Annotated in this window: 52 protein-coding genes and 5 tRNA genes (1 of these 57 cut by a window edge); 26 read left to right on the top strand and 31 right to left on the bottom strand. The window is 64.7% G+C overall.

Annotated features, from left to right (window positions below):
- The 3 genes in view from ACK4TE_RS07865 to ACK4TE_RS07855 are tightly spaced (each overlapping or abutting the next) and all read right to left on the bottom strand, a layout consistent with a single transcriptional unit that may run on beyond the window.
- Window positions 1-254, bottom strand: the 5' end (the start) of a protein-coding gene (locus ACK4TE_RS07865) for an ABC transporter ATP-binding protein (RefSeq protein WP_409910944.1). It extends 751 nt beyond the left edge of the window; 254 of the gene's 1,005 nt are visible here — the first part of the coding sequence; it begins with the start codon at window positions 252-254; its stop codon lies off the left edge, out of view.
- Window positions 251-1,876, bottom strand: a complete 1,626-nt coding sequence (locus tag ACK4TE_RS07860; protein ID WP_409910943.1) for an ABC transporter permease — start codon at window positions 1,874-1,876, stop codon at window positions 251-253. The genes ACK4TE_RS07865 and ACK4TE_RS07860 overlap by 4 nt, the downstream gene beginning before the upstream one ends.
- On the bottom strand, window positions 1,867-2,928 hold the full coding sequence (locus tag ACK4TE_RS07855) for an extracellular solute-binding protein (RefSeq protein WP_409910942.1): 1,062 nt from the start codon (window positions 2,926-2,928) through the stop codon (window positions 1,867-1,869). Before ACK4TE_RS07855 ends, ACK4TE_RS07860 begins: the two co-directional genes overlap by 10 nt.
- A 243-nt stretch (window positions 2,929-3,171) precedes the next feature.
- Between ACK4TE_RS07855 and ACK4TE_RS07850 the strand changes: the two genes are divergently transcribed.
- From ACK4TE_RS07850 to ACK4TE_RS07840, 3 genes are read left to right on the top strand one after another with little or no spacing between them, the layout of a single operon-like run.
- Complete coding sequence (locus ACK4TE_RS07850; protein ID WP_409910941.1) at window positions 3,172-3,417, top strand: hypothetical protein; 246 nt, start codon at window positions 3,172-3,174, stop codon at window positions 3,415-3,417.
- A gap of 58 nt (window positions 3,418-3,475) precedes the next feature.
- Window positions 3,476-4,639, top strand: a complete 1,164-nt coding sequence (locus ACK4TE_RS07845; RefSeq protein ID WP_409910940.1) for an NAD(P)/FAD-dependent oxidoreductase — start codon at window positions 3,476-3,478, stop codon at window positions 4,637-4,639.
- A 55-nt stretch (window positions 4,640-4,694) separates the two neighbouring features.
- Window positions 4,695-5,867 carry an acyl-CoA dehydrogenase family protein gene (locus tag ACK4TE_RS07840; protein ID WP_409910939.1) on the top strand — a complete coding sequence of 391 codons (1,173 nt, stop codon included), beginning with the start codon at window positions 4,695-4,697 and terminating at the stop codon, window positions 5,865-5,867.
- Window positions 5,868-5,879: 12 nt separating this feature from the next.
- Here ACK4TE_RS07840 and ACK4TE_RS07835 read toward each other — a convergent pair whose 3' ends face one another.
- The 3 genes from ACK4TE_RS07835 to ACK4TE_RS07825 form a co-directional block, all read right to left on the bottom strand.
- Window positions 5,880-6,506: a sulfotransferase family protein gene (locus tag ACK4TE_RS07835; RefSeq protein ID WP_409910938.1), complete on the bottom strand. Its 627-nt coding sequence runs from the start codon at window positions 6,504-6,506 to the stop codon at window positions 5,880-5,882.
- Window positions 6,507-6,598: 92 nt separating this feature from the next.
- Window positions 6,599-7,528, bottom strand: a complete 930-nt coding sequence (locus ACK4TE_RS07830) for a hypothetical protein (protein ID WP_409910937.1) — start codon at window positions 7,526-7,528, stop codon at window positions 6,599-6,601.
- A 39-nt stretch (window positions 7,529-7,567) separates the two neighbouring features.
- On the bottom strand, window positions 7,568-8,383 hold the full coding sequence (locus ACK4TE_RS07825) for a TrmH family RNA methyltransferase (RefSeq protein WP_409910936.1): 816 nt from the start codon (window positions 8,381-8,383) through the stop codon (window positions 7,568-7,570).
- Between the two features lie 103 nt (window positions 8,384-8,486).
- Here ACK4TE_RS07825 and ACK4TE_RS07820 point away from each other — a divergent pair.
- From ACK4TE_RS07820 to ACK4TE_RS07785, 8 genes are all read left to right on the top strand, one after another.
- A tRNA-Tyr gene (locus ACK4TE_RS07820) sits at window positions 8,487-8,571 on the top strand.
- A 38-nt stretch (window positions 8,572-8,609) separates the two neighbouring features.
- Window positions 8,610-8,683, top strand: a tRNA-Gly gene (locus tag ACK4TE_RS07815).
- A 126-nt stretch (window positions 8,684-8,809) separates the two neighbouring features.
- The gene (locus ACK4TE_RS07810) at window positions 8,810-10,636 is read left to right on the top strand and encodes an SLC13 family permease (RefSeq protein ID WP_409910935.1); all 1,827 of its coding nucleotides are present in this window, start codon (window positions 8,810-8,812) and stop codon (window positions 10,634-10,636) included.
- Window positions 10,637-10,760: 124 nt separating this feature from the next.
- Window positions 10,761-12,188, top strand: coding sequence for a circularly permuted type 2 ATP-grasp protein (locus tag ACK4TE_RS07805; protein ID WP_409910934.1), 1,428 nt, complete (start codon window positions 10,761-10,763; stop codon window positions 12,186-12,188).
- Window positions 12,189-12,193: 5 nt separating this feature from the next.
- Window positions 12,194-13,135 (top strand): alpha-E domain-containing protein, encoded by a 942-nt coding sequence (locus tag ACK4TE_RS07800; protein ID WP_409910933.1) that lies wholly within the window; start codon window positions 12,194-12,196, stop codon window positions 13,133-13,135.
- Between the two features lie 10 nt (window positions 13,136-13,145).
- The gene (locus ACK4TE_RS07795) at window positions 13,146-13,949 is read left to right on the top strand and encodes a transglutaminase domain-containing protein (protein ID WP_409910932.1); all 804 of its coding nucleotides are present in this window, start codon (window positions 13,146-13,148) and stop codon (window positions 13,947-13,949) included.
- A gap of 25 nt (window positions 13,950-13,974) precedes the next feature.
- Window positions 13,975-14,706: a peptidase gene (locus ACK4TE_RS07790; RefSeq protein WP_409910931.1), complete on the top strand. Its 732-nt coding sequence runs from the start codon at window positions 13,975-13,977 to the stop codon at window positions 14,704-14,706.
- Between the two features lie 52 nt (window positions 14,707-14,758).
- Window positions 14,759-15,502 carry a YdiY family protein gene (locus tag ACK4TE_RS07785; RefSeq protein WP_409910930.1) on the top strand — a complete coding sequence of 248 codons (744 nt, stop codon included), beginning with the start codon at window positions 14,759-14,761 and terminating at the stop codon, window positions 15,500-15,502.
- A 7-nt stretch (window positions 15,503-15,509) separates the two neighbouring features.
- Here the strand turns inward: ACK4TE_RS07785 and ACK4TE_RS07780 are convergent, their stop codons facing one another.
- From ACK4TE_RS07780 to ACK4TE_RS07770, 3 genes are all read right to left on the bottom strand, one after another.
- Entirely contained in the window at window positions 15,510-16,190 is a 681-nt protein-coding gene (locus tag ACK4TE_RS07780; RefSeq protein ID WP_409910929.1) for a hypothetical protein, read from the bottom strand.
- A 20-nt stretch (window positions 16,191-16,210) separates the two neighbouring features.
- A complete protein-coding gene (locus ACK4TE_RS07775; protein WP_409910928.1) occupies window positions 16,211-16,528 on the bottom strand; it encodes a hypothetical protein in 318 nt (105 codons plus the stop codon).
- A gap of 145 nt (window positions 16,529-16,673) precedes the next feature.
- A complete protein-coding gene (locus ACK4TE_RS07770) occupies window positions 16,674-17,687 on the bottom strand; it encodes a 2'-deoxycytidine 5'-triphosphate deaminase (RefSeq protein WP_409910927.1) in 1,014 nt (337 codons plus the stop codon).
- Window positions 17,688-17,751: 64 nt separating this feature from the next.
- On the opposite strand from ACK4TE_RS07770, the gene metZ reads away from it, so the two are divergent.
- Together metZ and apaG are read left to right on the top strand one after the other, a co-directional pair.
- Window positions 17,752-18,954 (top strand): O-succinylhomoserine sulfhydrylase, encoded by a 1,203-nt coding sequence (gene metZ / locus ACK4TE_RS07765; RefSeq protein WP_409910926.1) that lies wholly within the window; start codon window positions 17,752-17,754, stop codon window positions 18,952-18,954.
- Window positions 18,955-18,977: 23 nt separating this feature from the next.
- On the top strand, window positions 18,978-19,394 hold the full coding sequence (gene apaG, locus ACK4TE_RS07760; RefSeq protein WP_409910925.1) for a Co2+/Mg2+ efflux protein ApaG: 417 nt from the start codon (window positions 18,978-18,980) through the stop codon (window positions 19,392-19,394).
- 3 nt (window positions 19,395-19,397) lie between these two features.
- Here the strand turns inward: apaG and ACK4TE_RS07755 are convergent, their stop codons facing one another.
- The 3 genes from ACK4TE_RS07755 to ACK4TE_RS07745 all read right to left on the bottom strand — a co-directional run bounded on the left by ACK4TE_RS07755 (window position 19,398) and on the right by ACK4TE_RS07745 (window position 24,435).
- Window positions 19,398-20,444, bottom strand: coding sequence for a hypothetical protein (locus ACK4TE_RS07755; protein ID WP_409910924.1), 1,047 nt, complete (start codon window positions 20,442-20,444; stop codon window positions 19,398-19,400).
- 135 nt (window positions 20,445-20,579) lie between these two features.
- Window positions 20,580-23,156 (bottom strand): TonB-dependent receptor, encoded by a 2,577-nt coding sequence (locus tag ACK4TE_RS07750; RefSeq protein ID WP_409910923.1) that lies wholly within the window; start codon window positions 23,154-23,156, stop codon window positions 20,580-20,582.
- Window positions 23,157-23,256: 100 nt separating this feature from the next.
- The gene (locus ACK4TE_RS07745) at window positions 23,257-24,435 is read right to left on the bottom strand and encodes an acyl-CoA dehydrogenase family protein (protein ID WP_409910922.1); all 1,179 of its coding nucleotides are present in this window, start codon (window positions 24,433-24,435) and stop codon (window positions 23,257-23,259) included.
- A 102-nt stretch (window positions 24,436-24,537) separates the two neighbouring features.
- Here ACK4TE_RS07745 and ACK4TE_RS07740 point away from each other — a divergent pair, with 102 nt between their 5' ends.
- Together ACK4TE_RS07740 and ACK4TE_RS07735 are read left to right on the top strand one after the other, a co-directional pair.
- Window positions 24,538-25,293, top strand: a complete 756-nt coding sequence (locus tag ACK4TE_RS07740; protein WP_409910921.1) for a helix-turn-helix transcriptional regulator — start codon at window positions 24,538-24,540, stop codon at window positions 25,291-25,293.
- Window positions 25,294-25,410: 117 nt separating this feature from the next.
- Window positions 25,411-26,331 carry an ROK family protein gene (locus tag ACK4TE_RS07735; protein WP_409910920.1) on the top strand — a complete coding sequence of 307 codons (921 nt, stop codon included), beginning with the start codon at window positions 25,411-25,413 and terminating at the stop codon, window positions 26,329-26,331.
- Between the two features lie 83 nt (window positions 26,332-26,414).
- On the opposite strand, the gene ACK4TE_RS07730 is transcribed toward ACK4TE_RS07735, so the two are convergent.
- Together ACK4TE_RS07730 and ACK4TE_RS07725 are read right to left on the bottom strand one after the other, a co-directional pair.
- Window positions 26,415-26,810, bottom strand: a complete 396-nt coding sequence (locus ACK4TE_RS07730; RefSeq protein ID WP_409910919.1) for an HU family DNA-binding protein — start codon at window positions 26,808-26,810, stop codon at window positions 26,415-26,417.
- Window positions 26,811-26,952: 142 nt separating this feature from the next.
- Window positions 26,953-27,026, bottom strand: a tRNA-Gly gene (locus ACK4TE_RS07725).
- A 93-nt stretch (window positions 27,027-27,119) separates the two neighbouring features.
- Here ACK4TE_RS07725 and crcB point away from each other — a divergent pair.
- The 3 genes from crcB to ACK4TE_RS07710 are packed head-to-tail and all read left to right on the top strand — an operon-like array spanning window position 27,120 to window position 29,235.
- Window positions 27,120-27,503: a fluoride efflux transporter CrcB gene (crcB, locus tag ACK4TE_RS07720; protein WP_409910918.1), complete on the top strand. Its 384-nt coding sequence runs from the start codon at window positions 27,120-27,122 to the stop codon at window positions 27,501-27,503.
- On the top strand, window positions 27,500-28,549 hold the full coding sequence (locus ACK4TE_RS07715) for an RluA family pseudouridine synthase (protein ID WP_409910917.1): 1,050 nt from the start codon (window positions 27,500-27,502) through the stop codon (window positions 28,547-28,549). The genes crcB and ACK4TE_RS07715 overlap by 4 nt, the downstream gene beginning before the upstream one ends.
- Window positions 28,549-29,235: an HAD-IA family hydrolase gene (locus tag ACK4TE_RS07710; RefSeq protein ID WP_409910916.1), complete on the top strand. Its 687-nt coding sequence runs from the start codon at window positions 28,549-28,551 to the stop codon at window positions 29,233-29,235. Before ACK4TE_RS07715 ends, ACK4TE_RS07710 begins: the two co-directional genes overlap by 1 nt.
- A 3-nt stretch (window positions 29,236-29,238) precedes the next feature.
- Here ACK4TE_RS07710 and ACK4TE_RS07705 read toward each other — a convergent pair whose 3' ends face one another.
- The 5 genes from ACK4TE_RS07705 to ACK4TE_RS07685 form a co-directional block, all read right to left on the bottom strand.
- Window positions 29,239-30,012, bottom strand: coding sequence for a hypothetical protein (locus ACK4TE_RS07705; RefSeq protein ID WP_409910915.1), 774 nt, complete (start codon window positions 30,010-30,012; stop codon window positions 29,239-29,241).
- A gap of 2 nt (window positions 30,013-30,014) precedes the next feature.
- Window positions 30,015-31,589 carry a hypothetical protein gene (locus tag ACK4TE_RS07700; RefSeq protein ID WP_409910914.1) on the bottom strand — a complete coding sequence of 525 codons (1,575 nt, stop codon included), beginning with the start codon at window positions 31,587-31,589 and terminating at the stop codon, window positions 30,015-30,017.
- A 260-nt stretch (window positions 31,590-31,849) separates the two neighbouring features.
- Window positions 31,850-32,794: an alpha/beta fold hydrolase gene (locus ACK4TE_RS07695; protein WP_409910913.1), complete on the bottom strand. Its 945-nt coding sequence runs from the start codon at window positions 32,792-32,794 to the stop codon at window positions 31,850-31,852.
- Between the two features lie 90 nt (window positions 32,795-32,884).
- Window positions 32,885-33,832 (bottom strand): alpha/beta fold hydrolase, encoded by a 948-nt coding sequence (locus ACK4TE_RS07690; RefSeq protein WP_409910912.1) that lies wholly within the window; start codon window positions 33,830-33,832, stop codon window positions 32,885-32,887.
- Between the two features lie 302 nt (window positions 33,833-34,134).
- Window positions 34,135-35,667 (bottom strand): acyl-CoA carboxylase subunit beta, encoded by a 1,533-nt coding sequence (locus tag ACK4TE_RS07685; RefSeq protein WP_409910911.1) that lies wholly within the window; start codon window positions 35,665-35,667, stop codon window positions 34,135-34,137.
- A gap of 230 nt (window positions 35,668-35,897) precedes the next feature.
- Between ACK4TE_RS07685 and ACK4TE_RS07680 the strand changes: the two genes are divergently transcribed.
- On the top strand, window positions 35,898-36,338 hold the full coding sequence (locus ACK4TE_RS07680; RefSeq protein ID WP_409910910.1) for a DUF3617 domain-containing protein: 441 nt from the start codon (window positions 35,898-35,900) through the stop codon (window positions 36,336-36,338).
- Window positions 36,339-36,401: 63 nt separating this feature from the next.
- Here the strand turns inward: ACK4TE_RS07680 and ACK4TE_RS07675 are convergent, their stop codons facing one another.
- On the bottom strand, window positions 36,402-36,911 hold the full coding sequence (locus ACK4TE_RS07675; protein ID WP_409910909.1) for a hypothetical protein: 510 nt from the start codon (window positions 36,909-36,911) through the stop codon (window positions 36,402-36,404).
- A gap of 375 nt (window positions 36,912-37,286) precedes the next feature.
- On the opposite strand from ACK4TE_RS07675, the gene ACK4TE_RS07670 reads away from it, so the two are divergent.
- The 3 genes from ACK4TE_RS07670 to ACK4TE_RS07660 all read left to right on the top strand — a co-directional run bounded on the left by ACK4TE_RS07670 (window position 37,287) and on the right by ACK4TE_RS07660 (window position 38,901).
- A complete protein-coding gene (locus ACK4TE_RS07670) occupies window positions 37,287-37,499 on the top strand; it encodes a hypothetical protein (RefSeq protein ID WP_409910908.1) in 213 nt (70 codons plus the stop codon).
- A gap of 197 nt (window positions 37,500-37,696) precedes the next feature.
- The gene (locus ACK4TE_RS07665) at window positions 37,697-38,161 is read left to right on the top strand and encodes a hypothetical protein (protein WP_409910907.1); all 465 of its coding nucleotides are present in this window, start codon (window positions 37,697-37,699) and stop codon (window positions 38,159-38,161) included.
- A 23-nt stretch (window positions 38,162-38,184) separates the two neighbouring features.
- Window positions 38,185-38,901, top strand: coding sequence for an ATP12 family chaperone protein (locus tag ACK4TE_RS07660; protein WP_409910906.1), 717 nt, complete (start codon window positions 38,185-38,187; stop codon window positions 38,899-38,901).
- A gap of 3 nt (window positions 38,902-38,904) precedes the next feature.
- Here the strand turns inward: ACK4TE_RS07660 and ACK4TE_RS07655 are convergent.
- The 3 genes from ACK4TE_RS07655 to ACK4TE_RS07645 all read right to left on the bottom strand — a co-directional run bounded on the left by ACK4TE_RS07655 (window position 38,905) and on the right by ACK4TE_RS07645 (window position 39,422).
- Window positions 38,905-38,981, bottom strand: a tRNA-Arg gene (locus ACK4TE_RS07655).
- 26 nt (window positions 38,982-39,007) lie between these two features.
- Entirely contained in the window at window positions 39,008-39,316 is a 309-nt protein-coding gene (locus ACK4TE_RS07650; protein ID WP_409910905.1) for an ETC complex I subunit, read from the bottom strand.
- Window positions 39,317-39,345: 29 nt separating this feature from the next.
- Window positions 39,346-39,422: transfer RNA gene (locus tag ACK4TE_RS07645), tRNA-Pro, on the bottom strand.
- 390 nt (window positions 39,423-39,812) lie between these two features.
- Between ACK4TE_RS07645 and ACK4TE_RS07640 the strand changes: the two genes are divergently transcribed.
- A complete protein-coding gene (locus tag ACK4TE_RS07640; RefSeq protein ID WP_409910904.1) occupies window positions 39,813-40,790 on the top strand; it encodes an AraC family transcriptional regulator ligand-binding domain-containing protein in 978 nt (325 codons plus the stop codon).
- On the opposite strand, the gene ACK4TE_RS07635 is transcribed toward ACK4TE_RS07640, so the two are convergent.
- Complete coding sequence (locus ACK4TE_RS07635) at window positions 40,787-41,668, bottom strand: acyl-CoA thioesterase (RefSeq protein WP_409910903.1); 882 nt, start codon at window positions 41,666-41,668, stop codon at window positions 40,787-40,789. The genes ACK4TE_RS07640 and ACK4TE_RS07635 overlap by 4 nt on opposite strands.
- A 174-nt stretch (window positions 41,669-41,842) precedes the next feature.
- Between ACK4TE_RS07635 and ACK4TE_RS07630 the strand changes: the two genes are divergently transcribed.
- The gene (locus ACK4TE_RS07630; protein ID WP_409910902.1) at window positions 41,843-43,630 is read left to right on the top strand and encodes a long-chain-acyl-CoA synthetase; all 1,788 of its coding nucleotides are present in this window, start codon (window positions 41,843-41,845) and stop codon (window positions 43,628-43,630) included.
- Window positions 43,631-43,773: 143 nt separating this feature from the next.
- Here ACK4TE_RS07630 and ACK4TE_RS07625 read toward each other — a convergent pair whose 3' ends face one another.
- Genes ACK4TE_RS07625 through ACK4TE_RS07610 form a run of 4 tightly spaced genes read right to left on the bottom strand, consistent with a single transcriptional unit; the run spans window position 43,774 to window position 47,001 of the window.
- Complete coding sequence (locus ACK4TE_RS07625) at window positions 43,774-45,243, bottom strand: RimK family protein (protein WP_409910901.1); 1,470 nt, start codon at window positions 45,241-45,243, stop codon at window positions 43,774-43,776.
- Window positions 45,240-45,698, bottom strand: a complete 459-nt coding sequence (locus ACK4TE_RS07620; RefSeq protein ID WP_409910900.1) for a GNAT family N-acetyltransferase — start codon at window positions 45,696-45,698, stop codon at window positions 45,240-45,242. The genes ACK4TE_RS07625 and ACK4TE_RS07620 overlap by 4 nt, the downstream gene beginning before the upstream one ends.
- Window positions 45,695-46,810, bottom strand: a complete 1,116-nt coding sequence (gene proB, locus ACK4TE_RS07615) for a glutamate 5-kinase (protein WP_409910899.1) — start codon at window positions 46,808-46,810, stop codon at window positions 45,695-45,697. The genes ACK4TE_RS07620 and proB overlap by 4 nt, the downstream gene beginning before the upstream one ends.
- Before the next feature lie 47 nt (window positions 46,811-46,857).
- Window positions 46,858-47,001, bottom strand: a complete 144-nt coding sequence (locus tag ACK4TE_RS07610; protein ID WP_409910898.1) for a hypothetical protein — start codon at window positions 46,999-47,001, stop codon at window positions 46,858-46,860.
- A gap of 97 nt (window positions 47,002-47,098) precedes the next feature.
- On the opposite strand from ACK4TE_RS07610, the gene ACK4TE_RS07605 reads away from it, so the two are divergent.
- Window positions 47,099-47,713 carry a glutathione S-transferase family protein gene (locus ACK4TE_RS07605; RefSeq protein WP_409910897.1) on the top strand — a complete coding sequence of 205 codons (615 nt, stop codon included), beginning with the start codon at window positions 47,099-47,101 and terminating at the stop codon, window positions 47,711-47,713.
- Window positions 47,714-47,845: 132 nt separating this feature from the next.
- Here ACK4TE_RS07605 and ACK4TE_RS07600 read toward each other — a convergent pair whose 3' ends face one another.
- Entirely contained in the window at window positions 47,846-48,544 is a 699-nt protein-coding gene (locus tag ACK4TE_RS07600) for a hypothetical protein (RefSeq protein WP_409910896.1), read from the bottom strand.
- 238 nt (window positions 48,545-48,782) lie between these two features.
- The gene (parE, locus tag ACK4TE_RS07595) at window positions 48,783-50,777 is read right to left on the bottom strand and encodes a DNA topoisomerase IV subunit B (protein WP_409910895.1); all 1,995 of its coding nucleotides are present in this window, start codon (window positions 50,775-50,777) and stop codon (window positions 48,783-48,785) included.
- Between the two features lie 369 nt (window positions 50,778-51,146).
- On the opposite strand from parE, the gene lon reads away from it, so the two are divergent.
- Window positions 51,147-53,567 carry an endopeptidase La gene (lon, locus tag ACK4TE_RS07590; protein WP_409910894.1) on the top strand — a complete coding sequence of 807 codons (2,421 nt, stop codon included), beginning with the start codon at window positions 51,147-51,149 and terminating at the stop codon, window positions 53,565-53,567.
- 132 nt (window positions 53,568-53,699) lie between these two features.
- Here lon and ACK4TE_RS07585 read toward each other — a convergent pair whose 3' ends face one another.
- The gene (locus ACK4TE_RS07585) at window positions 53,700-53,912 is read right to left on the bottom strand and encodes a KTSC domain-containing protein (protein ID WP_409910893.1); all 213 of its coding nucleotides are present in this window, start codon (window positions 53,910-53,912) and stop codon (window positions 53,700-53,702) included.
- Window positions 53,913-54,073 lie beyond the last annotated feature (161 nt).

The raw sequence follows: 54,073 nt of genomic DNA, 5'->3' as shown, positions 1-54,073 counted from the left end.
ATGAGGCCGATGCGGCGCTGTTCCGGCGGGACGGTTTGTCCGGGTGCGGACAATACCCGGTCACCAAGACGGATCTCGCCGGTCTCGACAGGCTCAAGGCCGGCGAGCAGGCGCAGGAGCGTGGACTTGCCCGCGCCGGAGCCGCCGAGCAGGGCGGTGATCTTACCGGGCTCCAGTGACAGGCTGACATTCTCGACCACGGCGCGCGGGCCATAGCGGCGGGTGACGTTCAGCGCCTCGAGACGGTGGCTCATGCCGCGCTCCCCGGACGGGCGCGCGACATCTGGCGCGAGAGCAGGATGACCGGCAGGAGGCCGGCGAGGGTGATCAGCAGGGCGGGAAGGGCCGCCGAGGCGAGGCGCTCGTCGCTGGCATAGGCATGGGTGCGCACGGCAAGGGTGTCCCAGTTGAAGGGGCGGAGCATCAGCGTTGCGGGCAGTTCTTTCAGCGCTTCGACAAACAGCACAAGGGCCGCTGCGGCGGCGCCCGACATCGCGATGGGCAAGTCAACGGAGAGGATGCGGCGCATCGGCGTGGCGCCGAGGCTTTCGGCGGCCTGTCCGATGGAGGCGGGTGCGCGGGCGAGGGCGGCGGCCATCGGCTCGGTGCCCGCGGCGGTGAAGCGCACAGCATAGACCCAGGCGAGGGCCGCGAGGGCGAGGACGCCGGAGAGGGTCACGGGCAGGGCGGCAATCACCGCGAGCGCGCCGAGGGCGAGCACCGCACCGGGGATGGCATAGCCGGAGGAGGCGGCGATGCGGGCGACGGTGGCGATGGGGCCGCGCGCGCGGATAGACAGGGCGATGATCAGGGCAAGGACGAACGCAAAGGCGGCGCCGGCGCTGGCGAGGAGGAGGGAGTTGAGGAGCGCGTCGCCGATGGGCGCTGCGCGCGTGCCGGTCTCTATGCTGCGCCAGATGAGGCGGCCAACCGGAAGGATGAACGCGAAAGTGAATATGGCGGTGCACAGGGCGCTGGCGCCGATGGCGGCGGGGCCGCGCAGGGTGACACGCGGGATTTCTCGCCAGCGGGTGGAGCTTTGCTGGATGCCGGCGCGCCCGCGCGAGCGGCGCTCGATGATCACGAGCGTGAGCACGAGCAGCAGGAGGACGAGCGCGATGCGCGCGGCGGCGGCAGGCTCGCCGAAACTCTTCCAGGCGCGCACGATGCCGTAGGTGAGGGTGGGCACGCCGAGGAATTCGGCGGCGCCGTAATCGGCGGCAGCCTCCATAAGCGCGAGGGCCAGGCCGGCGGCGATGGCCGGGCGGGCGGCGGGCAGCGCGACGGACCAGAAGGTGCGCACGGGGCTGGCGCCGAGGCTGCGGGCGGCTTCCATGGTGCATACGGACTGCGAGAGGAAGGCCGCGCGGGCGGTGAGATAGACATACGGGTAGAGCGCGCAGGCGAGCACGAAGGAGAGGCCGGGCGCGGAGCTGAGGACCGGGAACCAGTAATCGCGCGCGGACCAGCCGGTCGCCTCGCGCAGCGCCGATTGCAGCGGGCCGCCGACACCGGCGAGATCACTCCACGCGTAGGCGAGTACATAGCCGGGGGCGGCGAGGGGTAGCACGAGTAACCACTCAAAAACGCCGCGTCCGGGGAAGCGGAACATGGTGACGAGCCAGGCGGCAGGCACCGCCATCAGCAGGCAGAGGATGCCTGTCATGATCAGTACACTGAGCGTGCCGGTGAAGTAGCCGGCGAGCAGCGTGTCGCGGATATGCGTCCACGCCGAGCCGCCGCCTTCGGAAAGGCCGGTGGCGAGCACGACCGCAACCGGCAGGGCAATGACGAGCCCGGCCAGAAGGACCGGAAGCTGGCGCCATGCCTGTGCCGGGATGGCGGCCGCGGAGAAGACGCGTGCCCTCAGTTCCATCCGGCGCGGTCGAAGATGGCCTGCGCCTCAGGCTGGTGCACGCCAAGCTGGTCCAGCGGGAAGTCGCTCTGCTTGAACTCCGGCAGGACTTCGAGGCCTTCCGGGAGGGCGGCGCCGGCGACGACGGGGAATTCTTTCGTTTCCGAAGTCAGCAGAGCCTGGCCTTCGGGCGTGGCGAGGAATTCGATGAACTTCACGGCGGCGTTCGGATTCTTGGACGAGGCGGTGACGGCGGCGCCGGAGATGTTGATGTGCGTGCCGTTGCCGTCCTGGTCCGGGAAGGAGATGGTGGTCTTGGCGGCTTTCAGGCGCTGTTCGGTGGTGCCCTGCGCGAGGCGGACCCAGTAGTAATGGTTGACGATGGCAGCGGCGCACTGGCCGGCGGCGACCGCTTCGATCTGCGCGGTGTCACCGCCTTCGGGCGGGCGCGCGAAGTTTGCGGTGACGCCTTTCGCCCATTGCTCGGCTGCCTCGCCGCCATTGCGGCCGATGAATTCGCCGAGCAGGGAGAGGTTGTAGACATTGGTGGAGGAGCGCACGCAGATCTCGCCGCGCAGGCGCTCGTCAGCAAGGTCGGCATAGGTGTCGACTTCTTCGATGGGCAGCATCTGCGGATCATAAACGATGACGCGGGCGCGTTTCGACAGGCCGAACCAGTGGCCATCCTTTTCGCGCAGCTGGGCCGGGATCGCGGCTTCGAGCGCTTCGGAGCGGACGGCCTGCGTGAAGCCTTCCTTCTGGAAACGGTAGAGCGCGCCGGCATCGGAGACGATGACGAGATCGGCGGGGCTGTTTGCGCCTTCGGCCTTCATGGTTTCGAGGAGTTCCGGCGCGCCGGCCTCGCGGACGTTCACCTTGATGCCGGTCACTTCCGTGAAGCGGGCATACATCGCCTTGTCCGAATCATAGTGGCGGGCGGAATAGATGTTGATCGACTGGCCGGCGGCTTCGGCGGAAGCTTCGGTGGCGGCGTCGGGCACTGCAGCGGGAGTGGGCTGGCCACAGGCGGCGAGAATCGCGGCGGCAGCGCAGGCAAGCGGGATTCGGAACATTCGGGGCGTCCTTGGATGAGGAGAGCGTAATCTTGTGGCCGATCCCAATCACACTTGAGAATGAATCGCAACAGAAAGCCTGCGCGACCTTTTCACCACAGTGCGCCAGCCGAATTGCCCGGTTCTTGCAAATCGGGGTTCTCCTCGGGGGCGAGCTGTGCCAGCACAACAATGTTGCAGGTGCGAAATGTCTTGTCCCAACGGGGGTATGGGTTAATTTCTGGCTTGGGAGTGGAGGCAGCGATGGCCGAAGTGGTCCTTGATGTCGAACTGATGGATGAGGCCGAGGACGTTCGCCTGTCCGAGGCGATCGACAGCTTCATCCAGATGCAGGGCCAGCGCGCAGGCGCCGATGGCTTCGACTTTGACCTGATGGTGCGCACCGTGTTCGGCCCCGGCGGCGAGCGGCTGAAGCAGCTGATCTTCCAGAAGCATGACCTGGCGCAGGCCTTTGACGCCTTCTGGAGCAGCTTCCGCCTGCTGCCGTGAAACCCTGATCTGATATTCTGATGCTTGTGCGCGTGTGGGCGGGCGATACAACCCGCGCATGATCCGCAATCCCTTCGGCACATCTACTTCCGGTGCGGTCGCCATCCTGGGCGGCGGCATTATCGGGCTGTCGATTGCGTATGAGCTGGCGGTGCGGCGCGGGCTGGACGTGACAGTGTTTGATCCGCGCGCCCCGGGACACGGGGCGAGCTGGGCGGCGGCGGGGATGCTGGCGCCGGCCTTCGAGGCGGCGGCGGAGCCGGGCGTGCATGCGGGGCTGTTCGATCTTTGCATGGCGAGCGCGGCGCTGTGGCCGGACTTTGCGGCGGAGCTGGCGGCGCGGGCGGGCCGCGAGGTCGGGTTTGATGCGGCGCCGTCACTGGCGGCAGCGCTGGACGCGGGGCAGATGGCGCGGCTGTCGGGGATTGCGGAGACGCTGGCGGCGCGCGGGGTGGCGCATGAGGTGCTGGGCGCAGAGGCGCTGCGGGCGTGCGAGCCGGCGCTGAGCGAAGCGGTGCTCGGCGGGATGGAACTGCCGACGGATTTCCGGGTGCATAACCGGCGGGTGGTGGAGGCGCTGCTGGTGGTGCTCCGGGCTTCAAGGAATGTGAAGTTTGTGGACGGGGCCGCGCTGCTGAAGTCCGTAGGCGGACGGGTTCAGCTGGATGGGCATGGCGCCATCATCGCGGCGGCGGGCTGGGAGACGGCGATCATCAAGGTGGAAGAGCGCGGGGCGTGCTACAGCCTCGTGAACTGGGATACGGCGCTGGATGATATCGACTGCCATGGGGGGCAAATGCTGGCGGTGGAGGCATGCCCCGGCGCGCCGCTGAGGGTGGTGCGGGCGGGGCATGTGTATCTTGTGCCGCGCGGCGGGCAGGTGGTGATCGGCGCGACGGTGGAGCCGGGGCGGGTGATCGAGGCGGCCGAGCCGGAGGCGATTGCGGCGCTGCAGGCGGAGGCTGCGCGGCTCTGCCCGGGGCTGGCGGGGTCGGCAGTGACCGAGCATTGGGCCGGTGTACGGCCGGGCACGCCGGACCATGCGCCCTTCCTGGGTGAGACGGTGACACCGGGACTGTTCGTCGCGGCGGGGCATTATCGCAACGGCATTCTGCTGGCGCCCGTGACCGCGCAGATCCTGGCGGATGCGGTGACGGGCAAGGCGCCGGGCGCGCTGGCGGCGGCGTTCACCACGCGGCGGGCATACACCGTCCCGGCGTGAGGCTGGACGCGCCGATAGCTCAGCCCTAAGTGTCCCCCGCAAAGGGAGACAGAACATGCACACGATCCGCCCGATGACCGAGGATCAGCAGGCGATCCGCGATGCGGTCGCAAAGACGCTGGAGCCATTCGACGACGCCTATTGGGCGAAGACCGACGAGACGGGCGAATGGCCGGAAGAGTTCTGCGCCGCGATGGCGAAGGGCGGCTGGATGGGCATCGCCTTTCCGGAAGAATATGGCGGCGCAGGTCTGGGCCTGACCGAGGCCGCAATCATGATGCAGACGGTGACGCGCACCGGCGCGGGCTTCTCCGGCGCCTCGGCAATCCACCTCAACATCTTCGGGCCGAAGCCGCTGGAGAAGTTCGGCAATCCGGAACTGAAGCGCGAGAACCTGCCGAAGATCATCTCCGGCGAGGAGAAGATGTGCTTCGCGGTGACCGAGCCGAACTCCGGGTTGGATACGTCGAGCCTCGAGACCAAGGCGGAGCGGACGAACACTGGCTATGTCATCAATGGCCGGAAGATCTGGACGACGGGTGCTCAGCGTGCGGACAAGATCCTGATCATCGCGCGCACCACGCCGAAGGATCAATGCTCGAAGCCGCACCTCGGACTGTCGCTGTTTTACACTGATCTCGACCGGGGCAAGATCGAGGCCAAGCCGATCCCGAAGATGGGCCGCAAGGCGGTGGAGTGCAATGCGCTGTTTATCGACGGGCTGGAAGTGCCGAAGGAGCACCTGATCGGCGAGGAAGGCGCGGGCTTCAAATACCTTCTGCAGGGGCTGAACCCGGAGCGTGTGCTGTTTGCGGTGGAGTCGGTTGGCCTCGGCTTTGCGGCGCTGGAGCGGGCGGCGCGCTACGCCAACGAGCGCGTCGTGTTCGGCCGGCCGATCGGGCAAAACCAGGGCATCCAGCATCCGCTGGCCAAGGCGTGGGCAGAGCTGTCGGCGGCGGAGCTGCTCGCCTACAAGGCGGCGGCGCTTTACGATGCGGGCGAGGAATGCGGTGCGGAAGCGAACGCGGCGAAATATCTCGGCACGGAAGCGGGCTTCTCGGCCTGCGAGACGGCGGTGCTGACGCATGGCGGCATGGGCTATGCGCGCGAGTATCATGTCGAGCGCATGATGCGCGAGGCGATGCTGGCGCGGATCGCGCCGGTGAGCCGCGAAATGATCCTGAATTTTATTGCCGAGCGTGTGCTGGGATTGCCGAAGAGCTATTGATCCGCAGGCGGATCACATGGCGTCGGCGCCCTTCATCAGCTGGAAGAATTCTTCCTTGCTGTTGGTGCGTGGGTAGGGCGTATCCGGAACGGGCACACCAAGGAAGGCGCAGAGCGGTTCCCAGCCATCTTTGGCGGAGTGAACCAGCAGGCGGCTTGCCGGTATCTCGGCTTTCACGGCGGCCTCTTGTGCGTGGAAGGCGGCGATGACGCTGTCTTTGTCAAACGAGGGGCCAAGGCTGCGATGAATGACTTTCAGCACCATGTTGAACCATTCGACGGCTGGTGGCGGCCAGTTATCCGGAGCGGTCAGAGTTGAGAGGATGGTCTGGGATATACTGTCATACCAGCTCTCGGCTGAGCGGGTGGACAGGATCACCTTGGCGTCGGGATAGGCAACGGCCAGTTCGCGCCAGAAGGCAGCGGTGGGCCAGTCCACGGCCGCACTGTAGCCTTTGTAGATGGCGCCGAAATCTGCCCTGCCTTCGACCGCCGCGTTCCAGAGCGGCACCTGCACGGGGCCGTTCTCGATCACTTCCTTCATGTGATGGCACGGCCCGAAGCCGATTTCCTCGAGCGCGAGCTTGAGTGACAGCGTGCCTGTGCGGCCGAAACCGGCGCTGAATACCTTGATGGTCATGGGCATCCCCCTGTGCTCTAGCGCTTGTGAACCGTGAATAGCATACCGAGGGACAAGTCCGAAGACCCCGGTCCGGCGTCCGCGAAACCTGCCTAGCGCTTCGCGAAGAAGCGGGCGACGCCGATGGCGCCGGCGAGGATGGAGCCGATACCGCCGAGGAGCACGAACAGGGGGTTGGCCTGATCTGCGAAGGCTATGGCGCGGTTGAGGCCCGAGACCTTGACCGTGACCGTGTCGCGATAGGTGCGCAGGGGCGTGACCGCGTCCGTGTCGATGGCGAAGATTTCGAAGGTGAGGTCATGGTCGCCCGCAGTGAGTGGGGTGACGGACCAGCGCCAGGTATTCTCCGTGAGCGGAGAAAGCGTCTGGATCAGCGGCGAGGTCTGCTCGATGCGGAAGCTCGCGCCGGAGAGGCGCACCTCAACGCGGTCGGAGACTTTCGCGGTGCCTTCCTCAATCACGCCGCGGCCGGGGAGGGCATCGGCGGCGGTCGTGTCGCCTGTGGCATCGATGGCGAAGGTGACGTTGAAGGGGCGCTTGTACTCGGCAGAGGCCGGGGTCTCGTGCGCGATGGGAACGGTCTGCAGCTTGTCCGCGAAGGAGGCCTTCGGCTCCGGGATGACCGCGGCGGGTTCGCCGGCCGCATCGGGCGCCGGTATGCTGCGCGCCGCCGGGGCGGGGCCTTCTTCCATCTGCGTCTGGAACATGAAGCCGATTTCGTCATCGGTGAGGGCGGGCTCACCCGTCTCGGCGGGGGCCTCGGCGGCATCTGAGGGCTCGGCTGCCGGCGGCGCGGCTCTCAGCGCCGTGTCGTCAGGCTGGGGTTCAGCCGAGGCGATTTCGACGGCGGCCTCTTCTTCCGGAATCGCAGATTCTGTCGCCACCATTTCCTCATATGGCGCACCGGCGGGCGTGGAGAGCTCTGCCGTTTCCGTGTCGAAGTTTTCCAGCAGGGCGGCGCCCCCGAAACCGGCGGCCAGCAACCCGGCAATCACGAGCAGGACGGACAGGATGCGCATCATGGCTTCGGTCTCCCCAATTCCGGGTCAGTCTACAGAGGATCAGGCGGCAGGACTACTGCCCCGGCTCGCCTCGTAGAATGCAATTGCGGCAGCATTGGACACGTTGAGGCTTTCCATCGCAGCGGCAATCGGGATGCGGGCGAGTTCGGCGCAGGCCTTTGCAACGCCGGGGCGCAGGCCCGGGCCTTCGGCGCCGAGGACGATGGCAAGCTTCGTCGCGCCTTTCACCGCGAGGTCGAGCGGGCGGGTGCTCTCGCCGGCAAGGCCGACGGTGTGGAAGCCGGCTTCCCCCAACTGTTCGAGGGCGCGGGAGATGTTGACCGTGCGCACTTCGGTGACGGTTTCGATGGCGCCCGCCGCGCTCTTGGCGACGACGCCGGTGATCGGCGGGGCGTTGCGGCTCTGTAGCACGAGGCCGGTGAAGCCAAAGGCGGCGGCGGAGCGGAAGATGGCGCCGAGATTGTGGGGGTCGGAGACCTGGTCGAGCACGGCGATGCGGGTGGCGCCCTCAGCGATCAGGTCTTCGAGGGCGGCAGGCTCCAGCGGGTCGGCCTTGACGGCGATGCCCTGGTGGACGGCGCCGGGCGGCAGGCGCTGGTCGAGTTCCTTGCCGGTGACGACCTGCGGCTGGATCTGGGTGCGGGGCAGGCGCTGGGCGGCGTTCTCGGTGACCAGCAGCTGGTGGAAGCGCCGGTCGGGGTTGGCGAGGGCGGCCATGACGGCATGCGTGCCCCACAGCCAGACGGGGCCGCCTTCGGTTTCCCGCTCGGGACGGTGGAAGACGGGCTGTTCGGGCCGGCTGGGACCATTTCCGGGGGGCCTGCGACCGGGCCGCTTTGGATGGTTGCGCGCCATGAGGATCATCCTTATAAGGCCGCTTCCGGCGTGGATCGGGGCTGTCTGACAGCCCTATGAAACGACGGCGCGGCGGCGTCAAATGGCGTTGGCGCGGGGCCGTGGAGGGATTGGAGAGTGGTTAAATCCACCAGACTGTAAATCTGGCCGCCTAGCGTACGCTGGTTCGAATCCAGCTCCCTCCACCACCCCGCCTCAGCCATCGGCGCAGCACAAGCCCTGATGGGCGGGTATAGCATAATGGTAATGCACTAGCCTTCCAAGCTATGTATGTCGGTTCGATTCCGTCTACCCGCTCCAGTCCGGACCTGCCGTCCCTGCGGTAACTGAACCCACCTGTAAGATTTCCGGCAGCGACAGGCAGTTGCGCTGCGGCCCGGTTCCGGCTTGTCTGTTACAGGCTGATAATATTGCCAGGGACCCCGGATGCTCGCGCCGATACTCGAAAGCTCTGCCTTCCAGATCGGCTTCGTGCTGGTGCTGGTGGTGATTGTCTTCTTCGGCTTCGTCCGGGAGAAGCTGCCGGCGGACATCGTCGCGCTGCTGGCGATGGGCGCGCTGATGCTGACGGGCATTCTCTCGGTCAGCGATACGCTGTCGGTGTTTTCAAACTCTGCGCCGATCACGGTGGGGGCGATGTTCGTGCTCTCCGCCGCGCTGGAGCGGACCGGGGTGATCGACTGGGTGGGCCGCAAGGTGGCGTCCCTGGCGCAGCGCGGGTCGCCGACGCTGGCGGTGATCGCGCTGATGTTCGGCGTGGTGCTGCTGTCGGCTTTCATCAACAACACGCCGGTTGTGATCATCCTGATCCCGGTGGCGATCCGGCTGGCGCAGGCGATCAAGGTGGCGCCGTCGAAACTGCTGATGCCGCTCTCCTTCGCCGCCATATTCGGCGGCACGACGACGCTGATCGGCACATCCACCAACATTCTCGTTGATGGCGTCGCTCAGCGCCAGGGCATGCCGGCCTTCGGCATGTTCGAGATCACGCTGGCGGGGCTGATGTTTGCCGGTGTGGGTATTCTGTACACGGCCATTCTTGGCCCGTTTCTGCTGCCGAAGCGGGAATCGCTGAGCTCCCTGCTGCCCGACCAGAAAGAGCGCCGGTTCACGGCGCAGATCCTGATCCCGCTCGACTCGGCCCTGATCGGCAAGAAGATCGGCGAGACCGGGTTTACCGCCGAGAAGGGCTTCACCGTCATCGACGTTTTCCGCGAGGGCCTGTCGCTGCGGGCCAACCTCAAGGGCATCGTGCTGCAAGCGGGTGACCGGATGGTGCTGCGTTCACCAGTGTCAGAGATGCTGACGCTGAAGGAAGCCGGCAACGTGGCCCTCGGCGCGCAGGCGAATGCGCCGGCTTCGTTCGAGCCGGTGCAGACGACAGAGACGGTGATCATGGAAGGCGTGATCGGGCCGCAGTCGCGCCTGATCGGACGCCGCCTCGCCGGGATCGGTCTTGCGCGCCTCTACGGTGTTTACGTCCTGGCGATCCACCGGCGCGGCGAGAACATGGCGCGCCAGATTGACGAGCTGCGCTTCGAGGTCGGCGACACGGTGCTGATCGAAGGCCCGCCCGCCGGCATGCGGCAGATGTTTGAGGACGGCGTTCTCAACAACCTCACTGAAAGCACCGAGCGCGCCATCCGGCGCGACAAGGCGCCGATCGCGGTGGGCGCCGTGCTGCTGGTGATGGGGCTGGCGGCAATCGAGCTGATGCCGATTGCGGGCCTTGCGCTGATTGCAGCGACGGCGGTGGTCGCTTTCGGCTGCCTCGACCACCAGGAAGCCTACCAGTCGATCCAGTGGGATATCCTGATGCTGATCTTCGGCATGCTGGCCCTTGGCATCGGGCTGGAGAAGACAGGCGCAGCTGCGCTGATTGTCGGTTTTCTCGCGACGATTTCGCAGGGCATGGGGCCGCTGGTGTTGCTGATCATCGTCTATGCCTTCACCTCGATTGTCACCGAGGTCATGAGCAACAATGCTGCGGCGATCCTGATCACGCCGCTGGCCATCGGCCTCGCGCAGCAGATCGGGATTGATCCGCGCCCGTTCATCGTGGCCGTGATGTTTGCTGCCAGCGCGAGCTTTGCGACCCCCATCGGCTACCAGACCAATACGCTCGTCTACCGGGCGGGCGGGTATAAATTCATGGATTTCGTGAAGTTCGGCTCGCCCCTGAACTGGATTTTCATCGCGGTCGCCGCGGTCGTGATTCCGATCTTCTGGCCGCTGGTTCCTGTTGCGCCATAAGGCATTTGCCGGTTTTTCGGGCAGGCCGGAGCGGAAGTGCCGGAGGATCGGGCAGCACAATCTGCAGGCAGCTCCTCACGCGAACCCCGTTGAGCCCCGCTGAATCCCGCGTAATGTCACTGGCATGGGAGAAACTCCGACGTTTTTCAATGAGATGGATGGGGGCGGTGAACGCCCGCGCACGCCCTATGCCCGCTATGGCGACTGGTTTGCGGCCGAACCGCCCGAAAGGCTGAGGCGCAAGGCCCGGGAAGCCGAAACCTTCTTCCGGCGCACCGGCATCACCTTTAACGTCTATGGCGCAGCCGATGCCGACGAACGGCTGATCCCGTTCGATATCGTGCCGCGGATCATTTCGGCGCGCGAATGGGCAAAGTTGACACGCGGGATCGAGCAGCGGGTGCGCGCGATCAATGCCTTCCTGCACGACATCTACCACCGTCAGGAAATCCTGCGGGCGGGGCGCGTGCCGGTCGAGCTGATCGAGAACAATGATGCCTTCCTGCCGAAGATGATCGGCGTTGCGCCGCCCGGCGGCATCTATACGCATATCGTCGGCGTCGACCTTGTCCGCACCAGCGAGAACGAATTCTTCGTGCTGGAGGACAATGCCCGCACACCGTCCGGTGTCTCCTATATGCTGGAGAATCGGGAGACGATGCTGCAGATGTTCCCGGAACTGTTCACGAAGATCCGTGTACGGCCGGTGAGCGATTATCCGAAGATGCTGCGCCGGTCTCTCTCCGCCTGCGCGCCGCCCGCGTGCAAGGGCCGGCCGGTGGTGGCGGTGCTGACGCCGGGCATTCATAACTCGGCCTATTACGAGCACGCCTTCCTTGCCGACCAGATGGGCGCCGAACTGGTGGAGGGGCACGACCTGCGCGTGGTCGATGGCCGCATCGCGATGCGCACAACGCTTGGCTACACGCCGATCGATGTGCTCTACCGCCGCGTAGATGACGACTATCTCGACCCGCTGAATTTCCGTTCGGATTCCTTCCTCGGCGTGCCAGGCATCCTGGATGTCTACCGCTCCGGCGGGATCACCATCGCCAATGCGCCTGGCACCGGCATCGCCGATGACAAGGCGATCTATTCCTACATGCCGGACATCGTGCAGTTCTATACCGGCGAGAAACCGATCCTGAAGAATGTGCCGACCTGGCGCTGTTCGGAAGCCTCATCGCTTGCCTATGTGCTGGAGCATCTGAGCGAGCTGGTGGTGAAGGAAGTGCACGGCTCCGGCGGCTATGGCATGCTGGTCGGACCGGCGGCATCGAAGAAGGAGATCGAGGCGTTCCGCGCGAAGCTTACGGCGAAGCCCGGCAATTATATCGCGCAGCCGACGCTCGCGCTCTCGACCGTGCCGATCCTGACGCGCGCTGGTCTCGCGCCGCGGCATGTAGACCTGCGCCCGTTTGTGCTGATGTCGCCGGAAGGCATCGAGATCACGCCCGGCGGCCTGACGCGCGTGGCGCTGAAGAAGGGCTCGCTGGTCGTCAATTCGAGCCAGGGCGGCGGCACCAAAGATACCTGGGTTCTGGAGGACTAGGCGGCATGCTGGGCAAGACCGCAGGGGGCCTCTTCTGGATGTTCCGCTATCTCGAGCGGGCGGAGAATACCGCGCGCCTCGCCGATGCGGGATTCCGCATTGCGCTGACGCGGTCCGACCATGCTGAGGATGAGTGGGCCTCGATCATCGACACAGCCTCGGCGCGCAAGGCCTTTCTGGAGTCCGGCGGTAAGTTCGATGGGCCGAGCGTCATCAACTTCCTGCTGCGCGACAGCGCGAACCCGTCGAGCGTGCTCTCGGTGACGGAGGCGGCGCGCAACAATGCGCGGCTCGTGCGCACGGCGCTGACGCGCGAAGTGTGGGAAGCGGTCAACGAGACCTGGATCAAGCAGAAGGCCGCGCTCGCCCGGCCGGTGCGCGAGACCGACCTGCCGGATGTGCTGGGGCTGATCCGCAGCCAGAGCGCGCTGGTGCGCGGTGCCACCGTCGGCACGATGCTGCGCAACGACATCTACAATTTCGCCCGCATCGGCACCTTCGTGGAGCGCGCCGACAATATCGCGCGCATCCTGGACGTGAAATATTATGTGCTCCTGCCTTCTGTGCAGCTGGTCGGCTCGACGCTGGACAATGTGCAATGGGAGACGATCCTGCGCGCCGCTTCGGCGGAGCGGTCCTTCCGCTGGTTGCACGGCGGCGAGACGCGGCCGCTGACGATTGCGGATTTCCTGATCCTCGACCGGCGGATGCCGCGCTCGCTGCTCTACTGCCTGCGAAAGATTGCCGGAAATCTCGGTCATCTGTGTGCGGATTATGGTGTGCGCCGCCCCAGCCTCGATGCCGCGCTGGAGCTGCGCGACCAGCTGGAGGACATGTCCATCGAGCAGGTGATGGAGCGCGGCCTGCATGAGTTCCTGACCAGCTTCATCCAGTCCAACAACGCCCTCGCCCGACAGGTCGAGGAAGACTTCCGTTTCAACAGGTGAGGGAAGATCGATGCGTCTGAGAATCCATCATGCCTCGCACTATCGCTACACCGCGCCGGTCTCCTACGGCCTGCTGCAGCTGCGCCAGACTCCCAAATCGCGCGCCGGCCAGCAGGTGCTCGGCTGGGAGCTGAAGATCGAAGGCGGCAAGGTCGAGGCAGAGTACGAAGACCAGAACGCCAACTGGGTGCAGCTGGTCAGCCTCACGCCGGGGGCCGAAGAGCTGGTGATCACCAGCGACGGCGAAGTCGAGGTGGAAGACAAGGCCGGCGTGATCGGCGTGCACCGCGGCTTTGCGCCGCTCTGGCTGTTCCGCCGGTCGACGCCGCTGACGCGCGCCGGGGCGCATGTGCGCAAGCTTGCCCGCGCCGCGCCGGATGCATCGGATGGCGACATCGCCCGGTTGCACGCGCTCGCCGGGCTGGTGCGCGAAGCGATCCGGTATGAGCCGGGCTGGACGGATGTGGACACCAGGGCGGAAGACGCGCTTGAGGCCGGCCACGGCGTCTGCCAGGACCATGCGCATGCGTTCATCTCGGCGGCGCGCCTGCTCGGCTATCCGGCGCGGTATGCGGGCGGCTACCTGATGATGAATGACCGGGTGAACCAGGATGCGGGCCATGCCTGGGCGGAGGTGCATGTCGACCGGCTCGGCTGGGTCGGTTTCGACATTTCCAACGCGATTTCCCCCGACAGCCGCTATGTTCGCGTGGCGACGGGTCTTGACTACCGCGAGGCGGCGCCTGTTTCTGGCATGCGGTTCGGCGCGGCGAGCGAATCGCTCGATGTCTCGATCCAGGTGCAGCAACAATAAGAAAGCCGAATAACGGTTCCCTCCCATGACCTATTGCGTCGGAATGAAGCTCAACGAAAGCCTGGTGTTCATGTCCGACACGCGGACGAATGCTGGCGTCGACAATATCTCGCGGTTCCGGAAACTGTTCACCTGGCAGGTGCCGGGCGAGCGGGTGATCGTGCTTATGACGGCGGGCAATCTCGCAACAACACAGGCCGTGGTCAGCCTGCTGGAGGAACGCACCAAGGCACCGTCTGAGCGCCGGCCCTCGATCCTCGAAATGCCGACCATGTTCCAGATTGCGCGCCATGTCGGCGATACGCTGAAGGATGTGATCCAGTCCAACGCGCCGACCGGGCAGAAGGCGGACTCGACCTTCAACTCGACGCTGATCCTCGGCGGGCAGGTGAAGGGCATGGAGCCGCGCCTGTTCATGATCTATCCGGAAGGTAATTTCATCGAGGCGAGCGACGACACGCCTTTCTTCCAGATCGGCGAGACGAAGTATGGCCGGCCGATCCTGGTGCGCGCCTACGATCCGGGCATGAGCACGGAGGAGGCGGTGAAGCTGCTGATGGTGTCGTTCGATTCCACCATCAAGGCGAACCTCTCGGTCGGCCTGCCGCTGGACCTTCAGGTGGTGGATACCGATACCCTGCGTCTCGGCAAGTCGAAACGGATTGAGGCGGAGGATCCCTATTACCGCCAGATTTCCAGCGGATGGGGCGAGGCGCTGAAGAAAGCGTTCGACTCGCTGCCGCCCTTCAGGTTTTGAAGAGACACAGGAGCCCGCCCGCTGCTGCGTGTGGCTTGTACAGGAGACACGCATGAAACTGCTCTTTGCCGCTCTGGCTGCCGGCAGCTGCCTCACGCTTCCGGCTTTCGCGGAAAACGGAACATGGAAGGGCGAGGGTTCTTTCAGCGCCGGGCTGAACACCGGCAATACCGAGACGAGTGATCTGGGCATCGGCGTGAAAATGGCGCGCGAGACGCAGGCCTGGAAGAACAGTGCGGAGCTTTTCGCCGACTATGGCACCAAGAATGGCAGCCAGACCAAGAATCGTCTCTTTATTGCTGGTCAGACCAACCGTGTACTGAATGATGATGCCTTCGTGTTCGCGCGCGTTTCGCACGAGGTGGACGAGTTTTCGGCTTTCGACAGCCGTTCTTTTGTCGGCGGCGGGGCAGGCTGGCAGGTGTTTGACGGGCCGGCGGCGAAATGGTCGCTGGAAGGGGGGCCGGGCCTGAAGTTCGACAAGGTGAAGGAAACCACGACCGGCAATCCGCCGGTAACGGTGTCGGCGCGCACAGACGAGTCCTTCTCCTTCATCGCTGCCTCGAAGCTCGGCTATACGCTCAATGATGCGGTGAAGTTCGGCAACGATACGAACGTGCTCTATGCCGACACCTCCACCCAGATCGGCAACAAGACGAGCCTGACCGCGATGCTGACCAAAAGCCTGTCCGCCCGCTTCTCCTTTGAAGTGCGCCACGACACGGCCCCAAAGCCTGGCTTCGAGGAAACCGATACGGCAACGCGCATGTCGATCGTTTACGCCTTCGGCGGCTGAGGCGCGGCTATTCTTTCCGGCTGAACACTATAGATGCATCACCGAAGGGCGCGCGATAACGTGCCAGCCTTTCGGCTGAAATCGTGCGCAGGCCGGCAACGGGCTCGAGCACGACAAATCTGTCACCCTCGTATCCGGCGACGAGGACATAGTGGTTCAGCATCGCGCGGCTCGTCTTTTCGGAAAGCCAGGCTGTCCGTGAGGTGATGAATTCCGCGGGAAAGCCGAGGACAGGAATGTTCATTCCGGGCAGTTGGCGGGTCTGGACGTATACGGAGGGAAGATTGACGGGCACCAGCACGGGCCTGCCCGCCTCCAGCTCATCGATCAGTCCCTCCGGCGGAAGCCGCACGGCGCTCGCAAGCAGGCCATTGTCGCCGGCGAGTGAGAGTAGCTCGGTCATCGAATATCCGTTCACGGTGTCGGCGGGCGGCGTGCGCGCAAACAGGTCCGCGCCGCGGACGGTACCGGCGCCGTGCCAGTAATTGATCAGGCTGGCGAGGGCATGCGCGCCGCAGGCTGCGCCGTCTTCCTGCGGATCATGCACGAGCAGCAGGAGAAGGGTTTCTGGTGGGTCAACCGCCGCGCCAAACAATTCGAAACTGTTCTGGCTGGTGCGCGCCGCAAAGGTGGCCGGATCGGAAGCGGGGTGTATGGCGCAGGCACTCAGTCCGAGCGCCAGCGCCATACTGAAGGCAGGCCGCATCGTCAGACGACGGAGGCAATCACAACGACGATGGCGACAAGGCCGATGAGCGCCAGGATGTTGTTGTTGGTGAGGCCGGCATTGTAGGCCTCCGCCTCTTCGGGCGTCAGCACCTGCACCTGATAGCCCTGCTCCTGCCAGGCGCGCACTTCAGCCGTTTCGGCTTCGGTGAGGCCATAGCGGGCAAGCTCGCTGTCGGAGAAGGTCTGTGCCGGTACACTGCGGAACTGCGATGCCGGCGTTTGCGCCATGGCCAGCGGCACAGCGATCTGGGACAGGGCGAAGCTTAGCGCAATCGCGGTGGGAAGACGAATTTTCATATGTGGATTCCTCTGCGTTTGTTGGAACAAAACCGTTCGGAAGCGACCCCCGGCTTGATGAAGCCCGTGTCACTGAAAGCAATCGTCGCCGCAAAATCCGCCGGGTCAAGCGAATTAGGCCCGCAAATGTCGCAGATTTGACCGATCAGGCGAAATGTTTCGAAAGTTTAAGGCTCTGGCCCTGATAATTCGAGCCTTTTCCGCCATAAAGCGATGCCGGCCGCGCGGTCATCGGCTCGTAAATCAGTTTCGCAACCGGCTGTCCGTGCTCCAGAATGAAGGGCACATCGCGCGATCGCACTTCCAGCACGGCGCGGCTGCCGCCCTTGTTGATGCCGAAACCCGGATCGAAAAATCCGGCATAGTGCGCGCGGAACTCGCCAAGCTCCGGTGCGATGGGCGCCATCTCGGCGGCTTCATCGGGCGCGACCTTCACGGTCTCGCGGCTGACGAGGATGTAGAATTCCTCCGGGTTCAGAACAATTCGTCCGTCGCGCGGATAAACAGGTTCCCAGAATTGTGCCGCTTCGTGCGCGCCGATGCCGCGCAGGTCGACGATGCCGGAATGATGTTTCGCGCGCCAGCCTGCGGGTTGTCCCGGCGGCGGCTCGAGATCGATGGAGACGACCTTCTCTTTCAGTTGTTCGGGCTTCTTCCGCTTGAAGCGGATCTGCGCGAGCCGGTCGCCGGGGCGCACCATGATCGGGAAGGTGCGCGGGCTGACTTCCAGGTAGAGCGGACCTGAATAGCCCGTCGGCACTTCGTCGAAGGCGCGGCTCTTGTTGGTGACGAGGCGGGTGAACACGTCGATACGCCCGGTCGAACTCTTCGGGTTCGCGCGCGCTGCAAGACCGGCAGGCAGGCGCAGGGATTCCATCAGGGGCACGAGATAGACGCAGCCGGTTTCCAGCACGGCGCCCTGCGCGGTCAGGTCGATCCGGTGCATGTGGATGCCGGGCTCCTGCAGCATGTCGGCCACCGACCGGTCCTTGCCCGGCAGGAAGCTCGCGCGCACGCGGTAGGCATCCACCGACAGGCGCAGGTCAAGGCTGGCCGGCTGGACCTGACCCGGCTCCAACGGCTCGCTTACGCGGATGGCCCCATCGGCCAGCAGCGCCTCGATTTCGAAATCGGGAATAACCCCGCTAATATCAGCCATTACTTGCACCCTGTAGGTCTCAGGCATAAGACCCCGCTCAGGAAACACAAGGACGCGTGCTGCCATGGCCGATTCACCTGGCTCAGATGACCCTAAAGGCTGGAAACCTGCGACCCAGGCGGTGCGCGGGGGCCTGATGCGGTCGCAGCATGGCGAGATTTCCGAGGCGATCTTCCTCACCTCCGGCTATGCCTATGATTCGGCCGAGCAGGCCGAGGCCCGCATGGCCGGCAAGGAGCCGGGCTTCGTCTATTCCCGCTATGGCAGCCCGACTGCCGAGATGCTGCAGCAGCGCCTCGCCCTGATCGAGGGCGCCGAGGCCTGCCGCGTCACCGGTTCCGGCATGGGCGCCATCTCCACCGCGATCATGGCGCCGCTGAAGGCGGGCGACCGGGTTGTGGCCGCGACCGCCTTGTTCGGCTCCTGCCGCTGGATCCTCGCCAACCAGATGCCGAAGTTCGGCATCGAGACCGTGTTCGTGGACGGCGCCGACATGGCGGCATGGGAGCGCGAGATCGGCAAGGGCTGCCAGCTGGTGCTGATCGAGACGCCCGCGAACCCCTTGCTTGACGGCATAAACATCGCGGCGGTGGCCAAGCTGTGCAAGGCCGCCGGCGCGCTCCTGGTGGTGGACAATGTGTTCGCAACGCCGGTGCTGCAACGCCCGTTCGAACTCGGCGCGGACGTGGTTGCCTATTCCGCCACCAAGCATATGGACGGGCAGGGCCGCGTGCTCGCCGGGGCCATCCTCGCCAGCGAGAAGCTGATCACGGAGACCTATGATCCGTGGCTGCGCCACATGGGCCCCGCCTGTTCGCCGTTCAATGCCTGGGTCGTGCTGAAGGGGCTCGAGACGATGCAGCTGCGTGTTGAAGCGCAGAGCCGCAATGCCGCGCGCCTTGCCGATGTGGTGGCAACCCATCCGGCGGTCGCCGCCGTGCGCTATCCGCACCGCAAGGATCACCCACATTACGAAATTCACAGGAAGCAGATGCTCTCCGGCGGCACGCTGCTCGCGCTGTCGATCAAGGGCGGGCAGGCGGCAGCGTTCCGTTTCCTCAACGGACTGAAGATTGCCGATATCTGCAACAATCTCGGCGACACCAAGACGCTCGCCTGCCACCCTTCGACTACCACGCACCGCGCTCTCACCGATGCCGAACAGGCCGCGATGGGGCTCGACCGCAGCTGGGTTCGCGTGTCGGTAGGGCTTGAGGATGTATCCGATCTTGAGGCAGACTTCATCGGCGCACTGGGCGCCGTGTAGATTCGCAAAGGTAGCCTCTCCGGATGGCCCGTCGTCCCGCGCCGCCGCAATATGAAGCGATCACGGAAGGCGTGCGCATCCGCGTGCGCCCGCGTTTCCTGCATGACGAGTCCGAGCCCGGTCGCAGCCATTTCATGTGGTCGTATTCGATCGAGGTGGAAAACGAGAGCGACCGGGTGTGGACCATTGCGCGCCGGCACTGGCGGATCGTGGATTCGGCAGGGCGGGTGCAGGCGGTGGACGGCGAAGGCGTCGTCGGCCAGACCCCGACGCTCAGCCCCGGCGAGCGCTTCAGCTACACGTCCGGTGCCCCGCTCGCGACTCCTTCGGGGCTGATGAGCGGCACCTACGATCTGGTTGGCGAGAATGGCGAGGAGATGGTGGCCATCATCCCCGCCTTTTCACTGGACAGCCCCTACGACACCTCGCGGCCGAGCTGAGGCCTACTTCTTCAGCACGGGCTGCGCGGGCATGACGCCGTTGATTTCCAGGACACGGAAGTTCCTGGACATGAATTCGGGCGTGAACAGAAGGTGCAGTTCTTCGGATGTCAGCAAGCCCTTGAATTCGGCAATCGCCTCGGGTGATCCTTCCGCATACAGAACACTTCCGCCGGCTTCATCGACCAGGATGGCGCCATATTCCTGAAGCGCGCGGGCAATGACTTTCGCCGACGGTGACAGCATCGTGTTCTCGATGTCATAGGACGGGTCAAGCATGATGCGGGCGCCGAGCGGCAGGCCGAAGGGATTGTCTACGCGGCCTTCCTGCGAGGCAATGCCGGTGCTGGCGGGCGGGACAAAGGCACTGGTGCGCACGTTCGGATAGCCGAAGGCGAGCGCGTGTTCGATTCGGCCGGCTTTCAGCTCGTCAACGCGGATCAGGCCGGCGGTCAGCGGCACGCCGGAAGGGCGCGGGCTGGCGGCCAGCAGCGGGCTTTCCGTCGTCATCCAGGGCGGGCTGACGCCGGTGCCGCGCAGATCAACGGTAGCGCCGAAGCCGGCAAACCAACCGCCATCCTTGTTCTGGCCCGCCTGGCGCATTTCCCAAGCAGAGCCGGTCTTGCGGTCTTCGAGCACGATATAGCCGGTGCCAAGGTCCGGGCCGCCCGGGGCCGCACCGTCCGGGATCGGGATACGCTGGCGCGGGCCAAAGCCGCGACCGTACTGGTTCGGATAGAGCGCCTGAACATAGCGCTTGGGTGTGGTCTTGCCATCGACCTGGTAAACGGCAACCGACCATTCCGCGATGTTGATGTGGAGCGGGTTCATCTCGACGAAATCGGCCATCAGGACGTCCGAATTCGGGTCAATCTTCGCGTCTGCGGGGATTTTCGTGTTCCACGGGCTGCCGGCAGAGAACGGGCGGTAGGGGCCCGCCTGTTCCGCCATATCTGTAGCCGCTGCAGCAGGCTCGGCGCCGGTCTGGGCGCATCCGGCAAGGATTGCAGCGCCGAGGAAGGCGGCGGCTGGCAAAATGGAGCGCATCATGAGTTTGGTCTCCCTGACTGGGTTCTGACCGTCTCCGTGCAAAATACCTGCCGCTCACCTGACAGGCGAATTCCGCCCAAAAAGAAAGCCGTGGCAGTTGCCCGCCACGGCAAGTCCCTGGGAGGAAACCTGAGGTCAGTAACGATAGCTCAGCGTGACGCCGTAGGTCCGCGGTTTGCCGGCGAAGCGGAGCACCACGTTGGCGTTGGAGGTGATCTGCTGCCAGTAATACTCGTCCGTCAGGTTCTGTCCCCAGACCGAGATGTCCCACTTGTCGTTCAGCGAGTAGACGCCGAGGGAGCCGTTGAGGATGCCGTAGGAGTCGATGTCATAGAGCGGATCATTCGGATCGCCAGCAGTCGACTTGCTCTGCCAGCGGCCGGACAGCGAGCCGCGCAGGCCCAGCGTCTCGTTCAGCGGACGGTCATAGAGCAGGGCAAGGCTGGCCGAGGTTTCCGGGCTGTAGAGCAGCGGGTCGCCGGCGCGGCTCACAGGCAGGCCGAAACCGTCAGACGTGTCGAATTCCTTGATCTCGGTCTGCAGCAGTGTCAGGCCGCCAATCGCTGTCAGGTTCTCGTTGACCAGCCAGGTGATTTCCGCATCGAGGCCGTAGGCTTCCGATTTCGGAATATTCTGCAGGCGCGAGAGTGCCCGGTAGATCGGATCCGGGAAGAAGGACGCCGACTGCTTGTCTTCGTAGTCGTAGAAGAACAGCGAGGCGTTGGTCTGGAGGCGCTGGTTGAAGAACTGCGCCTTGATGCCGGTCTCGTAAGCGAGCAGCGATTCCTGCGTCGCCGGGGCGTTCTGTTCGGACTTCGAGGCGGCGTTCACCGGCGTCGAGGCAGACTTGTAGCCCTGTGTCACCGAAGCGAAGAGCAGCATGTTGTCCTGCGGCTTCCAGTTGCCGGCGATCCGCCAGCTGACGTTATCTTCCTTGGTGTCGGATGTGACCGGACCGAAGGAATTTGTGGCAAGGTCGTAGGTGTTACAGCCATTTTCCGTCAGCGCTGCCGGCGGAACGGGCAGGCCGTAGATCAGCGAGAAGAACACGCGGTTGAACACGTTGACGTTCGGCTGCATGGAGCCGTTCACATCGCCGGAGCAGCCGGCATATTTCTGCTGGTCTTCCGTGTAGCGGATGCCGGTTGTCAACGAGAATTCCGGCGTGATTTCCCAGTCGGCATTGGCGAAGATGCTCTTCGTCGTCGATTCGAAATCGCCTGTATCGTAATAGGTCTGGAACGAGTTGAGAAGTTGGGCCGCCGTGTACGGAAGACCTGTTTCCGGATCGACATTGACCAGCGAGACGAGCCCCGAAACCGCGCCCGGCAGGCCGAGCAAAGTCGGATCAACGGTCAACAGGTACGCCGCCGTGGAGACGAAGTTCGAGTTGGCATTGTCGCGCAGCATCGTGCGGTTGCCATCTATGGTCTCGTCCTTGCCGTAATAGGCACCGACAAGCCAGTTTGCGCGGCTGTTCTGGCCCTCAAGGCGCAATTCCTGGCTGAAGGATTTGATCTCGCCGTCAATGTCCTGCAGCAGGATCTGGTAAGGCACACCCGACCAGTCGAGCACGGCTTCACGCTCCAGTTTGTTGTAACCGGTCAGCGAGACAAGGCGCATGTCATTGTCGAACGTGTAGTTCATGCCGAGGCGCAGCGCGTGGAAGGAGGAATCCTCCTCATGCGGACCATCAATGCCGGGTACGCCTGCAACCGAAGCGGCGCGGTCAGCGTAGGGCGCCCAGTCGGATTGTTCCGCGCTGGTCGGGAAGTTGTTGGCGAGGTAGGCAATCAGGCCCGGCTGGTTGAAGCCCGCCGTCGATGACGGACCGCTGGTGCCCGGCACGATGAAGTTCGGGTTGGTGTTTGGCGTCAGGCCCATGCCCTGTCCGCCGATCGTGTCGGACTTGTTGAGCCAGCCATTGTAGGAAAAGTCGATGTCGAGATTGTCCGTCGGCTGGAATGCCAGCGAAGCGCGGAAGCCGAGCTTGTCGACCGTGCCGCGATCCTCGTTCGGGCGGCTGTTCGAGCGCTGCCAACCCTCGTCGCTGTTCTCGCTGCGGAACGCGAATCGCGCCTGCAGGTTTTCCGAGAGCGGGAGGTTCACCATGCCCTCGATATTCCAGGTGTCATAGTTGCCGAGATCAACAGAGGTGCTGGCCTCGAACTGGTCGGACGGCTTGTTGGTGACGACGTTGACAAGGCCGGCGGTCGTGTTGCGCCCGAACAGCGTGCCTTGCGGGCCTTTCAGGACTTCGACGCGCGACACATCGAACATCGGGCCGGAGTTCATGAACGGATAGGGATAGGCGACCTCGTCAACATAGGTGCCGACGGTTGATGTAGCAGACAGGTTGATGGTGTTGAAGCCGATTCCCCGCAGTGTGTAGGTCGGTACGCCCTGATAGGACTGCGACACCGAAAAGCCCGGCACGACCGTCTGCAGGTCTTCGACGCTGTCGACGCGGAGCTGTTTCAGCGTGTCACCGCTGAAGGCCGCAATCGCCATCGGCACGTCCTGCGCCGACTCTTCGCGGCGGTTCGCGGTGACGACAATTGAGCCGAGCTTCAGCGCGCTCGTCTCTTCGGTTTCTGTGGCAGCCGGCTCAGCAGCGGTGTCTTCCTGTGCAAAGGCAGGGGCCTGCGCGGTCAGCGCGATGGCTGACACGCTGGCAGCAAGAATCATACGGCTGGCGTTGGGTGACTTCATGTTTTCCTCCCGGGAGATAGCTTATCGGTGTTTGGATGGGAGAATGACGGCCCGGCGAGGGCGCGGACAAGCTATCGAAACTGATAGTATGACGCTGCGTCTACAGGCCCAGCACAGCCTTCGCCATGATGTTGCGCTGCACTTCGTTCGAGCCGCCATAGATCGAGCCCGCCCGGTTGTTCAGGTAGCGCGCCATGCCGGTCACCAGTGCGTCCGGCCCGATCACCGGCACATTCGCGCCCGGCAGCCAGGCGTCCGGCTGGTGTACGCCGGCATGTTCGCCCAGCGCTTCGATGCCGAGCGTGTCGATGGCCTGCATCAGCTCGGTGCGTTGAACTTTCAGCATCGAGGCTGCCGGCCCAGGCGGCTGCCCGCCGGTCAGCTCCGCCAGCACGCGCTGCTCGGTGATCTTGATCGCCTCCAGCTTCATCGACACGTCGCCGAAGCGCCGGATCAGCCCGGCATCCGCCCCATGCGTGAACAGGTGCGTCTTCAGCCGCCCCAGCACGGCCTCAAGCCCCGCCGATGAGCCGCCGCCCCGCTCGAATTCCAGAAGGTACTTCGCCACCGACCAGCCATCATTTTCTTCGCCGAGGCGTCCGCTTTTCGGCACGCGCACATTGTCGAAGAATACCTGGTTCAGCTCATGCTCGCCCGCCAGCGTGATGATCGGGTCGACCTTGATGCCGGGCGATTTCATGTCGAGCAGAAGGAAGGTGATGCCCAGCTGCGGCTTTGTTTTCGGATCCGTCCTTACAAGGCAGAACATCTTGTTGGCGTGGTGGGCGTGGGTCGTCCAGATCTTGGTGCCATTCAGGATGTAATCGTCGCCGTCGCTCTCCGCCTTCAGCTGCAGCGAGGCGAGGTCTGATCCCGACCCCGGCTCCGAATAGCCCTGGCACCAGTAATCTTCGCCCGCCAGCAGGCGCGGCAGGTAGTACGCCTTCTGCTCTGGCGTGCCGTAGCCGATGATGCACGGCCCCACCATGCCGAGCCCCATCGGGGCAAGGCCCGGCGCGCCAGCGCGCGCACATTCGGAGGCGAAGATATAGCGCTGCATCTCGTCCCAGCCGGTGCCGCCATATTCTTTCGGCCAGTGCGGCGCCACCCAGCCTTTCCTGTGCAGGATGCGTTGCCAGGGCAGGGAGTATTCCGGCTCGATGAACACGCTCGTCGCAAGGCGTCCGGCTGCCGCAAGGTCAGGCGTCAGTTTGTCCTTCAGGAACGCTCGCACTTCATCACGAAAAGCGATATCCTCCGGCGTCAGATCGAGGTTCATGTTTCTGGTGTCTCCCCAAGCGGCGCATTTTTCTTGTCTCACGAAACCGGGCCGCGTCCGGCGGTGCAAGCTGACAGAAGTGATAGGCCTCCGGCAAGCGTCATGACTCAAATACCGGACACTTCCGCGCTCAAGGGCGTGCTCGGCCTTGCCCGCGACATCGAACGCGCGGGCCGCGACATGGGGCTTCCTTACATCGCCGTCAGCGCCGATATCAGCGATCCCGCGCCGATGATCGGCCCGGATGGAAAGCCGCTCGCCGAAACGGTGTTCCGCTGGCTGAACCCGGACGTCGAGTACTGGAAAGACCGCTCCTTCGCTCTGCGAGCCAGCCTCATCCAGGTGTTCCGCGTCTGCGCCGAGCCTTTCTATTTTCATCAGGGCCGCCTCGGCAGCTGGCGCGATGTGCGCGCGCTGGACGAAGTCAACGCCCATCTCGATCCGCAAGACTATGCCGGCCACGGCATTGGCGGCGCCATCGCCGCGCCGATCCATTCCCCGCTCGGCGCCATCGGTGCCATCGTCTGGGCAACCGGCGACGCGGCGCTCGATGTGCCTGCCATCTTCACCGCTCGTGCGGCAGAGCTTCACCTCCTGTCGCTGAAATTCATCTCCGCCTACCGCGACGCTGTGCAGGCGCACGCGCCTTCAGAATCGGTCGAGTTCACGCGACGCGAAATCCAGTGCCTGAAATGGGCCGCAGCCGGAAAGACGGATGCCGAGATCGCCACCATCATGAGCGTCTCGGTGCCCACAATCCGCTTCCACATGACCAATGCCAGCCGCAAGCTCGGCGTCTCCGGCCGCTCGCAAACCATCCGCCTCGCCACCAATCTCGGCTATATCGGCCCGGCCTGAAATGTGCCGCTTCTGCGCATTTGCATCGATTGGCGTAAACCTTCGGCAAGTGGCACATGAAACTCTGCACGCATGCAGCGTCCACACACCTTTGCGACTGGAAACGGTTCCCTAACCATGGCAGAGTCCCCCGCGCCCCTGATCGGCGGCATTGATGCTGGCGGCACAACGTTCAAGTGCGCCGTCGCTGCGCCGGACGGGCGGTTGCTCGCAACGCTGCGTGTGCCCGTCACCACGCCGGAAACCACCATCGGCGCCTGTGTCGATTTCTTCCGCTGGGAAATGAAGGAGCGCGGCACCAGGCTAAACGTGCTCGGCATTGCCAGCTTCGGCCCCATCGATGTCGACCCGGCCTCGCCGGACTATGGCACGCTCTACGCGACCCCCAAACCCGGCTGGGCGGGAACACGCCTTTCTGCGCGCTTCTTCTCCGCGCTCGGCGTGCCGGTTATTCTCGATACGGACGTTAATGGCGCCCTCGCTGCAGAAGTGGACCGCGGCGCTGCTCGCGGCCTTTCCAGCGCAGCCTATATCACCGTGGGCACGGGCATCGGCGCCAGCCTCTGGTCTTCCGGCGCGTTCATCGGCAAGCCGTCGCATCCGGAGTTCGGCCATATCCGCGTTGAGCGCCATCCCGCCGACCGCGAGTTTGCAGGGGTCTGCCCTTTCCACGGCGATTGCCTTGAAGGCCTCGCCAGCGCCCCCGCCATCGCCCGCCGCTTCGGCCCGCCGGAAACTCTGCCTGCGGACCATCCGGCCTGGGAGATTGAGGCCTTCTATCTTGCGCAGGCCTGCGCAGTCCTCTTCTACACCGGCCGGCCGCAGCGCATCCTGCTCGGCGGCGGCGTGATGCAGGCTGAAGGGCTGGTTCCGAAAGTGCGCGCCGCCTTTGGCCATTTGCTCAGTGGCTATCTCGGCCTCACGGATGGCGACATCGAAGCCCTGATCCAGCGCCCGGCGCTCGGCGAGGATGCCGGCCTCTTCGGCGGCGTCACGCTGGCCCGCCAGGCCATGGCGAACAGCGACTGGACCGCATAAGCCGTACACGGAGCATGCAAAAGAAACGCCCGGCCGCGCAATCTGCGGGCCGGGCGCTTTGATCGGGTTGTGTTTGCCGAAGCTTACAGAACGCGGTCTTTCAGGTCCTTCGACGGACGGAAGGCAACTTTCTTCGAAGCCTTGATCTTAATCGACTCGCCGGTTGCCGGGTTGCGGCCTTTGCGGGCGGGGCGGTGGCGAACCTGCAGGATGCCGAGGCCGGTGATGCGCAGCTTCTTGCCCTTCTTCAGGTATCCGCCCATGCGGTCGATGAAGTCGGTGACAACGAGTTCAGCCTGCTTTTTCGGCATTTCGTGCGCTTCCGACAGTTCTGCCGCGAGGTGTTTCACGGTCATCACGTCCGGCGCAGCTTTCTTCGCAGCGGCTTTTGCCGGGGCTTTCTTGGCAGCCGGAGCTTTCTTCACCGGAGCCTTTTTGGCAGCCGGAGCTTTTTTAACAGTCTTCGCCTTAACGGCCATGTCAGTATCCTTTCTAGACATTGGGGGGCAAAAAACAGCCTGATTAAAGGGTTTTTGCTGTTTTTTAGTTACAACGATGTGTGTGATTCGAGGAAGTGCGTGACCGAATATCTTTGCTTTACGCGCCGCGCAAGCTGGGGAATGGAGCGGGTGAGGGGAATCGAACCCCCGTCGTCAGCTTGGGAAGCTGCTGCTCTGCCATTGAGCTACACCCGCGCGCGCCCGGCTATTTGAGCCGGAAAACCCTGCTGCGCAAGGCCCGCCTTTGCGCACTGGCGCCCGCACCCGCACCCGTGTAAATGGCCCCAAATGAACGGATTTCTTGCAGTTGCCCTCGGCGGCGCCCTCGGCGCCAGCCTGCGTCACGGTGTCGGCCTTCTCAGCCTGCGCCACATGCCGCAGGGCTGGCCGTGGGGCACATTCACAGTGAACATTCTCGGCGGCCTGGCGATGGGCCTGCTGGCCGGCTGGCTGGCAGAGCGCACCGAAGGCGCCGGCCAGACCCTGCGCCTTTTCCTCGCCACCGGCGTGCTCGGCGGCTTCACCACCTTCTCGGCCTTCTCCCTCGAAGTGATGAATTTCATCCGCGCGGGCGAAACCGGCAAGGCGGCCGCCTATGCCGGCCTGTCGGTCGTGCTCGCCTGCGCCGCGCTTGCCCTTGGCCTCATTCTTGCCCGGAAACTCTTCGCATGAGCGGCCAGATCATCACCGAAATCGTCTCCGCCAAGGAAGCCGACACCCGCCTTGACCGCTGGATCAAGCGGCGTGTCCAGCTGACACAGGGCCAGATCGAGAAGATGCTGCGCACCGGCCAGATCCGCGTCAACGGCGCGCGCGCCAAGGCCAGCCAGCGCCTTGAGGAAGGCCACGAGGTGCGCCTGCCGATCTTCAGTACAGAAACAATGGCGCCCAAGGCGCACCATGCCGCTCGCGCCAGCGCAGAGGACAAGGCCTTCCTCGAGTCGCTCATCATCTATGAAGACGACGACATGATGGCCCTGAACAAGCCCGCCGGCATCGCCGTGCAGGGCGGTTCGGGGCAGGGGCGCCATATCGATGGCCTGCTGCAGAGCGTCTATGCCGAGGAGGAGCACCGCCCGGTGCTCGTCCACCGGCTCGACAAGGACACGTCCGGCGTCCTCCTCCTCGCCAAGCATCCGCGCGCCGCGCACCAGCTGGCCGACATGTTCCGCGGCCGCGACATGGACAAGGTCTACTGGGCGGTCACGGTCGGCGTGCCCAACCCGCCCATGGGTCAGATCCGCTGCTGGATGGTCAAGGGTGTTCCGGATGCGGACGAACCCTCGGGCTACCGACCCTATGATCCCAAAGCCGGCAAGCGCCGCGACGGCGACCGCGAACGCATGATCCGTTCCGCGCAGGGCGTCGAAGGCGCCCGCCACGCGATCACGGACTATAACGTCATCTCCACCGCCGCGCAGAAAGCTGCCTGGGTCGCCCTGCGCCCGGAAACCGGCCGCATGCACCAGCTGCGCTTCCACATGCTGGAAATCGGCACCTCCATTCTCGGCGACACGAAATACAAGTCCCGCCGCGAAGTGCCGCAGGGCCTTGCGCCCGGCCTGCACCTGCACGCCCGCGCCCTCGTCATCCCGCGCGAACACGGCAAGCCGACCGTCATCACCGCACCGTTGCCGGAGCACATGAAAGAAACCTTCGCCACGCTCGGCTTCCTCGAACAGGAAGCGGGCAAGGACCCGCTGGCGCCGTTCATCTGATGCCCGGACCTTCTAAGGATTTACGCCTCGCTATCTGGGACGTCGACGGCACGCTGGTCGACTCGCGCCGCGTCATCCAGACCTGTATGGAAACCGCTTTCCGCGAGACAGGTCTTCCGCCCCCGGACTATGAGGCGACGCGCAAGATCGTCGGCCTCGGCCTGTATGAAGGCTGCGCCATCCTTGCTCCGCCGGATATTGATCGCGGCAGGCTCGAGATGCTGGTGATGAATTACAAGAACGCCTTCACGGTGCATCGCACGTCAGACGGCTTCCACGAACCGCTCTACGAAGGCGCCCTCGAAACGCTGGACTCCCTGCGCGATGCCGGCTGGCTGATGGCGGTCGCTACCGGAAAATCCCACCGCGGCCTCGCCTCGCTCTTCGCCACGCATCCCATCGAGAATTATTTCGACACGGTCTGGTGCGCCGATGACGGCCCCGGCAAGCCGAACCCCTTCATGGTCGAGCAGGCGATGGGCGCGCTCGGCTGCACGCCCGGCCAGTCGCTGATGATCGGCGATGCCATCCACGACATCGCGATGGGCCGCGCTGCCGGCGTGCGCTCCCTCGGCGTCAGCTGGGGCTTCGGCCGCGCCGACGAACTGCAAGACGCTGGCGCCCATGAAGTGCACCATGACTTCCGCACACTGAGGGACAGTCTGAATGAGTTTGCTGTCGGCTAGGACCTACCGCACCGAATTATACTCCGCCCCCGTCGCGGCAAACCAGTCCCGCCAGAACAGCGTCACATCTTCCAGAGGCAGCGCATATTGCTGTCGCGGCACAATCCGGGCGGCAACTTCGACCCCCTCCAGCCCCGCCCGCATCGCGGCGAGGTCAGAGACTGCATACTTCTCCGCATCGGCCCCGCTGCGATACATCGAAAAACCTTTCGAATGCTGCATCAGGTCTGACACGAGAATCAGCCGGCGCGCCGGTACATGGTCCTGGAAATCCGGCCGGTCGCCGATCGTGTAGATCGCCTCCATCAGCGGCGAACTCGGCGCCACCGTATCGCGCAGCGCCTCATCCGCCTTCGCCATCATCGGCGCATGGAATTTCTTCTCCCAGGCCGCCGCGATCATCTTCGGGTTCTGGAAGATCGGGTTTGCCTCCTCCGCGCTGCCTGGCGAGCAGACCGAATATATCGTGACCGGATCAAACGGCGAAGCCGAGTTCGGCACCACCAGTGTCAGCCGGCCATAGCGCGGCATGACGCGTGCCTCGCCGTCCAGCAGGCTGCGCACCCAGTCGAGATCGGTCGCGTTGAACGGGTCCGACTGGTCGACAAGGATGATCGTATGCGCCGGGTCCTGCCGGTCGAGGCGGCATCCAGTCTCCTTGTCCGTGCCCGGCGGCTGGTGGATCGCCGCGGCGGCAAACAGTCCGAACACGGAGGTCAGCATCAGCGCAATCGCGCCGCGCCAGAACCAGGGTCCTGCTTCCTTGCGTCTCGGCATCGTCAGCCCGCCTTCTTCGCGTTGTCATTGCCGCGCGCATCGCGCACGCGGGCAATCTCGTCGGCCACCTTCTTCTCGATGGAAGATAGCCCCTGCTGCACCTGCTGGATATGCGTTTCCAGCCACTCGCGCGTCAGGTTCAGCGCCGTGATGTTCTGGTCGATAGTCTTGATCGCGGCATTCGCCTGCGCGCGTTCCTTCGCATAGTCGAAGGGCGGCAGTTGCGGCGTCAGGATCTCGTCGAAATAGGCCGGGCAGGCGGCTTGCTCGCCCAGCTTGTCGCGCAGCGAGTTGCGCATCCGCCGGTGCGCCTGCCGGTAAGCCACCTTCAGCCCGCGCTCCTGGTCTGCCGCTTTAGAGGCAATCGCGACCGCAATATCGCGCCGCGATTCCAGGAGGTTCATCGCCTTCTCGATCTCGCGCTTCGCCGCCGCATGGCGCGACAGCTGCGTCTCGAACCAGATACGGCTCGCGGAGAAATAGTTCGACAAGTCCCCGCGCAAATCCTCGCGCAGCTGTTGGCGTCGCTCATAGGCCTTGCGTTCTTTCCGCCACACGCGGCCATAACCGGGATAGGGGTCGGAAATCCGGTCATAGCCTTCATATACCGCCAGCGAGAAAACCGTCAGTCCAAGGATCAGAAGCGCAAGCGCCACGAAGCTGTCCAGCCCGAAAATGTTCGGGAACATGGTAGAGATCACAGCTCCGGGCGCTATCTCGAACATGGAAAACTCCGTCAGCCGGTTCTCCGCCTCGGCGGCCATCAGGCCGAGCTCCACGGCGTCGCGGAAATGCGCGACGAAGAAGTTCAGGAAAATGCCAAGCAGGATGCAAACGCCCGCCAGCACACCGCCGGCGATCTTCGCCGCCAGCGCCGGATGGTTCAGGTAGCGCAGGCCGAAGAAGCCCGCCGTCACGCCGAACAACACGTTCACCGCCGACACGCCAAACGCCACGAGCAATCCGCCCAGCAAGCCGGCGCTCTGCGCATCCTTGAACAGAAGCGCGTTGAACGCGCCCTCCACAAGCATGATGAAAACGAGGATGGCGATTGCCTGCTCGACATTCTTCTTGATGTCCGGTGTGCGCTGGCCAAGACGGTCGCCGTGTCGCTCCTTGAACGCCTGCAATTCTATGATGGCCGCCGAATGGCGCTCCTTCGCGTCATTGGAATCGTCTGTCTCGTAATGGCGGTATTCGTGTTCTTCCGCCTTGATCGCTTCGCGCAGCTGGTCGGGGTGAATGTCTGCCGGCGCCGTGTCGTGGATATAGTCGCGCACTTTCGCCGCCGTCACCGACATCCAGGTCGTGGTGCCCCGGCGCACCTCTTCGGCGCGCTCGGCGATCATCTGCTCGCGCTCGCTCCACTGGTCCTGCGTCATCGCTTCGGAGGCGGGCAGAGCGTCTGCCGCATCGCGCCGCGCCTCCTTGCGGGTGATGCCGCGGCTGAGGCCCAGCTCGCCCTTCGCGCGCCGGCCTTTCAGTCCGTGATCGGAGAGTTCGCTGCGGGCTTCAAATGTCCGGATCTGTTTCGGGCAACCGATATCCGTGCCCCAGCGCACTGTCTTCTTCGTCATTCCCAGTCCTCGTGCAAATTCCTGCGGCCTCCCATCAGGCCGTAACAAAGGCTCTGCCCGAGGACTTGCCAGAGTCTGAACGCGGAAGGCTTCTTCCAAAATCGTAATGTTCGTTAACTGAGCAATTTGTAATGCGCCTGCGGCCGCTTCAATCCGAACAATTTCATCGCACTACACACGCGTTGTATCCGCAGCGCCACGCCCGGGCAGAATCTTCGCGCGCAAGGCTTTGCTAACGCCTGTGGCGGAAAGGCGACTTGTCAGCCACATTCCCGGATGATGTCGAGAAGTTCACCCGCGCACCGATAGGCCGCGAAGATGTCGCCGCTCGGCAGGTATCCGAACGGAACGCCGATGCGTTTTGCTTCCGCTTCAAAGCCCGCCTTCCAGGTGTCGGTCGTCTCTGCGCCGGAAAGCGCGATACCGCGAAAACTTCTCAGCAGGCCGTCCGTCAGGAAGTCATCATCCTGCAGCGACCAGCGCATTTCTTCCTGGAACGTGTCCGGATGGATGCGCGATCCTGTCTCCCAGGCCGCCTCGATATCGCGCAGATAGGTGCGCACGAAGGTCAGGTCGCCGGGGCTTTTCTGCAGGAAGGATTCATAAAGCCAACCGGGGCTGCGCGTGCGGGCCACCTGTTTCAGCGCTTCCAGCGACAGGCGCGCGCCAGCAGGGTTCTGCAGCGCCTGCACGAAGATCGGCGCCAGCCATTGTGGCCGGAACTCTTCCAGGATATCCCGGTTGAACACGCAGTTGATATATACCGTGTACGTCACACGCGGCGACGTCGCCGCCAGCCGGTACCCCACCGGGCAGGACGAGCCGACCGCAACGAGGATCACATTCTCCAGCCCTGCCTCTTCGAGGAAGGTATCGATCAGCCTTGCCTGCGCGTCTGCGCCGTCCACGCGGTCCGACGCGCCAAAGCCCGGCCGGCGGATGGCGAAGGTGCCAAAGCCTGCATGCGCGGCATCGACGCAGAAGCCCCAGGACGGCGCGCTCGCATACTCGATCGAATGCAGGAACACGAGCGGGCGCAGACCGTCGCGGCCGAACTGCATGAATTCGAGATTTCGGGTTGCCGGGCCCACGCGCGCTGTCTGCCAGATGCGCAGCACGCGCTTGCGCTCGCCCACCGTGTCCAGCAGGTTGCCCTGCGCCGGCTCTGTCAGGCTGCGGCCCGTATCATTCCGCGCGGTGCTCATCTGACCAGACCCTTTCGCCGGGGGTTTCGCCTGCCGCTCGGAGACGTTCGGATACCGCATCGGGCAAGTAAAGCATGACCATCTCCTTTTCTATATATCCCTGAGCAGTTCCAACAGTTCCTTCCGGCTCTGCTGCAGCACGAAAATACATCCTTTGGGAAGGATAACCGTCCGTATACCAAGTTCTCCGGAGCGTGCATCGAAACCCGTCCGCCATGGCGGCGGCGAGTCCTCGCCGATCACCGCGATGCCGGGAAAATCCTTCAGCGCGCCCGCCGTCAGCAGGGGGTCTGGCTGGGCAAAGGCGATGTTGCGCCGGAAGGTTGCCGCATCCATCGCGCACAGGCATTGCCAGGCATCGGCGACATCGCGCCGGTGCGTCTTCAGAAAATCCTGGTCGCCCTCCACACCAAAGAAGGGGCCATACAGCCATCCCGGTCCGAGATTGCGCATCGAGGCGAGCGCCAGGTTTGCCCCCGCCTGCGACAGAAGCGTCTGGCGCAGGATGTTGGCAACCCAGTCCGGCTCGTTCTCCTCCAGCGGCTGGTTGTTGTATCCGGGCTTGGCGAGGACCGAGAACGCGATCCGCTTCGACGACATCGCGAGGCGAACGCCCGCCGGGCGCGCCGAGCCTTCCATGACCAGCACGGCGTTCTCGTAGCCTTCCGCATCGATGAACTCCGCCAGAAGGCCCGCCTCATCCTCGATCGTCTCCACCCGGCTCGTCGCGCCAAAGCCCGGCCGGCGGATCGCCACGATGCCGAAGCCCGCTTCGGCCGCATCCACGCACAGCCCCCAGGGCGGCGCTGACGGATACTCGACCGAGTGCAGCCAGATCAGCGGGCGCAGTCCGTCCCGGCCGAACTGCATGAACTCCACGCGCCGCCCGCTGCGAAGCGTCCGGGTGCGCCAGATACGCAGCACGCGGCGCAGGCTGCCGGCATCGCCCGTCTGGTTTGCCTGCGGAGCATCGGCCGCACCCGTGCGCGCGGGATCCTCCGGATGAGGTAATCGCGCGCCGGACTTGAGATCAGCCATCAGTTCCCCCCGGAACTCTTCCCACGACAGAAATCTTGCAGAGGAATGTCTTCACGGTCGAGAGCCCGTCGCAGTTAAATCGCGCGCGCGGGCGCCTAAAGCCCCGCTGAAACCGTCGGCCTCCGCGTCCACTGCCCAAAACTACGGCACGCGCCACCGTCCAGACCTGCGGCTCCCGCGCCAGACGCGCACGTCAATTTGACGTTTGCGTGAAGGTCAGTGTCGCGGCTGCAACGGGGCGCAGATTTTTTCCGGCAGCCCGCCAGCCGTGCCGGGAGAGACGCCGGAGTCCCGGCGAGCCCCTAAAGCGGAATGTTGTCGTGCTTCTTCCACGGATTGCTGAGCTTCTTGCCCTTCAGCGTGCGCAGCGCCTTGGAAACACGGCGGCGCGTGTTGTGGGGCATGATGATGTCGTCGATATAGCCCTTCTTCGCGGCCACATAGGGGTTGGCGAAGTTCTCTTCATATTCCTTCGTGCGCGCGGCGATCTTCTCCGGGTCGCCGATATCCTTGCGGAAGATGATCTCCACCGCGCCCTTCGCGCCCATCACGGCGATCTCCGCCGTCGGCCAGGCATAGTTCACATCGCCGCGCAGGTGTTTGGAGCTCATCACGTCATACGCGCCGCCATAAGCCTTCCGTGTAATGACGGTCACCTTCGGCACTGTCGCCTCGGCATAGGCGAACAGCAGCTTCGCGCCATGCTTGATCAGGCCGCCATATTCCTGCTTCGTCCCCGGCATGAAGCCCGGCACGTCCACGAAGGTCACCAGCGGAATATTGAAACAGTCGCAGAAGCGCACGAACCGCGCCGCCTTCCGGCTCGCGTCAATGTCCAGCACGCCCGCCAGCGTCATCGGCTGGTTCGCCACCACGCCCACCGTCGAGCCTTCGATGCGCGCAAAGCCGCAGATGATATTGCCGCCGAACTGCGGCGAGATCTCAAAGAAGTCGCCCTCGTCGACCACCTTGGTGATCAGCTCCTTCATGTCATACGGCGTGTTCGGGTTCGGCGGGATCAGCGTGTCGAGGCTCCACTCCTGCCGGTCATATACGTCTGTCACCGGGCGCACGGGGGGCGCCTCGCGGTTCGAGGCGGGCAGGAAATCGATCAGCCGTCGCATCTGGATCAGCGCCTCGATATCGTTCTCGAACGCCCCGTCCACCACTCCGGATTTCTTCGCATGCACCGAGGCCCCGCCGAGCGTCTCGTGCGTCACTTCCTCGTTCGTCACCGTCTTCACCACGTCCGGGCCGGTCACATACATGTAGGAGGTATCCTTCACCATGAAGATGAAGTCGGTCAGCGCCGGCGAGTACACGTCGCCGCCTGCGCACGGTCCCATGATCACCGAGATCTGCGGGATCACGCCGGAAGAGAGCACGTTCTCCATGAAGATGTCGGCATAGCCCGCCAGGCTGTCCACGCCCTCCTGGATGCGCGCGCCGCCGGCATCGAAAATGCCGATCACCGGCGCACCGTTCTGCACAGCCATCTTCTGCACCTTGACGATCTTCTCGGCATGCGCCCGGCTCAGCGATCCGCCGAACACGGTGAAGTCCTTGGAGAACACATAGACCAGCCGGCCATTGATCGTGCCGGTGCCGGTCACCACACCGTCGCCGGGGATCTTCTGGTTCTCCATGCCGAAATCGCTGGAGCGGTGCTCGACGAACATGTCGTATTCCTCGAAGCTGCCTTCATCCAGCAGCACGGCCACGCGCTCGCGCGCCGTCAGCTTGCCCTTGGCGTGCTGGCTGTCGATCCGCGCCTGGCCCCCGCCAAGGCGGGCGGCTTCGCGTTTCGCTTCCAGTGCTTCGATGAAATCCTGCATGCGCCGGGCTCCTGAGAAATCGGTGAGGGAAAGTCCGGGGCTGACTGAATACCCCCTCCCGCGCCCTTGGCAAGCGATGCCCCCGCGACAGAAAAACGGATCGGCCCGCAGGTGAGGGTTCCGCGGGGGAAAATACCGCCCGCCGCCCTGTTCAGGCCTGCTTCACCCGCCACCGGCTTCATGCCACCCTGACACCATATCGCCCGTCCGGGCCAGAGAGGAGCCTTGCCATGATCCGTCACGCCGCCGCCGCTGCCGCGCTTGCCATCACGTTTGCCGGTGCGGCCGGGGCAGGGCCGGTCCCGCTGTCGATGGGGGAATGGGCAGTCGACCTGTCCTTCGAATTCCTCGGCGACACGGAAGCCGATGCCTTCACCGAATGCCTGCTCGAGGAAGAATCGAACATGGAGGTTGCCGATCTCGTCATCGCGATGAGCGGCGGCGAGGAGTGTACGGCGCAGGATGTGGTCCACAAAGACGGCGCGGCCACCCTGCGCATCAGCTGCGCGGTTCAGGAAGGCATGTCGGGCGGCACCTTCGCCGTGAAACACACGCCGGAGACCCTCAGCATCACCGGCAAGGTCGACATCACCTCCCCGGAATGGGACACCACCATGCCTGCCAACATGTCCATCATCGGCTACCGCGCCGGCGCCTGCCCGGCGGAGTAAGTCCCCGAAAGTCATCCGCACCCGGATGTCCGGTCCGGGTGCGGTTCAGGGGTCAGGAACAGGCTACCAGCGCGGGCCCTTGCCCTTGCCGGGGAGCGGCGCGCGGGGCACGCCGCTCAGCGACACCACCTGGCCGCGCCGCGTCTCGCACATCACGCGCGTTTCGATATCGCGGTGCTTGCTCTCGAACTCCACCTCACGGAAGTTGAGCACGAAGCTGTAGGCGCCCGTCTGGCGCAGGCGGATATCATCATCGATATCGACATCGCGGAAGCCGATCTGGCGCGCCTCATAGCGGATCGCCTGGCGGCAGGCATGCTCCGCATCGCGGCGTAGCGCGCGCACCTCGCGGTCGCTCTGGCCCCAAGGGTTCAGCCCGTAGCGATAGTCCGGCCCGTAGCGGCGGTCATACCCGGCCGAGCCGACCGCCAGGGTCAGCGTCGTGTCATTGCCAAGCCGGGTCTCCACCTTGGCGAGGGCGCCGCGCGTATCCGCGGCGGCGGGAAGGGTGAGAAGCGCCGGCGCAGCAAGCGCAACGACAGCGGCTCCAAGAGTGCGAAGCGGTTTCTTCATGGCGGCAGAAAATCACACGCAGTCCAAACCGCCCGTGAAGCCCCCGTTCATCCCCGGTTCCACTCCCGTTCATCCGGCATTGCCGCCCCACGGCCCAACCTCTCCACCCTGTCATCCCGGCAAAAGCCGGGACCCAGCGCCACAATCCCCACCCTCACCAGAGATACCTGCGAAAGCAGGTATCCAGATGCCATCAGCGCCGCGCCTCAAATCCGGATCCACCCCTGCCAGACTGAAAAGGTGCATCCCCGACCCCCAATCCAGTGAACAAACGCTCGCATCGCCACAATTCCGCCACATTTATATACGAGTGAACAATTACTCACAAAAAGCGGCATCCTGCCGCCCCGTGAGCCACAAGCCTGAGAGAGACCCATGACCGCCCGCCTGATGACCCCCTACTGTTTCGCCACTGAGGCCGTCCGCGCCCTGATCGCCGACAGCCGGTTCACCCTGCGCCTACTTGAGGCCTTCGCCGTTCCGGCCGGAAGCCGGGCCCCGGTGATCCCGCTCGATCCCGTTGGCGGGCTCGACCTTTCGGCGCTGGAGCAGGATGTAGAAAGCTGGAATCACCCGGAGGTCCCGTAGAAATCCCGCGGCCTCTGAGCGCCCGGCAGCATTGCGCAATTGCAATCCTGCGCGCCCCTGCAGCCGCGCCTGCAGGCCCGACGAGGGGCGCGCCGCCGCCCCGGTTTCGCGTTCATCGTCTGTTAGGAAAGCCCGGTGCATTCCGCGCTCATGAGCAGGGCCGGGGCTGGCCCTCACAGAGCTGGACGCCGCAGGCGATGAAGACGCTGAAACTCGAAATGGCTATCGCAGGCACGGCCCTGTTCGCGCTAGGCGCCTTTATCGCCACGCGTCCGGACGGCGCCGAGGCAACCTCGGATCAGCCCGCCGGCGTGCGGGCATTTTCGGAATCCGATTTCAATGCCTTCAGCCGCGGATTCCTGATACGCGAGACGCCGTGCGCCATCGGCCTTGCGGCACAGAAGATCTGCTTCACGCCGGCGCCGATCGAGAAAAAGCTGGAAATCGGGATGGTGATCCCGTCCGAAGTGCCGCTGGTCGCCGCCGAGTTCCGCGTCATCGTGATGACCGACCTGAAAGACGAGCGCCTGCGCACCGTCCGCTTCGGCCAGACCCTCGTGCTGATAGATCCGGAAACCCGCACGGTTGTCGACCTCCTGCGCCTCTCGGCCCCGCGCTACAGCGAGGCCCGCGCGCCCGCCGCACAGGGCTTGGCGCCGTGACCGGTCCGGCGTAAGCGGGGCGGATGACCGAGCCAGACGCCCGCCCGAAACGCTTCTACACATCCGCTGCTGCCCAACGCCTTGGCGAAGCCTGGACCGTCGCCCTCGACGGGCGCACCCTGAAAACCCCTGGCCGCGCCGCCCTCGCGCTGCCAACCCGCTCCCTTGCCGAAGCCATTGCGGAAGAATGGGACGCGCAAGGCGAGCGCATCGACCTGCTCGGCCTGCATCTCACCCGCCTCGCCAATGTCACCCTCGACCGCGTGCCGGAAACCCGCGAGGCGCTGGCCGACGAAGTGGCGCGCTATTGCGAGACCGATCTCATCTGCCACATTGCTGAGGAACCCGAAGACCTGATCGCGCTGGAAGAGGGCCACTGGGCCCCGATCCGCGACTGGGCGGCCGACACGCTTGGCGTGATCCTCGTGCCCACGGAAGGCATCCGCGCCGAGCCTCAGCCCGATGCCTCGCTGGAAGCAGCGCGCGACTATGCCCTCTCGCTCGATGACTTCCGCCTTGCTGCGCTCGCGCTCGGCTGCGGCCTTTACGGCTCGGCGCTGCTCGCGATGGCGGTGGTGGAAGGTGTTCTGTCTGCGGAGGATGCCTTCGAATCTTCCCGCCTCGACGAAGCCTGGCAAATCGCCCGCTGGGGCGAAGACGAGGAATCCGCCGCCGCCACCGAAGCCAAACGCGAGGAAGCTGCCGCCCTCGGCGTCTGGATCAGGGCACTGGCGGGCTGAGAATGGCGACCCCGGCAGGACTCGAACCTGCGACCATTCGCTTAGAAGGCGAACGCTCTATCCAGCTGAGCTACGGAGTCGTTGGGGCCAAGTAGCGCGGGGGCCTTCAGTGAGTCCACGGTTGTTTGCGCGAGGCGGAGAAGTTTTCCGAATAGGACTTCACCAGCCGCTTTCTCTCGCGGGCTTCCTCGACCGTGAATTTCAGGCCTTCGCGCTCGGCATAGGCGATGGCCTGCTCGCGGGTTTCGAAGGTCAGGCGGACCTGGCCGGACATGTCATCGATGCCGGTCCAGCCCATCAGCGGGTCGGTGCGGCGCCGGGCGGCGGGGTTCACGAATTCAAGCACCCAGTCCTTGGTGTTGCCTCGGCCGGACTGCATGGCGCTCCGGGCTGGCTTGTAGATCCGCGCTTCCATTCCTGCCGTCTCCGACCCCTTAGAATCTCTGGTCGGAGCGATAGGATTCGAACCTACGACCCTCTGGTCCCAAACCAGATGCGCTACCAGACTGCGCTACGCTCCGGAGTCCCGATGTAAAGGGATGCGGGCCGGGCGCAAGCTGTTTTCCGCTGTGCACAAAAAGTTGCGGCGCCGCCCACCCAGAGCAGCGCCGCCGACGTTGTGCATCCTTGCCGCCAGTTCACCTGCCGGATGACCGGCCTGTCCCCCTGGAACTGATCCCTCGCGGTTCAGGATGCCGCGTGCGTCCCTGTGTGCAATTAAACTTTGCAAAAGATTACCGTCTTGACATAATCGGCCATGGCGGCAGTCAAATCCGGCCAAATGTGTTGAAATCGGGGCGAGGCGAAATAATTCACCCTCATTCTTCTTAGCCCTGACAATAAAAGTCCCGGGAAGTGTGGCCGTGCCAACAGTCTCTACCGCGTACTTGTCAAACTACATTGAGACTTCCGTGGCCCTCGGCGCCCCGGCAGAGGCCCTGTATGAGCTGGTGCCCGGCGGGCGGGCGGCGCTCAACCATCCGGACAAGCGGTTTCCGGTGCCGCTGATGGCGGAGGTGCTGAACACGGCGGCGGCGCTCACCGGGATCGATTCCATTGGCCTGCGGGTCGGCATGCAGTTCCGGCCGGCGACCTTTCTGGATGTGGGCTATGCCCTCGCTGCGGCGGGCACGATCAAGGAAGCGCTCGAGATCAACATGCGCTACCAGCCCCTGACCCAGGAGGCGGCCCGCACGCGGCTGGAGATCGTCGGCCGGGAGGCGCGGATCATCCTGGAGCCGGCGGTTGCGGATGCCGAGCACATGCGCCGGGTGACCGATGCGATCCTGGCCGGCTATGCCTCGATCGGCAGGTGGCTGCTGTGGGACCAGGAAAAGCCGGTGGCCGCGGTCGCGCTGCGCCATCGCCCGCCTTCGTCCGAGGCGCAGGACTTTGCCCGGCAGCTCTACGGCGATGTGGTCTCCTACAATGCCCCCCGGGACATGATGGTGATCGATGCGGCGCTGGTGACCCGGCCCTTGCCGAATGCCAATCCAGCGCTTGTGCAGCTGCTGACCGGGCGCCTGAATGCCCGGCTCGCGGCTTTCCGGGCGGGCAGCTCGCTGCGCATGTTGGTGATTAGCGGCCTGCACCAGCAGATGCGCAAGGGCAAACCCAGCCTCGAGGATACGGCCAGGCTGATCGGCATGAGCGGGCGCACGCTGCGCCGGCGCCTGCTGGCGGAAGACCTGTCCTATTCCGACCTTCTGGCCGCGACCCGCAAGGAAGCCGCAGAGGTCTACATCCATGAGGAAACGCTGAGCTTTGCCGAGATCGCGGGCCTGCTCGGCTACAGCGACCAGACCGCCTTTGTGCGCGCCTTCCGTGGCTGGTTCGGCGAGCCGCCCGGCGCCTTCCGCGACCGGGTGCGCCGCGAGCGGCGGGGCTAAGCCTTCGGCTTGCGGACGACCTTGCGCATCAGGCCTTCCTGCGCGACTGAGGCAACGAGCCGGCCGGAGGCATCATAGACCGAGCCGCGATTGAAGCTGCGCGCGCCGCCGGCATAGGGGCTGTCCATCGTGTAGAGGTGCCACTCGTCGAACTTCAGTGGAGCGTGGAACCACATCGCATGGTCGAGGCTGGCCGACATCAGCTCGCCGGTCATCCAGGAGATGCCGTGCGGGCGGTTGCCGGTGCCGAGCAGGGCCATGTCGGAGGCATAGGCCAGCAGGCAATGGTGCAGCCATGGCGCCTCGTCGATCGCGCGCGCCACGCGGAACCAGAGGTGCTGCACATCGCTGGCCTTTTCCGGCTTCAGCGGATCGAGCGGATCGATCTCGCGCATCTCAACCGGACGCGGACGCAGGAAATGGCCGCGATGGCGCTCGGGCAGTTTCTCGGCAAACTGGCGGCGCCATTCCAGCCGGTCGCCCAGACCCTCCGGCGACGGAACATCCGGCATCGCGTGCTGGTGGTGCCAGCCTTCCTCGACCACATGGAAGGAGGCGGCGAGGTTGAAGATCTGCTTGCCATGCTGGATGGCGACAACGCGGCGGGTGGTGAAGCTGCCGCCATCGCGGGAATGGTCAACCTGGTAGATGATCGGCACGGACGGATCACCGGGGCGGATGAAATAGCAGTGCAGCGAATGGCAGAGCCGGTCGGGCGGCACGGTGCGATAGGCCGCGACCAGCGACTGCGCGATGACCTGCCCGCCGAAGACACGCTGGCTTTCTTCCTCGTCCGGGCTCTGGCCGCGGAAGAGGTCGTGCTCGAGGCGTTCGATGTCGAGGAGGGTGAGCAGGTCACCTACGGGGTCTGTCGTCATCGCGCGCTCCTGTCTCGTGCGTCTCGTTGTGCGGCGCAGCAATAGGCCGTCACGCGGGGGAAGGCAATCGCCGATCACGCCGGTTTTCTTTGACAAGACTTCCGAAACGGAATTGTCTGGAATCCTTGAACATTCCAGACTTGAGCACCGACGCTCCGGACCAGAGAGGCGCCGATGAATCCCTTTGCCATTCTTTCCCGTGAAATCAGCTTTTTCCTGTCGGTCCGGCGGCTGTCGAAATGGACCGGCGATATCTCGCCGGACTCGGCCAATCTCGTGGCCGACGATTTCGAGAAATCGGTGGACAAGCACAAGAAGAATGTCGCCTTCCGCTTCGAAGGCCAGACGGTGACCTATGGCGAGTTCGATGCGCTCGCGAGCCGGTTTGCCAACTGGGCGCTCGGGCGCGGGCTGAAGGCCGGGGACTGTATCGCGCTCTATATGGAGAACCGGCCGGAATATGTCGCTGCCTGGGCAGGCTTTGCGAAAGTAGGAATCGTCACGGCACTGATCAATCACAACCTTGAAGGCGAAGCGCTGGCGCACTGCGTGAACATCGCCGACGCGAAGCTGATCGTCACGGGCGCGGAGCAGGACGAGGCCGTGCGCGCGGCAGCCGGATTGTTCGCAGGCGCGCCGCCGGTGTTCACGCTTGGCGGCAGGCAGGGCGAGGACCTTGGCGCGGCGCTGGCAGCCGTCTCTGACAAGCGGCCGGACCGGTCGCACCGCGCGGGCCTCTTGGGCAAGGACATGTGCCTCTACGTTTACACCTCCGGCACGACCGGCCTGCCGAAGGCCGCGCGGCTGACACAGGCACGCACGCAGGGCATGATGCGCAGCTTCATCGCGCCCTGCCGCACGGGACCGGACGACAGGGTCTATGTCACCCTGCCGCTCTATCATGGCACCGGCGGGCTGTGCGGGGTCGGCATCGCGCTGATGACCGGCGCGCGCGTCGTGCTGCGGCGGAAATTCTCGGCGAGCGCTTTCTGGGACGAGGCGGTGGAGGAGGGCGCGACGACCATCGTGTATATCGGCGAGCTCTGCCGCTACCTCCTCAACACGCCGCACCATCCGAAGGAACGGGCGCACCGTATACGGACGGGTTTCGGAAACGGCCTCCGCCCGGAAGTGTGGCAGGCTTTCCTCGACCGGTTCAACATTCCGCACCTGTGCGAATTCTACGGCTCGACCGAGGGCAATGTCAGTTTCCTGAACTTTGACGGCAAGGTCGGCGCGGTCGGCCGGATCCCGGGATGGCTGGAAAAGCAGTTTGCGAACGTCGCCTTCGTGAAGTTCGACGTGGAGAACGAACAGCCGGTGCGCGGGCCGGACGGGTTCTGCATCCGCGCGGATGTGGACGAACCCGGCGAGGCGCTGGGCCTGATCGGCGAGGACGTGCGCCAGCGTTTCGAAGGGTATAACGACGCGAAGGCGACCGAGAAGAAACTCCTGCGCGACGTGTTCGAGAAGGGCGACCTGTGGTTCCGCACCGGCGACCTGATGAAGAAGGACAAGGACGGCTACATCTTCTTCGTGGACCGGATCGGCGACACGTTCCGCTGGAAGGGGGAGAATGTCTCGACCAATGAAGTGGGCGAAGCCCTCTCGCGCGTGGACGGCATCAAGACGGCGAACGTCTACGGCGTGCATATTCCGGGCACGGACGGCAAGGCCGGCATGGCGGCGATCACGGTGGAGGGCGAGGTAGACTTTGCCGGGCTCTACAAGGCGCTCAGCGACAAGCTGCCCTCCTATGCCATCCCGATCTTCATCCGTGTACAGCCGGAAGCCGAGACCACCGGCACGTTCAAGTATCGGAAAGTGGAACTGGTGGCGGACGGCTTCGACCCCGACAAGGTGGAAGAGCCGATCTGGATGCTCGACCCGGAAGAACAGCGCTATGTGCCGATGAATGCGGGCCGGTTCGACCGGCTGATGACGGGCGGGTACCGGTTTTAGGCCCTCACCTCCCATTGCTGCGCAATGGGCCCCTCCTCTCCCGCTGGGCGGGAGAGGGGTTCGCGTTGCACTCTGTGCCGGGTCCAACCCCTCTCCCTCCGGGAGAGGAGGGGCCCGCCGCCGGAGGCGGTGGGAGGTGAGGGCTACCCCGCCCGGTTCATCCGGCGTTCGAGTCGTGTCGAGAACCAGGAGATGATCCGTCTCCAGATTTCATCCTTGAGGATCGCGCCTTCGACGTCGTGGTCGATGGAGGGGTTGTCGTTGATCTCGATGATGACGACGCCCTGTTCGGTTTCCTTGAGGTCGACGCCGTAGAGGCCGTCGCCGATCAGGCTGGCGGCGCGGACGGCGGCGTTGACGACTTCGGGCGGCGCGTCCTCGACGGGCATGGTGGTGAAGCCGCCTTCGGAGGTCTTGCCGTCATCCTTGTATTTGACGATCTGCCAGTGGCCGCGCGCCATGCGGTATTGGCAGGCATAGAGCGGCTCGCCGTTGAGCACGCCGATGCGCCAGTCGAATTTCGTCGGGCGGAATTCCTGGGCGATGATGAGGGCGGTGTCCTCGAACATTTTCGCGGCGCCTTCCTTCAGCTCCTCGAGCGTAGAGGCGCGCACCATGTTGAGGCCGAAGCTGCCATCCGGGGTTTTCAGGATGACAGGGCTGCCGAGCCGCTGGAAAACGGCGGCGAGATCGGTCTTCTCGTCGAGAATCTCCGTACGCGGAATAGGCAGGCCGGCCTTCTCGAGGATTTCCTTGAGATAGACCTTGTTGGTGCAGCGGATCATCGACTGGGTGTCGTCGATCACTGGCATGCCTTCCTGCTCGGCCCGGCGGGCGAAGCGGTAGGTGAAATTGTCGATCGAGGTGGTGGCACGGATGAACAGGGCGTCGAATTCCGCCAGCGAGGGCAGGTCGGTCGGGTCGATCAGCTCGACCTCGACGCCCATCTTCTCGGCCACATCCGCAAAGCGTTTCAGCGAGGCGGGCTTGGAGGGCGCGTTCTTCTCGGTGGGATCGACGAGCACGGCGAGGGCCCATTTGGCGGGGGCGCGGGCCTTCTCGTTCTTCACCTTGCCCTTGGTGTAGGCGTCCATGGCGTCGAGGAAGAACTGGCGGCGCTGGTCCTTCAGGCGGTGGGGCGGCATGGCGCGGATGCGGCCGATGCCGTGGGGGGCCTCGTCGTCGAACTCCACCTCCAGGGCGGGGGTGCGGAACCAGTCCATCGCCTCGCGGGCAAAGGCCTCGTAGCCGGGCACGTCGCAGCGCGAGAAGGCAACGAACAGGGTCTCCACCTTGGGCGCGCCTTTGGCGAGGGTCTCCTGCAGGGTTTCGCCAAGGTCGGGCAGGGCGTGGTTGTAGAGCGTCTTCTTGGAGAGCTCGACCATGGTCTGCACCGACGGGCTGACCCGGTGGCCGCGCGCTTCGGCCAGAAGGGAGGCGTAATAGCCTTCCTTCTGGTAGGCATAGGAGCGCGCCAGGTTCAGGATATAGGGCCGGCGTCCCGAGAACAGCGCCGGCTTCGAGATATAGTCCGAAATGCGCAGCACCTTGTGCGGTGTTTCTGCCTGAGAAATGTCGCTCGCCGATTCAACGAGCACGACCCAATCGGTCATGAGGCTCCATCTGAGGGCGCGATGAGAAACTTCTCCATCCTGTGCGCCGTCTCTCCGTCCGGATAGTAGGACTCGAGGGCGGCAATTACGCGATAACCGGCCGAGTCGTAAAGCCGGTGGGCTGCACTATTTGAGGCCCGCACCTCCAGCCGCATCCGCGCTGCGCCGCGCTTTCCGGCGTAATCTTCACAGGCCGTAAGAATTTTTGATCCGAGCCCCCGGCCCCGGGCGGCGGGGGCAACCGAGATGGAATAGAGCCGGGCGATGTCCGAGCCCTGACGGAAGAGGAGGACGGCGGAGGCATCCAGTGTGCCAGCGGTTTCATGGACGAGGGTCAGCGACTGGCCGGCCAGCAGGCGGCGCCAGGTGCGCCGGTCGAACCGGTCCACAGCGGGGAAGGTTTCCTCCAGCGCGACGAGGGCGGGAAGATCAGCCTCCGTGGCGGGGCGGATCAAAGGCGCACCATGTCGTCGCGGTGGATGACGGCGGGGCGGCCCTTGTAGCCGAGGAGGGCTTCGGCCTCTTCCGTGCGGCGGCCGGCGATGCGGCGGATGTCCTCGGCGCCATAGGCGGTGACGCCCTTGGCGAGGAGGCGGCCGGAGGTGTCGCGCACGGCGACGGCGGCGCCGCGCTCGAACTGGCCGGTGACGCCGCGGACGCCGACGGCGAGCAGGCTCGCGCCTTTCTCCAGCGCGCGGGCGGCGCCGTCATCTATGGTGATCTCGCCCTCGGGCTTGAGGTGGCCTTCGAGCCAGGCGGCGCGGGCGCTGGCGGGGGTGGTCTTCGCGGCGATCAGGGTGGCGCGCTCGCCGGCTTCGAGGGCGCCGAGGGGGCGATCCCGTGTGCCGAGGGTGATGACGGTGGAGCAGCCGGCGGCATGGGCGATGCGGGCGGCGGCGAGCTTGGTGGCCATACCGCCCGAGCCGACACCGGCCCCGGCATTGGCGCCGGAGGCCATCGCGTCATGGGCAGGGGTGAGCGCTTCGAGGAAGGGAATATGCTCCGCCTGCGGATGGCTGCGCGGGTCGGCGGTGTAGAGGCCGTCAATGTCGGACAGGAGGATGAGCATGTCCGCCCCCATCATCTGGGCGACGCGGGCGGCGAGGCGGTCATTGTCGCCATAGCGGATCTCTTCGGTGGCGACCGTGTCATTCTCGTTGATGACGGGCACGACGCCAGCCTCGAGCAGGGTTTCCAGCGTGGCGCGGGCGTTCAGCCAGCGGCGGCGGTTTTCCGTGTCGCCGGGGGTGAGCAGGGCCTGGCCGACCGGCAGGCCATGCGGGGCGAAGGCGTCGGCGAGGGCGGCCATCAGGCGCGGCTGGCCGATGGCGGCGGCGGCCTGCTTCTGCTCCAGCCTTGCCTGATATGGCGCGCCGAGGGCGGCCTTGCCGAGGGCGACCGCGCCGGAGGAAACGAGGATCACCTCCTTGCCGCGCTGGCGCAGGGCGGCGATATCGGCAGCGAGCGCGGCCAGCCAGGCACGGCGCGGGGCGCCCGCCTCGGCAATCAGGGCCGAACCGGTTTTCACAACAATGCGCCGGGCGCGGGAGAGAGTGTCAGCCGTCATCGCGCCGGGAGATACACGGGCGCGGAGCAGATGGCGAGGGGCCCGCTTTACTGTGCGGTGACGCCGGCGATGATGCCGAAGCCGATGACGACGATGGCGAGGGAGACGGCGAGCATTTTCCAGAGGCCGACGCGGCTGGCGCCGGTGATGCGTTCGGTCTGCAGGATTTCTTCGGTTTTTTCCGGCGTCATGGTGTGCTCCTTTGGGGGACTGCCGAACGCGCAGTGTAGCACGAATTGGCGGCGAGGCTAACCTTAGGGAAAGTTCATCTCGCGCCGGGAGGAAAAGATGAAGCTTTACAACACACCGATGCCGGCGCCGAACCCGCGGCGGGTGCGGATATTCCTGGCGGAGAAGGGGGCGGTGATCCCGCTTGTGGACGTGGCGCTGGTGAAGGGCGAGCACAAGGCGCCGGAGCATCTGGCGCGCAATTCGCTCGGCCAGACGCCGGTGCTGGAGCTGGACGACGGGACGTGTATCAGCGAGACGGTGTCGATCTGCCGGTATCTCGAGAGCGTCTATCCGCAGCCGAACCTGTTTGGCGAGACGGCGCTGGAACAGGCGCTGGTGGATATGTGGGTGCGCCGGGTGGAGTTTCACCTGATGAGCCCGGCGGGCAATTACTGGCGCCATGCGCATCCGTTCACGGCGAAAGTTGTGGTTCCTCAGTACAAGGACTTTGGCGAGGCGAACCGGGGCGCGTATGAAAAAGCGCTCGGCTGGCTCGACCGGGAAATGGCGGGGCGGGATTTCGTGGCGGGCGCGCGGTTCACCGTGGCGGATATCTGCGCGCTGAGCTCGGTGGATTTCGCGGACTGGATCGGCCTAAAGGTGCCGGAGGGGCTGGGCAATGTGGCGGCGTGGCATAAGCGGGTGAGCACAAGGGCGAGCGCGGGGGCTTGATCCTCTACCGGGAGTCGGCCCTCATCCCCAACCCCTTCTCCCTAGGGAGAAGGGGCTTTCCGGGTTTCCGCCAGCACGTTTGCCCGGAGCGGCGGGGCCGTCCGGGGGAGGGATCTGGGAATTTGATCCGTGTCAGGAGGTGTTGGGACGGGCCAGCGCGGCGAACGTCAGCTGGCGCAGCAGGGCTCGGCCGATATCGGCGAGCGGGTCTGACTTGAAGCCGGGGATGTTGATCGGGGCGATCAGCGGGCCGGTGGGCGGGCGCGCACGCAAGCGGCGCTGCAGGCGGCGGGCGGCGCGGATGGGGTCGATGAAGGCGGCCTTGAGGGCGTCGATGCGGCGCAGGAGTTTGGCTTCGAGGTCGATGGGGTCGAGCGGCCGGCGCGGTTCGCGCGGCGGCGGCGGGGCCGGGCGCGGGGTGATGCCAGGGATCGAGATGCGCGGGCCGGGGCCGGTTGGACGCTTATGATCCGTGAACAGATCAGGCTGGGGTTCGGTGAGGCGGAAGAGGGGCGTGCGGAAAGCGCTGCGTTTGGGGCTCTCCTCTCCACCCGTTTGGGGCACCTGCCCCGTTTTGCGGGGGAGGAGGGCACGGCGCTCCGGTTTTTCGGGGATCGCGGCGGCGAGGATGTGGATCATGCGGCGCAGCGCCGCTTCGGCGGGGAGGAGATAGCCGGCGAGGATGCCTTTCAGCATCGGCAGGGTACGGACGATACCGGGCGAGAGACAGAGCGCGATCTGGGCCAGCAGCCAGTCGATCAGATGATCGGCCTCGCGCAGCAGGGCGCTGCGTTCTTCGGGGAAATCCGCGGGGAGGTCTGGCGCGTTCATGCGCGGAGTATGGCATGGGTTTTGGGGGTGTAGCGCAAGTTTGCGTGATTATTTTTCAGAGGGTTGAATTTGTGTGAAATTTCTTCTGGAAAGCGTTGCGTAAGTCATCCGTAGGCGGATGAAATGTTCAGGCCGTGGATGCCCGCCTGCGCAGGGGTATGCGGAGAGGTGGGGGGATTGGGGCACTGGGTCCCGGGTCATTCGGCTGCTGTGCAGCCTTTGCCCGGGATGACAGTTTTTAAATGTCCAGCTCTTCGACGAAGGCGGCGTTTTCCTGGATGAAGCGGAAGCGGAGTTCGGCTTTCTTGCCCATCAGCGTGTTGATGAGTTCGGCGGGCTTCATTTCGGTGAGTTCGTCCATCGAGTCCGGCAAGGTGACGCGCGCGAGGGTGCGGCTGGCCGGGTTCATGGTGGTTTCCTTCAGCTGGGCCGGGTTCATTTCGCCGAGACCCTTGAAGCGGGTCAGCTCGATCTTCTGGTTGCCCTTGAAGTGCTCCTTCACGATGCGGGCGCGGTCCTCATCATCCATCGCGTAATGGATGTTGCCCTTGTTCGCGAGCTTGAAGAGCGGCGGCTGGGCCAGATACAGGCGGCCGGCTTCGATCAGGCCGGGGGTGAGGCGGTAGAAGAAGGTGATCAGCAGCGCGGCGATGTGGGCGCCGTCGACATCGGCGTCGGTCATGATGATGATGCGCTCATAGCGCAGGTCGTCGATGTTGAACTTGCGGCCAAGCTCCGTGCCCAGAGCAAGCGAAAGGTCCGCCAGTTCCTGGTTGCCCATCAGCTTGTCGTCGGACGCGCTTTCGACGTTGAGGATCTTGCCGCGCAGGGGAAGGATCGCCTGCGTCTCGCGGTTGCGGGCCTGTTTGGCGCTGCCGCCGGCCGAGTCGCCTTCGACGAGGAAGAGTTCGGTGCCTTCCGGGCCCTTGGCGGAACAGTCCGCCAGCTTGCCGGGCAGGCGGAGTTTCTTGGTGGCGGACTTGCGGCTGACTTCCTTTGCCTTGCGGCGGCGGGCGCGCTCATCCGCGCGGTCGATGGCCCAGGTGAGGAGTTTGTTGGCTTCCTTCGGGCTGGCGGCGAGCCAGTGGTCGAAATGGTCCCGCACGGCGGCTTCGACGAGGCGGAAGGCGTGGGTGGAGGAGAGCTTGTCTTTCGTCTGGCCTACAAATTCCGGGCCGCGGATGAAGACCGAGAGCAGGAAGCCGGAATGGCCCATGACATCCTCGGCGGTGATCTCGGCGGCTTTCTTGTTGCCGGAGAGTTCGCCGAAATTTCTGAGGCCCTTGGTGATGGCGGAGCGGAAGCCGGCCTCGTGCGTGCCGCCTTCGGGGGTCGGGATGGTGTTGCAATAGGAGCGGGCGAAGCCGTCCTGTTCGCCGAAGCCGGCCTGGGTCCAGGCGATGGCCCATTCGACCTTGCCCTCCTTGCCCATGTCCATGAGGCCGGTGAAGGGGGCATCGGTGATGGTGGCCTTGTCCTCGAAGACTTCGGCGAGCTGGTCGGCGAGGCCGTTGGGATAGGAGAGGACCGCCTCGGCGGGGATTTTCGAATCCTCGGGCAGCAGTTTCGGATCGCACGACCAGCGGATCTCGACGCCGCGGAAGAGATAGGCCTTGGAGCGCGCCATCTGGAACAGGCGGGCCGGGCGCCAGCGCAGCTTGTCGCCGAAGATCTGGGGGTCGGGCTTGAAGCGGACCGAGGTGCCGCGCCGGTTGGGGGCGGGGCCGACTTTGGTGAGGCGGGTGGTGGGCACGCCGCGCGAGAAGGTCTGGCGGTAGAGCGTGCGGTCGCGGGCGATCTCGACTTCGACCGTTTCGGAGAGGGCGTTGACGACCGAGATGCCGACGCCGTGCAGGCCGCCGGCGGTGGAATAGGCCTTGTCGGAGAACTTGCCCCCCGAGTGCAGCGTGGTCATGATGACTTCGAGCGCTGATTTCTTTGGGAATTTCGGGTGGGGGTCGACCGGGATGCCGCGGCCATTGTCGGCGACGGTGAGGAAGCCCTCGGTGTCGAGGTGGATTTCGATGCGGCTGGCATGGCCGGCGACGGCTTCGTCCATCGAGTTGTCGAGGACTTCGGCGAACAGGTGGTGCCAGGCGCGCTCGTCGGTGCCGCCGATATACATGCCGGGGCGCTTGCGGACGGGTTCGAGGCCTTCCAGGACCTCGATATCCTTGGCGGAGTAGCCCTTGCCACCGTCATCGATGAGCTTCAGTTGCCGGGCTGTCGACATGGGCCACTTCTCCGTTCCGATACTGGTCCGCAGATAGAGGCCGAATCCGTTAAAGGCCTTTTAACCCTCTGGCATTCTGCGGGGCCGGATGGTTCAAGCGGGGTTTGAGGCGGGGGGCAAGGGCCTGTCGGCTGTGGAATGCCGGGTTTCCCCCTGAACCCCTCTCCCCGCAAGCGGGGCGAAGGGGCTTCACGGCATCGCGAGCCGCTCACCTGCAGTTCTATTCACACCTTTCTATAGCAGAGGGCGGGTTGAAGGGGGCTCATGAGGTTTCCACATTCCGGACATCGCCTCATTCATGCTCTAATCAGCATGACAGGGTATAAAGGGCAGCCGCCGAGTCGGGGCCCGTGAAGAGGAGGCATGAACATGCCAAGAACCAAGACCGTGCCGGTGTTGCCGCTGAGGGACATCGTTGTGTTTCCGGACATGGTGGCGCCGCTGTTTGTCGGCCGCGACAAGTCCGTGCGCGCTCTCGAGATGATCGAGGAGAGCGAGAACGAGATCATGCTGGTGGCCCAGACCGATGCGGCCATCGACAATCCGGTGGCCGATGACCTGCACGAGATCGGCACGCTGGCGACCATCCTGCAGCTCTTGAAACTGCCCGACGGCACCGTGAAGGTGCTGGTGGAGGGCAAGTCGCGCGCGCGGCTGGTGGAGTTGCATGACCGCGGCGAGTATTTCGAGGCCGAGGTGGAGACCCTTCCCGAGGCCGGCACCGGCGGCGCGGATGTGCAGGCGCTGATGCGCGCCGTGCAGGAACAGTTCGAGAGCTATGTGAAGCTGAACCGCAAGATTCCGCCGGAGACGGTGACGTCGATCGGGCAGATGTCCGATGCCGGGCGGCTGGCGGACCAGGTGGCGTCGAACCTGTCGGTGAAGCTCTCCGACAAGCAGGAACTGCTCGAGATGCCGGACGCCAAGGACCGGCTGGAGAAGGTCTTCGCGCTGATGGAAGGCGAGATGGGCATGCTCCAGATGGAGCGGAAGATCAAAAACCGCGTGAAGCGGCAGATGGAGAAGACCCAGCGCGAGTATTACCTGAACGAGCAGATGAAGGCGATCCAGCGCGAGCTGGGCGAACAGGGCGGGGAAGGCGGCGAGCGCGATGAGCTGGCCGAACTCGACCAGAAGATCGCCGACACGCCGCTCTCGCAGGAAGCGCGCACCAAGGCCGAAGCCGAGATGAAGAAGCTGCGCCAGATGTCGCCGATGTCGGCGGAGTCTACGGTCGTGCGCAACTATCTCGACTGGCTGCTCTCGCTGCCCTGGGGCAAGCGGAAGGAAATCGTCACCGACCTGCGCAAGGCCGAGAAGCAACTGAACGACGACCATTACGGCCTCGACAAGGTGAAGGAGCGCATCCTTGAATACCTTGCCGTGCAGAAACGCACCGGGCGCCTGAAAGGTCCGATCCTCTGCCTCGTCGGCCCGCCGGGCGTCGGCAAGACCTCGCTGGGCAAGTCCATCGCGGAAGCGACGGGCCGTGACTTCGTGCGCGTCTCGCTGGGCGGCGTGCGCGACGAGAGCGAGATCCGCGGCCACCGCCGGACCTATATCGGATCGATGCCGGGCCGCATCATCCAGAGCCTGAAGAAGACCAAGAGCGGCAACCCGCTGTTCCTGCTCGACGAGATCGACAAGATGGGCATGGACCATCGCGGCGATCCGGCTTCGGCGCTGCTGGAAGTGCTCGACCCGGAGCAGAACTCGACGTTCAACGATCACTATCTGGAAGTCGATTACGACCTTTCGGACGTGATGTTCGTGACGACGGCGAACTCGCTGAACATGCCGCAGCCTCTGCTGGACCGGATGGAGATCATCCGGATTGCGGGGTACACGGAGGATGAGAAGCTGGAGATCACCAAGCGCCACCTGATCCCTCAGGTGCGCGAGGATCACGGCCTGAAGGAAGGGGAGTGGATCGTTACCGATGGCGCGATCAGCGACCTCATCCGCTATTACACCCGTGAAGCCGGCGTGCGCAGCCTGAAGCGCGAGATTGCGCGCCTCGCCCGCAAGGCGGTGCGTGAACTGGCGCTGACGGAAGGCGCGAGCCTGACGATCACGCCGGAAAACCTCGCGACCTTCGCAGGCGTTCGCAAGCATCGCTACGGCCTCGCCGACGAGACCGATCAGGTGGGCGCCGTGACCGGCCTTGCCTGGACGGAAGTGGGCGGCGACCTGCTCACCATCGAAGCGGTGAAGATGCCGGGCCGGGGCGCGATGAAAGTGACCGGCAACCTGCGCGATGTGATGAAAGAATCGATCCAGGCGGCGAGCTCGCTCGTGCGCGCCCGCTCGGTCGCCTTCGGCATCAAGCCGACGGCCTTCAACACGACCGACATCCACGTTCACGTTCCGGATGGCGCGACGCCGAAGGACGGTCCGTCTGCCGGTATCGCGATGACGACGGCCATCGTGTCGCTGCTGACTGGTATTCCGGTGAACCGCGAAGTGGCGATGACGGGCGAGGTGAGCCTGCGCGGACGGGTGCTGCCGATTGGCGGCCTCAAGGAGAAACTGCTCGCGGCCCTGCGCGGCGGCATCAAGACGGTGCTGATCCCGAAGGAGAACGAGAAGGACCTCGACGAGATTCCGGAGAATGTGAAGACCGGCCTGAAGATCATTCCGGTTTCGGATGTTCAGGAAGTGCTGAAGCTGGCGCTGATGCGCCCGCTGGTGCCGATCGAATGGTCGGAAGAGGACGAAGCCAAGCTGCAGGCTTCGCTGAGCGGCGGCAAGACCGGCGACGGCGAGTCCGACACGATCCGCGCGCACTGAGCGGGTTTTGGCTGAGAGTATGGGAAACCCCTTCTCCGGATGGAGGGGATAAGGGAAACCGGGAAGTCAGCGACAGTTTTGACCTTCTTGCTTGAAGAGAGCGCCCTCTTGTCACTGAGATGCTGTGCGGTTCTACCCGACCAAAGAGTATGGGAAGGCATTTCGAATGTAGGTGTTCACAAAGGAGCCTACTGAAGACGAGCCCATCAACTGCTCGTACAGGTGAGCTGGCACACCATAGTATTGATAAACCGCCCCGCCTTTAAACTCGATTTCTAGGGTCTCTGAGTTTGGATCGAACCCAATTGACGTTACGTTCGATGATGCGACATGTTTTCTCTCCATATCAGAGCCTCCTTGTTTGGATATTACCGCACGGGGGGATTGTGACCTCCAAGAAGCAACCACGGTAGCGTCCCATCACGTGGTGTAATTCGTGCGCGCCGTTTCGGCTGCGGTGATGGTTTCAGTTTCCCACGCCGGGCAGACTGAGAACAGGGTTATCG

The organism is Hyphomonas sp., from assembly GCF_046313975.1.
Taxonomy (GTDB): Bacteria; Pseudomonadota; Alphaproteobacteria; order Caulobacterales; family Hyphomonadaceae; genus Hyphomonas.
This window is presented reverse-complemented; position numbering and strand designations above follow the sequence as displayed.

Excerpts from the sequence above, each read along its gene's own strand:
- ACK4TE_RS07860 (WP_409910943.1), bottom strand. The coding sequence starts at position 1,876 with ATGGAACTGAGGGCACGCGTCTTCTCCGCGGCCGCCATCCCGGCACAG.
- ACK4TE_RS07855 (WP_409910942.1), bottom strand. The coding sequence starts at position 2,928 with ATGTTCCGAATCCCGCTTGCCTGCGCTGCCGCCGCGATTCTCGCCGCC.
- ACK4TE_RS07850 (WP_409910941.1), top strand. The coding sequence starts at position 3,172 with ATGGCCGAAGTGGTCCTTGATGTCGAACTGATGGATGAGGCCGAGGAC.
- ACK4TE_RS07845 (WP_409910940.1), top strand. The coding sequence starts at position 3,476 with ATGATCCGCAATCCCTTCGGCACATCTACTTCCGGTGCGGTCGCCATC.
- ACK4TE_RS07840 (WP_409910939.1), top strand. The coding sequence starts at position 4,695 with ATGCACACGATCCGCCCGATGACCGAGGATCAGCAGGCGATCCGCGAT.
- ACK4TE_RS07835 (WP_409910938.1), bottom strand. The coding sequence starts at position 6,506 with ATGACCATCAAGGTATTCAGCGCCGGTTTCGGCCGCACAGGCACGCTG.
- ACK4TE_RS07830 (WP_409910937.1), bottom strand. The coding sequence starts at position 7,528 with ATGATGCGCATCCTGTCCGTCCTGCTCGTGATTGCCGGGTTGCTGGCC.
- ACK4TE_RS07825 (WP_409910936.1), bottom strand. The coding sequence starts at position 8,383 with ATGGCGCGCAACCATCCAAAGCGGCCCGGTCGCAGGCCCCCCGGAAAT.
- ACK4TE_RS07810 (WP_409910935.1), top strand. The coding sequence starts at position 8,810 with ATGCTCGCGCCGATACTCGAAAGCTCTGCCTTCCAGATCGGCTTCGTG.
- ACK4TE_RS07805 (WP_409910934.1), top strand. The coding sequence starts at position 10,761 with ATGGGAGAAACTCCGACGTTTTTCAATGAGATGGATGGGGGCGGTGAA.
- ACK4TE_RS07800 (WP_409910933.1), top strand. The coding sequence starts at position 12,194 with ATGCTGGGCAAGACCGCAGGGGGCCTCTTCTGGATGTTCCGCTATCTC.
- ACK4TE_RS07795 (WP_409910932.1), top strand. The coding sequence starts at position 13,146 with ATGCGTCTGAGAATCCATCATGCCTCGCACTATCGCTACACCGCGCCG.
- ACK4TE_RS07790 (WP_409910931.1), top strand. The coding sequence starts at position 13,975 with ATGACCTATTGCGTCGGAATGAAGCTCAACGAAAGCCTGGTGTTCATG.
- ACK4TE_RS07785 (WP_409910930.1), top strand. The coding sequence starts at position 14,759 with ATGAAACTGCTCTTTGCCGCTCTGGCTGCCGGCAGCTGCCTCACGCTT.
- ACK4TE_RS07780 (WP_409910929.1), bottom strand. The coding sequence starts at position 16,190 with ATGGCGCTGGCGCTCGGACTGAGTGCCTGCGCCATACACCCCGCTTCC.
- ACK4TE_RS07775 (WP_409910928.1), bottom strand. The coding sequence starts at position 16,528 with ATGAAAATTCGTCTTCCCACCGCGATTGCGCTAAGCTTCGCCCTGTCC.
- ACK4TE_RS07770 (WP_409910927.1), bottom strand. The coding sequence starts at position 17,687 with ATGGCTGATATTAGCGGGGTTATTCCCGATTTCGAAATCGAGGCGCTG.
- metZ (WP_409910926.1), top strand. The coding sequence starts at position 17,752 with ATGGCCGATTCACCTGGCTCAGATGACCCTAAAGGCTGGAAACCTGCG.
- apaG (WP_409910925.1), top strand. The coding sequence starts at position 18,978 with ATGGCCCGTCGTCCCGCGCCGCCGCAATATGAAGCGATCACGGAAGGC.
- ACK4TE_RS07755 (WP_409910924.1), bottom strand. The coding sequence starts at position 20,444 with ATGATGCGCTCCATTTTGCCAGCCGCCGCCTTCCTCGGCGCTGCAATC.
- ACK4TE_RS07750 (WP_409910923.1), bottom strand. The coding sequence starts at position 23,156 with ATGAAGTCACCCAACGCCAGCCGTATGATTCTTGCTGCCAGCGTGTCA.
- ACK4TE_RS07745 (WP_409910922.1), bottom strand. The coding sequence starts at position 24,435 with ATGAACCTCGATCTGACGCCGGAGGATATCGCTTTTCGTGATGAAGTG.
- ACK4TE_RS07740 (WP_409910921.1), top strand. The coding sequence starts at position 24,538 with ATGACTCAAATACCGGACACTTCCGCGCTCAAGGGCGTGCTCGGCCTT.
- ACK4TE_RS07735 (WP_409910920.1), top strand. The coding sequence starts at position 25,411 with ATGGCAGAGTCCCCCGCGCCCCTGATCGGCGGCATTGATGCTGGCGGC.
- ACK4TE_RS07730 (WP_409910919.1), bottom strand. The coding sequence starts at position 26,810 with ATGGCCGTTAAGGCGAAGACTGTTAAAAAAGCTCCGGCTGCCAAAAAG.
- crcB (WP_409910918.1), top strand. The coding sequence starts at position 27,120 with ATGAACGGATTTCTTGCAGTTGCCCTCGGCGGCGCCCTCGGCGCCAGC.
- ACK4TE_RS07715 (WP_409910917.1), top strand. The coding sequence starts at position 27,500 with ATGAGCGGCCAGATCATCACCGAAATCGTCTCCGCCAAGGAAGCCGAC.
- ACK4TE_RS07710 (WP_409910916.1), top strand. The coding sequence starts at position 28,549 with ATGCCCGGACCTTCTAAGGATTTACGCCTCGCTATCTGGGACGTCGAC.
- ACK4TE_RS07705 (WP_409910915.1), bottom strand. The coding sequence starts at position 30,012 with ATGCCGAGACGCAAGGAAGCAGGACCCTGGTTCTGGCGCGGCGCGATT.
- ACK4TE_RS07700 (WP_409910914.1), bottom strand. The coding sequence starts at position 31,589 with ATGACGAAGAAGACAGTGCGCTGGGGCACGGATATCGGTTGCCCGAAA.
- ACK4TE_RS07695 (WP_409910913.1), bottom strand. The coding sequence starts at position 32,794 with ATGAGCACCGCGCGGAATGATACGGGCCGCAGCCTGACAGAGCCGGCG.
- ACK4TE_RS07690 (WP_409910912.1), bottom strand. The coding sequence starts at position 33,832 with ATGGCTGATCTCAAGTCCGGCGCGCGATTACCTCATCCGGAGGATCCC.
- ACK4TE_RS07685 (WP_409910911.1), bottom strand. The coding sequence starts at position 35,667 with ATGCAGGATTTCATCGAAGCACTGGAAGCGAAACGCGAAGCCGCCCGC.
- ACK4TE_RS07680 (WP_409910910.1), top strand. The coding sequence starts at position 35,898 with ATGATCCGTCACGCCGCCGCCGCTGCCGCGCTTGCCATCACGTTTGCC.
- ACK4TE_RS07675 (WP_409910909.1), bottom strand. The coding sequence starts at position 36,911 with ATGAAGAAACCGCTTCGCACTCTTGGAGCCGCTGTCGTTGCGCTTGCT.
- ACK4TE_RS07670 (WP_409910908.1), top strand. The coding sequence starts at position 37,287 with ATGACCGCCCGCCTGATGACCCCCTACTGTTTCGCCACTGAGGCCGTC.
- ACK4TE_RS07665 (WP_409910907.1), top strand. The coding sequence starts at position 37,697 with ATGAAGACGCTGAAACTCGAAATGGCTATCGCAGGCACGGCCCTGTTC.
- ACK4TE_RS07660 (WP_409910906.1), top strand. The coding sequence starts at position 38,185 with ATGACCGAGCCAGACGCCCGCCCGAAACGCTTCTACACATCCGCTGCT.
- ACK4TE_RS07650 (WP_409910905.1), bottom strand. The coding sequence starts at position 39,316 with ATGGAAGCGCGGATCTACAAGCCAGCCCGGAGCGCCATGCAGTCCGGC.
- ACK4TE_RS07635 (WP_409910903.1), bottom strand. The coding sequence starts at position 41,668 with ATGACGACAGACCCCGTAGGTGACCTGCTCACCCTCCTCGACATCGAA.
- ACK4TE_RS07630 (WP_409910902.1), top strand. The coding sequence starts at position 41,843 with ATGAATCCCTTTGCCATTCTTTCCCGTGAAATCAGCTTTTTCCTGTCG.
- ACK4TE_RS07625 (WP_409910901.1), bottom strand. The coding sequence starts at position 45,243 with ATGACCGATTGGGTCGTGCTCGTTGAATCGGCGAGCGACATTTCTCAG.
- proB (WP_409910899.1), bottom strand. The coding sequence starts at position 46,810 with ATGACGGCTGACACTCTCTCCCGCGCCCGGCGCATTGTTGTGAAAACC.
- ACK4TE_RS07610 (WP_409910898.1), bottom strand. The coding sequence starts at position 47,001 with ATGACGCCGGAAAAAACCGAAGAAATCCTGCAGACCGAACGCATCACC.
- ACK4TE_RS07605 (WP_409910897.1), top strand. The coding sequence starts at position 47,099 with ATGAAGCTTTACAACACACCGATGCCGGCGCCGAACCCGCGGCGGGTG.
- ACK4TE_RS07600 (WP_409910896.1), bottom strand. The coding sequence starts at position 48,544 with ATGAACGCGCCAGACCTCCCCGCGGATTTCCCCGAAGAACGCAGCGCC.
- parE (WP_409910895.1), bottom strand. The coding sequence starts at position 50,777 with ATGTCGACAGCCCGGCAACTGAAGCTCATCGATGACGGTGGCAAGGGC.
- lon (WP_409910894.1), top strand. The coding sequence starts at position 51,147 with ATGCCAAGAACCAAGACCGTGCCGGTGTTGCCGCTGAGGGACATCGTT.
- ACK4TE_RS07585 (WP_409910893.1), bottom strand. The coding sequence starts at position 53,912 with ATGGAGAGAAAACATGTCGCATCATCGAACGTAACGTCAATTGGGTTC.